This is a genomic window from Actinomadura mexicana, from assembly GCF_900188105.1.
Lineage (GTDB): Bacteria > Actinomycetota > Actinomycetes > Streptosporangiales > Streptosporangiaceae > Spirillospora > Spirillospora mexicana.
In genome coordinates, this window is record NZ_FZNP01000011.1 from 1 (window position 1) to 55,979 (window position 55,979).

Annotated in this window: 53 protein-coding genes and 1 pseudogene; 28 read left to right on the forward strand and 26 right to left on the reverse strand. The window is 72.9% G+C overall.

Annotation, left to right across the window (positions count from 1 at the left end; all coding sequences use genetic code 11):
- The coding region (locus CHC11_RS26425; RefSeq protein WP_131764087.1) for an acyl-CoA dehydrogenase family protein at window positions 1-97 on the forward strand (97 nt) is incomplete at its 5' end.
- 707 nt (window positions 98-804) lie between these two features.
- Window positions 805-1,602, forward strand: a complete 798-nt coding sequence (locus CHC11_RS26430; RefSeq protein WP_089314545.1) for an SAM-dependent methyltransferase — start codon at window positions 805-807, stop codon at window positions 1,600-1,602.
- A 55-nt stretch (window positions 1,603-1,657) separates the two neighbouring features.
- Here CHC11_RS26430 and CHC11_RS26435 read toward each other — a convergent pair whose 3' ends face one another.
- Window positions 1,658-2,137 (reverse strand): MarR family winged helix-turn-helix transcriptional regulator, encoded by a 480-nt coding sequence (locus CHC11_RS26435; protein ID WP_089314745.1) that lies wholly within the window; start codon window positions 2,135-2,137, stop codon window positions 1,658-1,660.
- A gap of 108 nt (window positions 2,138-2,245) precedes the next feature.
- Between CHC11_RS26435 and CHC11_RS26440 the strand changes: the two genes are divergently transcribed.
- Window positions 2,246-2,617 (forward strand): VOC family protein, encoded by a 372-nt coding sequence (locus CHC11_RS26440; protein ID WP_089314546.1) that lies wholly within the window; start codon window positions 2,246-2,248, stop codon window positions 2,615-2,617.
- A gap of 60 nt (window positions 2,618-2,677) precedes the next feature.
- Here the strand turns inward: CHC11_RS26440 and CHC11_RS26445 are convergent.
- Window positions 2,678-2,911, reverse strand: a pseudogene (locus CHC11_RS26445) (IS701 family transposase); the annotation flags it as partial.
- A gap of 78 nt (window positions 2,912-2,989) precedes the next feature.
- Here CHC11_RS26445 and CHC11_RS26450 point away from each other — a divergent pair.
- Window positions 2,990-3,460: an SRPBCC family protein gene (locus CHC11_RS26450; protein WP_089314547.1), complete on the forward strand. Its 471-nt coding sequence runs from the start codon at window positions 2,990-2,992 to the stop codon at window positions 3,458-3,460.
- A gap of 10 nt (window positions 3,461-3,470) precedes the next feature.
- On the opposite strand, the gene CHC11_RS26455 is transcribed toward CHC11_RS26450, so the two are convergent.
- Window positions 3,471-4,193 (reverse strand): hypothetical protein, encoded by a 723-nt coding sequence (locus CHC11_RS26455; protein ID WP_218826256.1) that lies wholly within the window; start codon window positions 4,191-4,193, stop codon window positions 3,471-3,473.
- Window positions 4,194-4,406: 213 nt separating this feature from the next.
- On the opposite strand from CHC11_RS26455, the gene CHC11_RS26460 reads away from it, so the two are divergent.
- Window positions 4,407-5,066 (forward strand): GNAT family N-acetyltransferase, encoded by a 660-nt coding sequence (locus tag CHC11_RS26460; protein WP_089314548.1) that lies wholly within the window; start codon window positions 4,407-4,409, stop codon window positions 5,064-5,066.
- Window positions 5,067-5,110: 44 nt separating this feature from the next.
- Here the strand turns inward: CHC11_RS26460 and CHC11_RS41600 are convergent, their stop codons facing one another.
- The 4 genes from CHC11_RS41600 to CHC11_RS26485 form a co-directional block, all read right to left on the reverse strand.
- The gene (locus tag CHC11_RS41600) at window positions 5,111-5,449 is read right to left on the reverse strand and encodes a hypothetical protein (protein ID WP_179279008.1); all 339 of its coding nucleotides are present in this window, start codon (window positions 5,447-5,449) and stop codon (window positions 5,111-5,113) included.
- 666 nt (window positions 5,450-6,115) lie between these two features.
- On the reverse strand, window positions 6,116-6,304 hold the full coding sequence (locus CHC11_RS26475) for a DUF5999 family protein (protein WP_089314747.1): 189 nt from the start codon (window positions 6,302-6,304) through the stop codon (window positions 6,116-6,118).
- A 160-nt stretch (window positions 6,305-6,464) separates the two neighbouring features.
- Window positions 6,465-6,962, reverse strand: coding sequence for a hypothetical protein (locus CHC11_RS41605; protein WP_179279009.1), 498 nt, complete (start codon window positions 6,960-6,962; stop codon window positions 6,465-6,467).
- A 260-nt stretch (window positions 6,963-7,222) separates the two neighbouring features.
- Window positions 7,223-8,038 carry an SAM-dependent methyltransferase gene (locus CHC11_RS26485; protein WP_245919800.1) on the reverse strand — a complete coding sequence of 272 codons (816 nt, stop codon included), beginning with the start codon at window positions 8,036-8,038 and terminating at the stop codon, window positions 7,223-7,225.
- 203 nt (window positions 8,039-8,241) lie between these two features.
- Between CHC11_RS26485 and CHC11_RS26490 the strand changes: the two genes are divergently transcribed.
- The 3 genes from CHC11_RS26490 to CHC11_RS26500 are packed head-to-tail and all read left to right on the forward strand — an operon-like array spanning window position 8,242 to window position 10,755.
- Window positions 8,242-8,955: a DedA family protein gene (locus tag CHC11_RS26490; RefSeq protein WP_089314552.1), complete on the forward strand. Its 714-nt coding sequence runs from the start codon at window positions 8,242-8,244 to the stop codon at window positions 8,953-8,955.
- Window positions 8,939-10,117, forward strand: a complete 1,179-nt coding sequence (locus tag CHC11_RS26495; RefSeq protein WP_245919802.1) for a sensor histidine kinase — start codon at window positions 8,939-8,941, stop codon at window positions 10,115-10,117. The genes CHC11_RS26490 and CHC11_RS26495 overlap by 17 nt, the downstream gene beginning before the upstream one ends.
- On the forward strand, window positions 10,108-10,755 hold the full coding sequence (locus tag CHC11_RS26500; RefSeq protein ID WP_089314553.1) for a response regulator: 648 nt from the start codon (window positions 10,108-10,110) through the stop codon (window positions 10,753-10,755). The genes CHC11_RS26495 and CHC11_RS26500 overlap by 10 nt, the downstream gene beginning before the upstream one ends.
- Before the next feature lie 9 nt (window positions 10,756-10,764).
- On the opposite strand, the gene CHC11_RS26505 is transcribed toward CHC11_RS26500, so the two are convergent.
- From CHC11_RS26505 to CHC11_RS26515, 3 genes are read right to left on the reverse strand one after another with little or no spacing between them, the layout of a single operon-like run.
- Window positions 10,765-12,561 carry a GMC family oxidoreductase gene (locus CHC11_RS26505; protein WP_089314749.1) on the reverse strand — a complete coding sequence of 599 codons (1,797 nt, stop codon included), beginning with the start codon at window positions 12,559-12,561 and terminating at the stop codon, window positions 10,765-10,767.
- 5 nt (window positions 12,562-12,566) lie between these two features.
- Window positions 12,567-13,952, reverse strand: coding sequence for a hypothetical protein (locus tag CHC11_RS26510; RefSeq protein ID WP_218826258.1), 1,386 nt, complete (start codon window positions 13,950-13,952; stop codon window positions 12,567-12,569).
- Window positions 13,949-14,641 (reverse strand): FadR/GntR family transcriptional regulator, encoded by a 693-nt coding sequence (locus CHC11_RS26515; protein WP_179279010.1) that lies wholly within the window; start codon window positions 14,639-14,641, stop codon window positions 13,949-13,951. Before CHC11_RS26515 ends, CHC11_RS26510 begins: the two co-directional genes overlap by 4 nt.
- A gap of 266 nt (window positions 14,642-14,907) precedes the next feature.
- On the opposite strand from CHC11_RS26515, the gene CHC11_RS26520 reads away from it, so the two are divergent.
- Entirely contained in the window at window positions 14,908-15,510 is a 603-nt protein-coding gene (locus CHC11_RS26520; RefSeq protein ID WP_089314554.1) for an HDIG domain-containing metalloprotein, read from the forward strand.
- Here CHC11_RS26520 and CHC11_RS26525 read toward each other — a convergent pair.
- The gene (locus tag CHC11_RS26525) at window positions 15,474-16,577 is read right to left on the reverse strand and encodes an FAD-binding protein (protein ID WP_143227329.1); all 1,104 of its coding nucleotides are present in this window, start codon (window positions 16,575-16,577) and stop codon (window positions 15,474-15,476) included. The two genes, CHC11_RS26520 and CHC11_RS26525, sit on opposite strands and share 37 nt — an antisense overlap.
- A 448-nt stretch (window positions 16,578-17,025) precedes the next feature.
- Here CHC11_RS26525 and CHC11_RS26530 point away from each other — a divergent pair, with 448 nt between their 5' ends.
- Window positions 17,026-18,414, forward strand: a complete 1,389-nt coding sequence (locus CHC11_RS26530; protein ID WP_425427342.1) for an alpha,alpha-trehalose-phosphate synthase (UDP-forming) — start codon at window positions 17,026-17,028, stop codon at window positions 18,412-18,414.
- Here the strand turns inward: CHC11_RS26530 and CHC11_RS26535 are convergent.
- Window positions 18,347-19,021 (reverse strand): ATP-binding protein, encoded by a 675-nt coding sequence (locus CHC11_RS26535; protein ID WP_245919804.1) that lies wholly within the window; start codon window positions 19,019-19,021, stop codon window positions 18,347-18,349. The two genes, CHC11_RS26530 and CHC11_RS26535, sit on opposite strands and share 68 nt — an antisense overlap.
- A 195-nt stretch (window positions 19,022-19,216) precedes the next feature.
- Here CHC11_RS26535 and CHC11_RS26540 point away from each other — a divergent pair, with 195 nt between their 5' ends.
- Together CHC11_RS26540 and CHC11_RS26545 are read left to right on the forward strand one after the other, a co-directional pair.
- Entirely contained in the window at window positions 19,217-19,447 is a 231-nt protein-coding gene (locus tag CHC11_RS26540) for a DUF397 domain-containing protein (protein ID WP_179279035.1), read from the forward strand.
- A gap of 57 nt (window positions 19,448-19,504) precedes the next feature.
- Window positions 19,505-21,040: an acyl-CoA synthetase gene (locus CHC11_RS26545; RefSeq protein ID WP_089314558.1), complete on the forward strand. Its 1,536-nt coding sequence runs from the start codon at window positions 19,505-19,507 to the stop codon at window positions 21,038-21,040.
- A 76-nt stretch (window positions 21,041-21,116) separates the two neighbouring features.
- On the opposite strand, the gene CHC11_RS26550 is transcribed toward CHC11_RS26545, so the two are convergent.
- From CHC11_RS26550 to CHC11_RS26560, 3 genes are all read right to left on the reverse strand, one after another.
- A complete protein-coding gene (locus CHC11_RS26550) occupies window positions 21,117-22,652 on the reverse strand; it encodes a DHA2 family efflux MFS transporter permease subunit (RefSeq protein ID WP_245919806.1) in 1,536 nt (511 codons plus the stop codon).
- A gap of 345 nt (window positions 22,653-22,997) precedes the next feature.
- Entirely contained in the window at window positions 22,998-23,945 is a 948-nt protein-coding gene (locus CHC11_RS26555) for an ornithine cyclodeaminase family protein (protein ID WP_089314559.1), read from the reverse strand.
- Entirely contained in the window at window positions 23,938-24,702 is a 765-nt protein-coding gene (locus tag CHC11_RS26560; protein ID WP_089314560.1) for an IclR family transcriptional regulator, read from the reverse strand. The genes CHC11_RS26555 and CHC11_RS26560 overlap by 8 nt, the downstream gene beginning before the upstream one ends.
- 152 nt (window positions 24,703-24,854) lie before the next feature.
- Here CHC11_RS26560 and CHC11_RS26565 point away from each other — a divergent pair, with 152 nt between their 5' ends.
- Genes CHC11_RS26565 through CHC11_RS26600 form a run of 8 tightly spaced genes read left to right on the forward strand, consistent with a single transcriptional unit; the run spans window position 24,855 to window position 35,544 of the window.
- Entirely contained in the window at window positions 24,855-26,222 is a 1,368-nt protein-coding gene (locus CHC11_RS26565) for an amidohydrolase family protein (RefSeq protein WP_089314561.1), read from the forward strand.
- On the forward strand, window positions 26,219-27,295 hold the full coding sequence (locus CHC11_RS26570) for a dipeptidase (RefSeq protein WP_089314562.1): 1,077 nt from the start codon (window positions 26,219-26,221) through the stop codon (window positions 27,293-27,295). Before CHC11_RS26565 ends, CHC11_RS26570 begins: the two co-directional genes overlap by 4 nt.
- 23 nt (window positions 27,296-27,318) lie before the next feature.
- Complete coding sequence (locus CHC11_RS26575) at window positions 27,319-29,175, forward strand: ABC transporter substrate-binding protein (RefSeq protein ID WP_179279011.1); 1,857 nt, start codon at window positions 27,319-27,321, stop codon at window positions 29,173-29,175.
- A 49-nt stretch (window positions 29,176-29,224) separates the two neighbouring features.
- Window positions 29,225-30,172 (forward strand): ABC transporter permease, encoded by a 948-nt coding sequence (locus tag CHC11_RS26580; RefSeq protein WP_089314564.1) that lies wholly within the window; start codon window positions 29,225-29,227, stop codon window positions 30,170-30,172.
- Complete coding sequence (locus tag CHC11_RS26585; RefSeq protein ID WP_089314565.1) at window positions 30,169-31,107, forward strand: ABC transporter permease; 939 nt, start codon at window positions 30,169-30,171, stop codon at window positions 31,105-31,107. Before CHC11_RS26580 ends, CHC11_RS26585 begins: the two co-directional genes overlap by 4 nt.
- 26 nt (window positions 31,108-31,133) lie before the next feature.
- Window positions 31,134-33,218, forward strand: coding sequence for a dipeptide ABC transporter ATP-binding protein (locus CHC11_RS26590; RefSeq protein ID WP_089314566.1), 2,085 nt, complete (start codon window positions 31,134-31,136; stop codon window positions 33,216-33,218).
- A 36-nt stretch (window positions 33,219-33,254) separates the two neighbouring features.
- On the forward strand, window positions 33,255-34,139 hold the full coding sequence (locus CHC11_RS26595) for a tryptophan 2,3-dioxygenase (RefSeq protein WP_089314567.1): 885 nt from the start codon (window positions 33,255-33,257) through the stop codon (window positions 34,137-34,139).
- 10 nt (window positions 34,140-34,149) lie between these two features.
- Window positions 34,150-35,544, forward strand: a complete 1,395-nt coding sequence (locus tag CHC11_RS26600; protein ID WP_089314568.1) for an FAD-dependent oxidoreductase — start codon at window positions 34,150-34,152, stop codon at window positions 35,542-35,544.
- A gap of 44 nt (window positions 35,545-35,588) precedes the next feature.
- Here the strand turns inward: CHC11_RS26600 and CHC11_RS40570 are convergent, their stop codons facing one another.
- A complete protein-coding gene (locus tag CHC11_RS40570; RefSeq protein WP_218826259.1) occupies window positions 35,589-35,711 on the reverse strand; it encodes a DUF4260 domain-containing protein in 123 nt (40 codons plus the stop codon).
- A gap of 111 nt (window positions 35,712-35,822) precedes the next feature.
- On the opposite strand from CHC11_RS40570, the gene CHC11_RS26605 reads away from it, so the two are divergent.
- The 3 genes from CHC11_RS26605 to CHC11_RS41610 all read left to right on the forward strand — a co-directional run bounded on the left by CHC11_RS26605 (window position 35,823) and on the right by CHC11_RS41610 (window position 38,399).
- Entirely contained in the window at window positions 35,823-36,299 is a 477-nt protein-coding gene (locus CHC11_RS26605; protein ID WP_179279012.1) for a MarR family winged helix-turn-helix transcriptional regulator, read from the forward strand.
- A gap of 87 nt (window positions 36,300-36,386) precedes the next feature.
- Window positions 36,387-37,364, forward strand: a complete 978-nt coding sequence (locus CHC11_RS26610; RefSeq protein WP_245919808.1) for an LLM class flavin-dependent oxidoreductase — start codon at window positions 36,387-36,389, stop codon at window positions 37,362-37,364.
- Between the two features lie 9 nt (window positions 37,365-37,373).
- A complete protein-coding gene (locus tag CHC11_RS41610) occupies window positions 37,374-38,399 on the forward strand; it encodes a hypothetical protein (RefSeq protein WP_089314569.1) in 1,026 nt (341 codons plus the stop codon).
- A 78-nt stretch (window positions 38,400-38,477) separates the two neighbouring features.
- Here CHC11_RS41610 and CHC11_RS26620 read toward each other — a convergent pair whose 3' ends face one another.
- The 5 genes from CHC11_RS26620 to CHC11_RS26640 all read right to left on the reverse strand — a co-directional run bounded on the left by CHC11_RS26620 (window position 38,478) and on the right by CHC11_RS26640 (window position 44,965).
- On the reverse strand, window positions 38,478-39,227 hold the full coding sequence (locus CHC11_RS26620) for an FkbM family methyltransferase (protein ID WP_089314570.1): 750 nt from the start codon (window positions 39,225-39,227) through the stop codon (window positions 38,478-38,480).
- 100 nt (window positions 39,228-39,327) lie between these two features.
- Entirely contained in the window at window positions 39,328-40,476 is a 1,149-nt protein-coding gene (locus tag CHC11_RS26625) for an acyl-CoA dehydrogenase family protein (RefSeq protein ID WP_089314571.1), read from the reverse strand.
- A gap of 3 nt (window positions 40,477-40,479) precedes the next feature.
- Complete coding sequence (locus CHC11_RS26630; protein WP_245919810.1) at window positions 40,480-41,403, reverse strand: hydroxymethylglutaryl-CoA lyase; 924 nt, start codon at window positions 41,401-41,403, stop codon at window positions 40,480-40,482.
- Between the two features lie 2 nt (window positions 41,404-41,405).
- Window positions 41,406-43,343 carry an ATP-binding protein gene (locus CHC11_RS26635; RefSeq protein WP_089314756.1) on the reverse strand — a complete coding sequence of 646 codons (1,938 nt, stop codon included), beginning with the start codon at window positions 43,341-43,343 and terminating at the stop codon, window positions 41,406-41,408.
- 8 nt (window positions 43,344-43,351) lie between these two features.
- Entirely contained in the window at window positions 43,352-44,965 is a 1,614-nt protein-coding gene (locus CHC11_RS26640; RefSeq protein ID WP_089314573.1) for a carboxyl transferase domain-containing protein, read from the reverse strand.
- Window positions 44,966-45,043: 78 nt separating this feature from the next.
- Here CHC11_RS26640 and CHC11_RS26645 point away from each other — a divergent pair, with 78 nt between their 5' ends.
- Genes CHC11_RS26645 through CHC11_RS26655 form a run of 3 tightly spaced genes read left to right on the forward strand, consistent with a single transcriptional unit; the run spans window position 45,044 to window position 47,472 of the window.
- Window positions 45,044-45,637 carry a TetR/AcrR family transcriptional regulator gene (locus tag CHC11_RS26645; RefSeq protein ID WP_089314574.1) on the forward strand — a complete coding sequence of 198 codons (594 nt, stop codon included), beginning with the start codon at window positions 45,044-45,046 and terminating at the stop codon, window positions 45,635-45,637.
- Window positions 45,638-45,693: 56 nt separating this feature from the next.
- Entirely contained in the window at window positions 45,694-46,182 is a 489-nt protein-coding gene (locus tag CHC11_RS26650) for an RrF2 family transcriptional regulator (protein WP_089314575.1), read from the forward strand.
- A 51-nt stretch (window positions 46,183-46,233) separates the two neighbouring features.
- The gene (locus CHC11_RS26655) at window positions 46,234-47,472 is read left to right on the forward strand and encodes an MFS transporter (protein WP_089314576.1); all 1,239 of its coding nucleotides are present in this window, start codon (window positions 46,234-46,236) and stop codon (window positions 47,470-47,472) included.
- A gap of 72 nt (window positions 47,473-47,544) precedes the next feature.
- Here the strand turns inward: CHC11_RS26655 and CHC11_RS26660 are convergent, their stop codons facing one another.
- Together CHC11_RS26660 and CHC11_RS26665 are read right to left on the reverse strand one after the other, a co-directional pair.
- Window positions 47,545-48,915, reverse strand: a complete 1,371-nt coding sequence (locus CHC11_RS26660; protein WP_089314577.1) for an extracellular solute-binding protein — start codon at window positions 48,913-48,915, stop codon at window positions 47,545-47,547.
- A 10-nt stretch (window positions 48,916-48,925) separates the two neighbouring features.
- Window positions 48,926-51,025, reverse strand: coding sequence for a vWA domain-containing protein (locus CHC11_RS26665; protein ID WP_089314578.1), 2,100 nt, complete (start codon window positions 51,023-51,025; stop codon window positions 48,926-48,928).
- Between the two features lie 263 nt (window positions 51,026-51,288).
- On the opposite strand from CHC11_RS26665, the gene CHC11_RS26670 reads away from it, so the two are divergent.
- Window positions 51,289-51,696: an AMP-binding enzyme gene (locus tag CHC11_RS26670; RefSeq protein ID WP_245919812.1), complete on the forward strand. Its 408-nt coding sequence runs from the start codon at window positions 51,289-51,291 to the stop codon at window positions 51,694-51,696.
- 77 nt (window positions 51,697-51,773) lie between these two features.
- Entirely contained in the window at window positions 51,774-53,105 is a 1,332-nt protein-coding gene (locus CHC11_RS26675; protein ID WP_089314579.1) for a hypothetical protein, read from the forward strand.
- Between the two features lie 109 nt (window positions 53,106-53,214).
- Here the strand turns inward: CHC11_RS26675 and CHC11_RS26680 are convergent, their stop codons facing one another.
- From CHC11_RS26680 to CHC11_RS26690, 3 genes are read right to left on the reverse strand one after another with little or no spacing between them, the layout of a single operon-like run.
- The gene (locus CHC11_RS26680; protein ID WP_089314580.1) at window positions 53,215-53,901 is read right to left on the reverse strand and encodes an adenosylcobinamide amidohydrolase; all 687 of its coding nucleotides are present in this window, start codon (window positions 53,899-53,901) and stop codon (window positions 53,215-53,217) included.
- Window positions 53,898-54,668, reverse strand: a complete 771-nt coding sequence (locus CHC11_RS26685) for an ABC transporter ATP-binding protein (RefSeq protein WP_089314581.1) — start codon at window positions 54,666-54,668, stop codon at window positions 53,898-53,900. Before CHC11_RS26685 ends, CHC11_RS26680 begins: the two co-directional genes overlap by 4 nt.
- Window positions 54,665-55,651 carry a FecCD family ABC transporter permease gene (locus tag CHC11_RS26690; protein ID WP_089314757.1) on the reverse strand — a complete coding sequence of 329 codons (987 nt, stop codon included), beginning with the start codon at window positions 55,649-55,651 and terminating at the stop codon, window positions 54,665-54,667. Before CHC11_RS26690 ends, CHC11_RS26685 begins: the two co-directional genes overlap by 4 nt.
- Window positions 55,652-55,979 lie beyond the last annotated feature (328 nt).

Genomic DNA, 55,979 nt, shown 5'->3' on the forward strand with positions numbered 1-55,979 from the left:
GGTGGAGCGGATGATGCGCGACGCCAAGATCACCCAGATCTACGAGGGCACCAACCAGATCCAGCGCATGGTCATGGCCCGCCAGCTCCTGAAGTGACCGGGCCGTAGGGGAGCCGGTTCAGACGGCCGGCAGCCGCACCTCGAACAGAGCGCCGCCGCCGGGGGCCTCGCGCACGGCGAGGTCCCCGCCGTCGCGTTCGTCGTGGCGGCGAGCCCGGCGATCTCGTTCCGCGCCCCCGGCACGGGCACCCGCCGGGCCAGGTCGCTGCCCGTGGACAGGTCCGGGTCGCCGCCCGACACCTCGCCGCGCGCCGGATCGTCGTCACCGCCGTCATCGTCGTCGCCCGACGGGGGCCGCCCGGGCCGCACGCCGGGGGAGCCGGTCCCGTGAATCCGCCGCAGGTCCTCGCTGGCCGCCCGCACCTGGCCCCACTCGTCCACGACCTGCACGGGATGGTCCTCCCCGTCCGGCAGGTCGAGCGCCGCGAACGGGGTGCCGGCGGCGAGCTGGGAGGCCACCTCGCGCGCCGCCACCTCCGCCTCCAGATCGGCCTGCCCGCCGAGGTTCGAGCGCAGCAGCAGCACCACCGCGAGCCCGGCGGCGACGAGCGCGACGGCCACCACGGCGGTCGCGCCCAGGGTCGTCCTGGCGCGGACGGACGCCGGGCGGCGGGCCATGTGCCGACGGGAGCGAGCACGAGGTCACCGTGGACGCCGCGACCGGCAAGGTGGTCGCCCAGGAGGTGGACGACGATGACTGACCTTTCCCCGTAGCGGGAAGGGACCGGCCGAGGAGGGTGGCGCATGAGCGACCAGAAACCCGTGCCAGGCATCGACACGAGCGTTCCGCACGTGGCGCGCATCTGGAACTACTGGCTTGGCGGCAAGGACAACTATCCGGTGGACCGCGAGGTCGGGGACCAGATCCTCGGGATGCTGCCGGACGTCGCGCGGCTGGCACGGGCCTCCCGGCTCTTCCTGAACCGGGTGGTGTGGCATCTGGCCGCCGAGGCCGGGATCCGCCAGTTCGTCGACATCGGCACGGGTCTGCCCACGGTGGACAACACCCACGAGGTCGCACAGCGCGCCGTCCCCGAGTCGAGGATCGTCTACGTCGACAACGACCCCGTGGTCCTGGAGCACGCGAAGGCCCTGCTCACCAGCACGCCCGAGGGGAGCACCTCCTACATCCACGCGGACCTCCGCGACCCGGGCGCGATCCTGGAAGGCGCCGCCGAGACGCTCGACCTCAGCCGTCCGACCGCGTTCACGCTGATGGGCATCCTGGAGTTCGTCCCCGACAACGACCAGGCGTGCGGGATCGTGCGGCGCCTCATGGACGCGGTGCCCTCCGGCAGCTACCTCGCCATGTACGACGGGACGAACGTCGTGCACGGAGAGGCGTCGGACCGCATCGTGGACGTCTGGAACGCCTCGGGCAACGCGCAGCTCGTCCTGCGGACGCCCGAGGAGATCGGGCACTTCTTCGACGGGCTGGTACTGGTGGAGCCCGGCATCGTCCCGGTGACGCACTGGCGGCCGGACGCGGCGGCCGAGCCGGAGGCCGTGGACGCCTACGGCGCCGTGGGCCGCAAGCCCTAGTACTGCAACGGCACTTGGTGGGTCGGAGCTGTCTCGTGGGTAGGCGCGGCTCTGTTCAGACTCCGAGCTCATCGACCAGGCGTTGGAGGTAGGAGGCGAACTGTTGGCGGTCTTGCTGATCCCACGTGATGGTGAGTTCGTCGAAGACACGGCGTTGCCAGCGGCGGGAACCGGTGAGGAGGTCGTGGCCGTTCGGGGTCAGTTGCAAGCAGACGCGGCGTCGGTCCCGTTCAGAGGCGACGCGGATGAGGTATCCGGTGGCGACGGCGTCGCGGACCATGCGGCTGGCCCCGGAGTGATCGAGTCCGAGTTGGTGAGCGACGGTACCGATCGTCGCTTCTGCAGCACCGTTGTGCGTGGTGTCGACGGCTTCGACGACCAGAATGTGCTGGACGTGGCGCATCTGGCCGGTCAGCTCTTCGGATGCTCGCATGGTCCAGCGACGTGACCAGAAGCGGACCAGCCGGAACAATGCCGGCCCGCCATCGGCCGTGCTGGCGGTGGCGTCGGGCTGGGCCGGTGATGCTCCCGTCATGTCCATAGCGTAGCGGGAATGAGTGCGAGACGCATGGACATCGGATGCGATACGCACATATATTGTCTGCGTATCGCACGCAGACGTTGCCATGGAAGGACAAGCGTCATGTCAGTTGTGTTGAACCACACGATCGTGCCGGTCACCGACAAGAGCGCCGGGGCAAGATTCTTCGCGGACCTGTTGGGGCTGCACATCCACGAGGAGGCAGGCCCCTTCGCGCCCGTGCGGGTCAACGCCGACCTCACCTTCGACTTCGACGATCGGCACGGCGTTCAGCCTGGCCACTACGCCTTCCTGATCGACGATGTCACCTTCGATGCGGTGCTGGAACGGCTCCGCCGTGACCCGGCGATCGACTATGGGTCCGGTCCAGAGCACGGTTGGGACCGTCAGATCAACCATCTCGGCGGCGGCCGTGGGGTTTATGTCCGCGACCCTGACGGGCATAGCTACGAACTGTTCACGGCCGTTCCATGAGCTGATCGGCAACGGCCCGCAGGCGAGTAGGTAAACCGCGGCGTTTGTCATGGCTGAGGCATCATCCCCGACTCCGTCGATGTCCCAGTCCGCTCGCCGCAACAACCGCTGCATCCCATCGGGTGAGAGGGCACCGGCATGCTCGGTTAGCGTCCAACCGTTCTTGCGCTCCAGCCCCGCGACCAGCCCGAACAAATACTCCCGGACTCGTTCACGCGGCTCAGACCGGGTGAACCGGTCCGCGATCCGCGCATGAATCCGATCCAGCTGCGCGACAATCACATCGACAACCACACGCCATGATCTCCTACGGATCACGACACAAGTGCCGTTGCAGTACTAGGAGCCCCCAGACCGCTGGAACAGGACGCGATGACCGGGAACGAGTTCGTCTACACGACCTATGTCAAGACCACGCCGGACCGGCTCTGGGAAGCGCTCACCGACCCGGCCTTCACCCGCCGTTACTGGGGCGTCGCCTTCGAGACCGACTGGAAGCCCGGATCCGCCGTCACCTGGCACGAGGAGGGCGCGACGACGTCCGATCCCGAGCAGGTCGTCCTCGAAGCCGAGCCGGGCCGGCGGCTCGCCTACACCTGGCACACCTTCACGCGCGAGTGGGCGCGGTCCACCGGCGTGGACGAGGAGACCCGCGCCCGCCTCCTGCGGGAACCCCGCTCCACAGTGGCCTTCGAGCTCGAACCCGTCGGGGGGACGGTGAGGCTGACCGTCGTCCACGTGGGCGGCGAGATGCTGCTCGGCATGTCCCGGCACGGCTGGCCGCACGTCCTGTCCGGCCTCAAGACCCTCCTGGAGACCGGCGCTCCCCTCCCCACCACGTAGGGCCCGGCGCTCAGGCGGCCAGCTTCTCGAGGCCGGTCCGCACCCAGCTGAGGCCCAGTTCGTCGGCCAGGTTCCGAGCGGTCTCGACGAGTGTGGCACGTTCAGGATCATCCTCGGGCAGCTCACCGGCGAGCAGCAGTTGGGCCGCGGCGATCTGCGGGCGCAGGCCGGCCGCAGCCCGCAGGTGAAGCGAGCGCCGCAGCATGTGCAGCCCCTCTTCGCGATCGCCGTCGCCGATCACGTGCCAGGCCATGTGGCGGAGCACGATGGACTCGAGGATCAGGTCGCCTTCCTGGTGGGAGGCATGAAGAGCCTTGGTGTAGTGCGCCTTCGCGGCGGCGCTGTCCTCGCGGATGTTGTCGAGGAGCGCACCCCAGTGGAACTCGGCCCATCCGTGCGTCTTCGGGTCGGCGGATGCGAAACGGTACCCGGCCTCCGCGGTCTCGTAGTCCCCTGGCAGCGGGTCCAGCCGGAAGAGCAGGCGGGTGTAGGCGAGCCGGGCGGTGAGGAGACGGGCGCGCAGCGATTCCGGATCGAGCGCCGCTATCGCGTCGGCCGCGGCTTCGACGCCGTCGACTCGGAACAGCAACCGCTCGTAAAGGATCTCGGCCCTCAGTTCGAGCGCTTCGGTGCTCTCCTCCTCGGCCAGCAGAGCGGCTGCGTGGTCCCAGTCACCGAGTACATGGAGACGGCGGGCCGCCTCGAGACCAGAGTAGGTGTCATAAGCAATCATGACGCCTACCGTAGGAGGCGAGCGTGTAGGCGGTCAAGTGCGCTACGGGAACTACATGGAGGGTGTGCCGTCTGGCGGAGACCGTTGACCTAACGCCTCGGCCTGCTGGGCTCGTCACCGTTGACCAGTTCGACGGCCAGCCGGGTCAGATCGCCGATGTAGGCAACATAACGCACTTGACCACCTACCTGCTCCGCTCGCATAGTAGGCGGCATGGACATGAACACCGACTACAGTATGACGTCTGCCGCAAATGCCGGGCGGGCCTCGGGGAACATCCCGCTAACTCGGGCCGAGACGGCCGATCCCGGTCCTGGGCACATGATCGCCGACATCGACCTGGGCCAGGGCCTGCGGCTGCGCACCTTGACCCCCCGTGACGCCGCCCTCGTGGTCGAGGCCACCGGCACCGAGACCGCCCGGGCCCTCTGGGGGCCGCACCCGGCCGGGCCCTACACGCCGCGGGACGCGCGCGCCGCCCTGAACGACTGGGATCCAGCCGCAGGACGCCAGGCGTCCTACGGGATGCTCGAGCGTGGCCGCCTGCTCGGCGCCCTGGGGCTGATGATCGACGGCCCGCACAGCGCCGAACTCGCCTACTGGGTGCGACCGGAAAACCGTCGTCAGGGCCTGGCCCTGCGCGGCGTCAACGCGCTGACCCGCTGGGCGCACGACGAACTGGGCCTGGACCGGATCTGGCTTGAGGCCGAACCGGACAACACCCCCTCGCTACGTCTGGCCGACCGCGCCGGCTTCCAGTTCGAAGAACGCCTCCCGCACCACTGCCGTACCTGGTCCGCACCGGACCCCGAACACGACACATGGCACGACTGCATGATCTGGGCCCACAGCACGGCGTCACCGGTGACCTGAACCCAGACCACTCCACCAGGTGCAGGTGAGAGGAGGTCGCCTCCTCACCTGAGCATGCTGCTGCCGCCGGACTCCTCCTCGCCGTCGGTGGTGTGCTCCAGCTCCAGGTACTCGTCGTCGGGCCAGAGCTCGTCGGCCACGAAGGCGAGGTACTCCTCGTCGCCCGGGTCCAGCTCGGCGGTCATGGACTCCGGGTGGCCCGGGGGATCGATGGCGGGGGGAGGGGGCGGGACGGTGCGCAGCGCCTCGGGGACGGGATGCCGCGGCTCCGGGGCGGGCCGCGGCGGTTCCGGGGCGGGGCGCGGCGGCATGGGGTGGAGGAGGTTCGGCAGGAAGAGGCCGAACAGGGCGACCAGGGACGCGAGGACCAGGACTGTGACCACACCACACCGTCCTTCCGCGGTCGAGTTCCGCATGATTGTTGCGTAAGTAGCAAAACAGTTGAACGCTACCGGGATCGCCCGCCGGATGGGAGTCCGACATGCGGATCTTTGGAGACGAACAGCGCGCGGCGTCTCATGCGGACGCGCGCGAGCGGGCGAGGTTCACCTGGGATCGCCTCGGCCCCTGTCCGGTCGCCTCTCCAAGGCTGGGCGCGATCCTCGTGCGGGGGCGCCACGACACGCGGGCTTTCGTCGCGCGCTGCCAGGGTTTGGCACGCGGGTTGGAGTCCGGTGGTGGTCGCCTCATGAAGGCGCGGAAACGTGGTCTCGGCATGGGCGGGGGGCGGGAGAGCGTCGCCGGGTCCCGGCGACCGGCGGAGCGGCGGGACGCAGCGGGATCTTCACGGCGAGCCGTGGAGGACGCGCCAGGCGGGACGGCGGGTGGCCGAGGCGAGTGGAGGTCTCTGCGCTCGGGCCGGGGGCGGCGCGTTCGAGGACGGGCGCCGGTTCATACGCCTGACGTGGGGGTCCTGCGGCGGATGCCGCCTCTGGGGGAGGTCTGCCAGAGGTGCCGACGCGGCGTCCCGGGCGGCGAGAACTCGTCCGGCGTCGGCGGCGACGACCGGCACGTGGCCGGACGATGGAGCCGGGACGGGGGAGCGGGCTCTAGGCGGCGGTGGTGGGCCGGTGCGGGGCGATGACGCGGCCGTCGGGAAGGAGTTCGCCGGTGTCGTCGAAGACGACGACACCGTTGCACAGCAGGTTCCACCCCTGCTCGGGGTGGGCGGCGATGATGCGTGCGGCCTCGCGGTCGAGGTCGTTCGGCTGCGGACAGCACGGCTCGTGCTGGCAGATGGTGTGGTGCTCGGCGGTCACAGGGTTCCTCCACGGGTGTCCCACATGATTAAGGACATAATCAGCCTGCCGCGCCGCGTCCGAAATATGCAAGTGGATGGCGAATTTTTTACCCTCGGTCAGGTGTGAACACGCCGGAGCTCGGGCAATCAGGGGCGATTTACCGCAAGATGCCCCCGTCCGGTTCGCCTCCGTGGTCCACGTCCAGGCCGACGACGGCCGTGCAGCCCGTGCAGATCCACTCGGCGACGACCGCCTCGGAGTTGGTGCCGTGCGTCCGGTAGGGGCGTTCGACGGTGCGGCGCCGCATGCCGTGGCCACAGGAGGAGTGCAGGAGCCTGCCGCAGGCGGGGCACGGCCAGACGTCCTCGCGGCGCAGATCGCAGCGGGGGCACAGCGGCGACTCGTAGTGGCCCGCCGGCTCGCCGAACTCCAGCTCGATCTGCCACTCGTGCTCCAGATCGAGGTACTCGTCCGCCGGCCAGTGGTGGTCGGCCAGCCAGGCGAGGTACTCCTCGTCCCCCGGGCCGAGGACGGCCGTCAGCGACTCAGGGTGCCGATCGTCGGAGCGGTCGGGGAACCTGCCGCGCCGCGCGGTGGCCAGGAGCGTCAGCAGGCCCACGAGCGCGGCCGCGGCCAGGCCTGTCGCCAGGGGCATCGCGGCGTCCTTACATGATCTTGTGGCGGGAAAGTCCGATCATGAATGCACTTCACAAAACGCTGCGAACGCTACAAGAAAGGCCTGACAACGGAAAAGTCGATCAAAAAGATCTTTTACCTGGATCATGACCGGACACTGGTCCGAAACCGGGGGGCGAGGCCGTCCGTAACCGCGCGGCCTGCGGGAACCGGGCCTCCGAGCCTCCTCCGCCGGCGGCTGCCGGCGGGACCGGTTTCACTCTCCGCTGAATCCGCTGATCAGTCTTTCCTGCCGAGCACGGCGACCATCTGGGTGTGCAGCGGATGCTCCAGCGGCCCGGCGGGCCCGGCGGGCCGCCATTGCGTCACGTGGGCCACCCCCGGTTCCAGGATCGTGAGACCCTCCATGAACCGCTCGACCTCGGAGGAGTGCCGGAAGTAGGACCCGCCGAGCCCTGACTGCAGGATGCGCTTGGCCTCCTCGACGCGCGGGTCGTCCCCCGAGTCGTGCAGGTGGGTGAGCACGACGTGGCTGCCGGACGCCAGGAACGGGAGCAGCGCCCGGACGACCCCGGCCGGGTCGCGCTCGTCCGGCACGTGGTGGATGATCGCGGCCAGCACGACGCCCACCGGGCGCGACAGGTCGAGCAGCCCGGTCAGCGCGGGGTCGGTGAAGATCTTCTCAGGCTCGTACAGGTCGCCCTGGATGAACGTCGCGACGCCGGTCTCGGTCAGCAGCGCCCGCCCGTGCGCCAGCACGATCGGGTCGTTGTCGACGTACACCACCCGCGCGTCCGGGTTGGCCGTCCGGGCGAACTGGTGCACGTTGGACGACGTGGGCAGCCCCGACCCGATGTCGACGAACTGGTCGATCCCGAGATCGCGGGCCATGTAGGTCACCGCCCGGTCGATGGCGACCCGGTTGCCCTGGGCCACGACGGGGGCCTCCGGCACGAGCTGCATCACCATGTCGGCCACCTCGCGGTCGGCGGCGAAGTTGTCCTTGCCGCCGAGGAAGTAGTCGTACACGCGCGCGAAGGTGGGCGTGGAGGGGTCGATGCCCGGAGGTGCGTTCTCGGGGAGGTCGTCGGCCACGCGCGCGGCTCCTTCTGTTGTGCGCCCTGATCCCCTGAGCGGGCGACGGCGGTGATCCAACAGTAGGACGAATCCCCCTCCCCGTCCGGGTTTCGCCGCGGCCGGGGTGCGGTTTTCCGCAGGGACGGGGTGCGGCGTGCGGCCGGACGGCTCGGCGGTGCGCTCCATGGTGGCGCGGCGCCCGGTTTCCTAGCGTCATCACCATGATCGAGACGATGTACGCGGCGTCCGGAGGCGGCCCCGAGGGAGGCGTCGCGGGGTGGGCGACGGACCTGATGGACAAGCTGGGCGCGCCCGGGGCGGGGCTGGCGATCGCGCTGGAGAACCTGTTCCCGCCGCTGCCGAGCGAAGTGATCCTCCCCCTGGCGGGGTTCGCCTCCGCGCAGGGCCGGATGAGCCTGGTCGCGGCGCTCGCGTGGACGACGGCCGGCAGCGTGGCCGGGGCACTGGCGCTGTACGGGATCGGCGCGCTGATCGGGCGGGACCGGATCCGCGCGCTGGTGGCCCGGCTGCCGCTGGTCAAGCTCGACGACCTGGACCGGACGGAGGCGTGGTTCGCCCGGCACGGCGCCAAGGCCGTGTTCTTCGGCCGGATGATCCCGATCTTCCGCAGCCTGATCTCCGTCCCGGCCGGGGTGGAGCGGATGAGGATGGCGACGTTCCTGCTCTACACCGCCCTCGGCAGCCTGCTGTGGAACACGGTGTTCGTGCTGGCCGGGTACGGGCTCGGGGACAACTGGCGGACGGTGGAGGAGTACGTCGGCGTCTACTCCAAGGCCGTGGTCGCGCTGGTCGGGCTGGCGGCGCTGGCGTTCGTCGCCGTACGTATCGTGAAGTCGCGCCGGTCCGGGCGGCGCGCGGGACCGGGGGCGCACCGAGCGGAGGCGAGAGAACTCGAACGTGATCGCGACTTTTGAGGTGCCGCGCGGCGGCCCGCGCGCGGCGGCGCGGGCCGCGGCGGGCCTGCTGCTCGGCGCGGTCACGGCCGGAGCGGAACTGGTGCTGCTGGCGGGGGCGGCGGTCCTGATGGCGTACTCGATGGCCTTCTCGCGCGGGCGCCGGAAGGTGCCCGCGGCCGTCGCCGAGGGCGCCGAACTCCTGGCCGAGCTGGAGCTCTGGAGGCTCCGGGCGTTCCTCGGCGAGGACCGGGCCGTCCGGTACGGCCCGTTGAAGGCACTCGCGTACCTCGTGCTGCGGGTGCCGGTGGGGCTGCTCGGCGGCGTGATCCTGCTGCTGCTCGGCTACGGGGCGGCGGCCGCGGTCCGGCTGGCGGTGGGCTGGTGGATCACGGGCGACTACATGGACGGCATCCCGCCGACCTGGTGGATCGTCCTCTACACGGCCGTCGCGGGCGTGGTGCTGCTCTTCCTCGCCGTCCAGGGCCTGGTCGGGGTCGCGGCGATGGAGCGGAGCGTGGCCAGGCGCTGCCTCGGGCCGAGCCCGCTGGAGGAGTACGAGCGCCGCATCGCGCAGCTGTCGGTGACGCGGGCGCAGGTGGTGGACGCGGTGGACGACGAACGCCGCCGCATCGAGCGCGACCTGCACGACGGCGTCCAGCAGCGGCTCGTGGCGCTCGGCATGCTGATCGGGCGGGCCCGCCGCGCCGGCGGCGGGGAGCGGGCGGCCGAGCTGCTGAGGCAGGCGCACGAGGAGTCGCAGCGGGCGCTGGCGGACCTGCGGGAGGTCACCTGGCGGGTCTACCCCGCCGCGCTGGACGGCGAGGGGCTGCGGGCGGCGCTGGAGACCGTGGCCGAGCGGTCCGCGCTGCCGGTGGCGATCCACTACGACGTCCCCGGCCGGCCGCCGCACGCGGTCGAGACCGCGGCGTACTTCGTCGTCTGCGAGGCCGTCACGAACGCCGCGAAGCACTCCGGCGCCGCGTCGGTGCGGGTGGCCGTGGCGGGATCGGCGACAATGATCGGCGTGCGCATCGAGGACGACGGAGGCGGGGGAGCCGACCCGGGCGGCGGCGGGCTCGCCGGGCTGGCGCGCCGGGTGGCCGCGCTGGACGGGACGTTCGCCGTGGACAGCCCGCGCGGCGGCCCGACCGTGATCACCGCGGAGCTGCCGTGCGGGTGATGCTGGCCGAGGACTCCACGCTGCTGCGCGAGGGCCTGGTGCGGCTGCTCGCCGAGGAGGGCCACCGGGTGGAGGCGGCGGTCGGCGACGGCGACGCGCTGATCGCGGCGGTGGCCGGCGGTCCGCCCGACGTCGTGGTCGTCGACGTCCGGATGCCGCCCAGCCACACCGACGAGGGCCTGCGCGCCGCCCTGGAGATACGGCGGCGCTGGCCGGACGTGGGGGTGCTCGTCCTGTCGCAGTACGTGGAGAAGCGCTACGCGTCCGAACTGATCACCGCGGACACCGCGGGCGTCGGCTACCTGCTGAAGGACCGGGTCGCGCAGGTCGACGAGTTCCTCGACGCCCTGGAGCGCGTCGGCGCGGGCGGCGCCGCGTTCGACCCGGAGGTGGTGCGCCGGCTGCTGGCCGCGCACGGCGCGCAGGGCGACCCGCTGGCGCGCCTGACCCCGCGCGAGCGGGAGGTCCTCGACACGATGGCGCAGGGGCACACCAACGCCTCGATCGCCGCCCACCTCCACATCTCGCAGAGCGCCGTCGAGAAGCACATCAACGCGATCTTCGACAAGCTCGACCTGTCGCACGCGACCGGGTACAGCCGCCGCGTCCTGGCCGTCCTGCGGTACCTGGGGTCCTGACGGCGGCGCCTACCCGATCCCCTCGGCGATCCGCAGCGCCATCGCCATGATGGTGAGCTGCGGGTTCACCTCGGGGCAGGTCGGCAGGACCGACGCGTCGGCCACGTGCACGCCGCGCACGCCGCGCACGCGGCCGGAGGGGGCGACGGGCGCGCGGGCCGCGTCGGCGCCGAGCCGCGCCGTCCCGGTCGGGTGGAACCCGGCCAGGTGCAGGTCGCCGGCGGACGCCATCGCCACGGCGTGCGTGAGTTCGGCCTCGTCGCGGGCGACCGGGCGGCGGGGCAGGCCGGTGAGGACCTCCTCGGCGCCGGCCGCGAACAGGATCCGGCCCATCGCGACGAGCGCCCGCCGCAGCCGGGCCGCGTCCTCCCGGGCCAGGTCGTAGCGCACGAGCGCGCGGTGCCGCGCGCCGTGAACGCGGCCGGAGGGGGCATCGGCGATCATCGCGCCGAGCACGGCCAGGCGGTCGGCGCCCTCCAGCGCGCGGCGCAGCGCCCGTCCCGCGCCCGGCAGCGGGAACGAGCTCATGCCGGGCGGGCTCGCGGTCGCCTCGATGAGGATCCCGTCTCCGTGCAGTTCCTCGACGCCGACGCTCTGCATCACCCCTGACCAGGACACGACCGGCTCGGCGAACCGCCCGGCGATGTTCGTCGCGGGGTGGACGGCCATACCGCGTCCCACCCCGGGGTGCGCGCCGATGCCCGACCGCCTCAGCAGCAGCGGCGTCTCCAGGGCGCCGGCCGCGACGACGACGCGGGGCGAGAGGACCTCGAAGGCCGTGCCGTCCGGGCGGCGCGCGCGCACGCCGGCGGCCGCGCCGCGCTCGACGAGGATCCGTTCGACCCGGGCCCGGGAGACGATCCGCGCTCCCGCCTCGCACGCCTGGGGGAGCGCGTTCAGATGGACGCCGTACTTGGCGTTGTGCGGGCAGCCGGCGGCGCACTGCCCGCTGCCCACGCAGTCGGGGGCGTTGCGGCGCAGCGGCCCCGCGCGCCAGCCGAGCCGCTCGGCGCCCTCCAGCGCGAGCAGCCCGTTGCGGCCGAGGGGTCCGATCGGCTGCCGGGCGACCCTCAGCGTGGCCTCGACCTCGTCGAGGCGGTCGCCGAAGTCCCCGACCGGGACGCCCAGCCCCGCCCACCGCCGCAGGACGCGGTCCGGCGTCCGGTAGCAGGTGCCGCTGTTGACGACGGTCGTCCCGCCGACCGCGCGGCCCTGGGGCAGCAGCACCGGCGGGCGGCCGAACGCGACGGTGGAGCCGCCGTCCCGGTACAGGTCGAGGAACCGGTCGAGCGGCGGGCGGTCGCGGAACTCGCCCACGGTGAACCGCCGCCCCTCCTCCAGGACCACCACCGACATGCCGCGCCGGGCGAGGGTCCGCGCGGCCATCGCGCCGCCGGCGCCCGACCCGATCACGACGGCGTCGGCGGTCGAGCACGCGGGCCAGCCCTCCGACGGCGTGCAGTCCAGCGGCGCGTCGGGGCGCGGGTCGCCGGCCGTCCGGGGGAGCGGCAGCAGCTCGGTGCCGGCGGCGAGCAGCAGGGGGACCTTCAGCACCTCCACGAGCCGCGCCGCCGGCTCACGGGAGGTCAGCAGGGCGCAGAACGCGTCGCGGCGGTCGGCGTCCAGGCCGTCCAGCGGGTGGCCGGTGACGAGCCGGGACAGCGCGTCCAGCGTGCCCGCGCCGGCGCGCAGGCCGAGCCGCGCGGGCGCCGGCAGCGCCCGGCCGATGGCCTCCGCGCGGGCGGACACCCGCGCCAGGTCGCCGGCGTCCTCGATGCCGAGCAGCGCCGCGACCGTTCCGGTCATCGCGCTCACCGCAGCCCCACCTCCGCGTGCCCGGTGCCGTCCAGCCGCCATTCGCGCTCGGTCTCCCAGCCGCGCCCCGCCCGCCGGGCCAGCACGATCCGGACGTCGGCGCGCTCGGAGTTGTGGCAGACGGCCGGGGCGCCGTCCGGGTCGGCGTAGTCGACGGAGACGGTCTCCCCGGGCGGCAGCGTCACCCGCACGTGGACGCGCCGGTCGCCGATGCGCCCGTGCACCGTCCAGACCGGCAGGCCGATGGCGGCGCGCAGCCGCAGCGCCGCGAGCAGCGGGTCGCCGGTGGCCAGGTCGGCGCCGTCCACCCGGAGCCGGACGAACGGCAGCGGGGGGAGCCGGTCCATCCCCGGACGCGTCGAGACCGCCGCCACGATCTCGCACACGTCGCCGCCGCCGAGGTCGGCGTGCAGCCACGCCCAGCGCCGCGCGTTCCCGTGCCCGTAGACGCGGGCGGACGCGCCGGGGGCGGCGTCCAGTTCCAGGACGCGGTCGCCGAACCGCACCACGCCGCCGTACGTCGCCGCCGGCCTCGGGACGATCTGCGCGGCGGGCAGGAGCTCGGACTCCCACGCCCAGCGCGGGAAGGTGTAGAGGGCGCGGCCGCCTCCCGACTCGCGCAGGTCCCAGGTGACGGCCCCGGCCGTGCCGGTGAGCCGCCCATCGGCCTGCTCGACGGGCCCGGCGGCGAACGCGGCGTCCTCCGGCGGGCTCCACTCCTCCGGGCCGAACCGCGCGAGCACCGGCGCCTCGCCGGGCGGGAACACGGCGGCCCAGCCGTGCGCCCGCGCGACGCCCGCGTCCGCCGCGCCCTTGACCGGCGCGACGAGCTCGTGGTGGAGCCACACGCCCGTCCCGGTCGCCGGGTCGGTCAGCGTCGTGTACCAGACCTCCAGCCGCCCCGCCTGCCCGCGCCACCGCGACCGCATGGGGTCCGGCCCGGGGAGGCGGATGCCGCCGAGGAAGCGGGCGAGGTCGCGGCGCAGGTCGAAGCGCAGCCGCGCCTCACCGGCCACGGCCCCGTCCTCGTCGGTCACCGTGAGCGGCAGGAACGTCATCGACCGGACGGGGTGCCGCGGGCTGACGGTCTTCCAGCCGTCCAGGCGCAGCCGCCGCCCGTCGCCGGCGGTGAAGCCCAGCGTGTAGCGGATCCGGCGCGCCGCGAGGGGCGCCACCCGCAGCCGCCCGGACGCCGCCGGGTCGTCCGCCCAGTCCGGTACGCGGACGCGTCCGGTCAGCGCCCCCTCCGCATCGCCCCAGGGAACCAGCACGCCCGGCAGGTCGGCGGCCAGCTCCAGCCGCATCGGGCGGTCGCGGTCCTCCCCGGCGAGCCGCAGCGACCCCTCCATCACCTCGTCGAAGACCGTGCGCCGCGCGCTCATCGCGAGCCCCGCATGATCGACTCGGTTTCGGCGAAGTACGCGCCCGCCGCCTCGCGCGCCCGCGCGGCGTCGCCGTCGCACAGGGCCTCGACCAGGGGCGCGAGCCGGTCCGCGGCCGCCGCCGGGTCGGCGAAGGCGTGCGTGAAGCCCTCCCGGACGGCGAGGTAGGCGTTCAGCAGGGCGTTGACCATGAACCCGTAGACCCGGTTGCCGGTGGCCGCCGCGATGACCCGGTGGACCTCGCACTCGGCCAGCTGGGCCTCGTCGCCTCCGGCGGCGTCCCTGACCAGCGCGGCCAGCTCCCGCAGCCGGGCCCGCTGCTCGCCGGTCGCGTGGACCGCCGCCTTGGCCGCGACCTGCGCGCCGACCTCGCGCCGCACCTCGAAGATCTCCGCCATCCAGGCCGCCCCGACGGTGCTGACCAGCATCGGCAGCAGCTCGGGCCCGCCCAGCCGCTCGTAGTCGCGGACCCGCGTCCCCACGCCGTGCCGCGTCTCCAGCAGGCCGGCCTGGGCGAGCCGGACGATCGCGTGCTTCAGCGACGTCCGGGTGACCGCGTAGCCGGCGGCGAGGTCCCGCTCCGGCGGCAGGTAGGAGCCGGGCGGGTAGCGGCCGCCGAGCACGTCGTCGCGCAGCCGGTCGACGAGCGCGTCGACGACCGTGTCGCGGGGGATCGGGGAGGACGGCACCGGCAACCTCCAGAGGATGAGTGGATGAGCCACTGGACCACAAGCCCGGCCCTGCCGTCAAGCCGGCATCACCCCGGTCGGCCTTCCCGCGGGCTGGCCGATCCTCGTCGACGAGGCCGTCGCCGCCGCCCCGCACGTCGCCATCGGCAGCGGCCCGCGCAGATCGAGAGCCTCCTTCCGGGCGAGGCGCTCGGCGGGCTGCCGGAAGCGGAAGGTCATTGCCCTGGCGCGGTAAGGGCGGCGGCCGGAGCCGCTACCGTGCGGGGATGCCGTCCCCGATCCTGCGCCGCGCGCTGACCGAACCCGGGCTCCGTCCGCTGCCGGAGCGGGCCGCCCGCCTCCTGGAGGACCTCGACGCCCCGCCCCGCCTGGCCGCCCACCTGCGGGCCGTCCACGACGTGGCCGCCGAACTGGTCGGCTGGGCACGCGAGCGCCACCCCGGACTCGCCGTGGACGCGGAGGCCGTGCTGTTCGGCGCGGCCACCCACGACATCGGCAAGGCGCTCCACACGGCCGAGCTGTCCGGCCCGGGCGCCGAGCACGAGCGCGCCGGGCACGCCCTGCTCCGGGAGCGGGGCGTCGAGGAGCGGCTGGCGCGCTTCGCTCGCACCCACGCGTCCTGGGCCGACCCCGGCGTCGGCGTCGACGACCTGCTCGTCAGCCTCGCCGACGCGATCTGGAAGGCCGAGCGCGTCATCGGTCTCGAACGGCGCCTCGTGGAGGTGCTCGCCGCCGCGTCCGGCCAGGAGGGCTGGCAGGTCTTCATGGATCTCGACGACGTCTGCGACCGGCTCGCCGCGGGGGCCGACCGGCGGCTGGCCTTCCAGTCCGCCTACCCCGTGGCCGGCGGGACCGCGTCGACGGCATAGCGGACGCCGCCGACCGCCTCTGCGCGGTCGAGCAGGGCCCGGTTGGCGGCGAGCATCTCCGCGACGGACGCGCACCCGGGCGAGGCGGTGCGCAGGACGCCGAACACGACGAGGTCGTCCGGCGCCGCGAGCATCGGGACATGGCCGATGCGCAGCGCCTTGACCACGATGACGCCGCCGAGGCCGAGATCCGCCGCGGTCATGCCGGCGACCGTCGACCCGATCACCGCCGCGGCCGCGGGGCCGGGGAGGAGGACGATGCCCCACGGGTGCGGGCGCGCCCACTCGCCGAGCGCGATCAGCTCCTCCACGTCGGGTCGCATCCGGTCGGCGAAGTCGGCGTAGGAGAGCTCCTCGGTCTCCGCCGTGCCGGGAGGGGGCTCGCCCTGGCCGTACAGAACGGCCTTGGCCTCGTACGTCCAGCCGGCCTCCGAGGGCTTGACCTGGCCCGAGATGTGCTCGGCCGTGGTCTCGCGCTGGACGCGCAGGAGGTCGGCGGCGTCGCGGCACGGGACCGTGCAGCTCAGCACCCGCCTCGGCGCCGGGACGAGCCGCAGCGTCGCCGCGGTGATGACGCCGTGCCGGCCGAGCCCGCCGCGGACCGCGTCGAAGACGTCGGAGCGGACGTCGGGAGAGCAGGTGACGAGCTCCCCGTCCACGACGACCTCCAGCGCGAGGACGTTCTCGGCCTGCGTCCCGTACCGGTGGGACGCCCCTCCGAAGCCGCCCACGGAGATCGTCCCGCCGACCGTGACGTCGAGGTGGTCGGTCAGCACGGGCGGGGTCAGCCCGAGCGGCAGCGTCGCGGCGAGGACCGCGCGCCAGCTCGTCCCCGCGCCGGCGACCGCGCGGTCCGGGCCCACCTCGCGCACGCCCGCCAGCCCGCCGAGGTCGAGCGAGACGCCCGCGGTCAGGGACTGCCCGTAGGTGGAGTGCCCGAGACCGCGCGGCACCAGCTCCATGCCCTGCGCGGCGGCTTCGCGGACCGCCGCCGCGGCTTCCCGCGCCGACGCCGGCCGGACGACCCGGGCGGGCGAGCGCTCGACGATTCCCCCGAAGTCACGCAATGCGATGCTCCCCTTACTGGCGGTCCCCGCCTCTGGTCACATTAGCCCGCCGCGACGGCCTGCGGGGCCGCTGCCGGCGGCGGTCGGACTCGCCGGCCGCGTGCCCTTCACGGACCCGGCACCCTTCCACCGGGCCCCCGCCGCGTTGCGGGGGGTGCTCGCAAGTGTGATCTGGGTAACTTTTTCTCCCCGCCGTCCGCCCCGCGTGACTCGTGGTTCGACAGGGGTCACCTGCCGGGAAAGGAATATGGCCCGATCCAATCCCTCCTCCAGGCCGCCCCGCGTGCCTGACATCCCCCTTTTCGGACTTCGGGTCCTTTGCGTCGAAATGACAAGATGTTCCTGTTGACCGTATGTGGGCATGAGTGAGCGCTGAGAGTTTCCTGGAGAGGCGGGTCGCAGAGTGTCGCGCGGTAGTGAGTTCGTGGTGGTGGCCAACAGGTTGCCGGTGGACCGGAATGTCGGAGCCGACGGCGTCCCGCGCTGGCGGCGCAGTCCGGGCGGACTGGTCAGCGCGATCGCCCCGGTGATGAGGCGCAGGAAGGGCACGTGGATCGGCTGGACGGGCGCGCCGGACGAGCAGCTGGAGCCGTTCGAGGAGGACGGCATGTCGCTGCACCCCATCGCGCAGTCCGCGCAGGAGGTGGAGCTCTACTACGAGGGCTTCTCGAACGCCACGCTGTGGCCGCTCTACCACGACGTCGTCGCCACGCCCGTCTACGACCGGGCGATGTGGGACGCCTACGTCCGCGTCAACCGGCGCTTCGCCGAGGCGGCGGCGAAGGTCGCCTCGAAGAACGCCATCGTCTGGGTGCAGGACTACCAGCTCCAGCTCGTCCCGCAGATGCTCCGCGAGCTGCGCCCCGACCTGCGGATCGGCTTCTTCCTGCACATCCCCTTCCCGCCGGTGGAGCTGTTCTGGCAGCTGCCGTGGCGGCGGCGGATCCTGGAGGGGCTGCTCGGCGCCGACCTGGTCGGCTTCCAGCTCCCCGGCGCGGCGGCGAACTTCGTGCGGCTCTGCCGGCGCCTTCTGGACGCCCGTTTCACCAAGCAGGACGTCTTCTGGGACGACCGCGTCGTGCGGGCCCGCGCGTTCCCCATCTCGGTGGACGTGGGCGAACTGAACGACCTGATCGGGCGCGAGGACGTCCTGGAGCGGGCGCAGGAGATCCGCACCGACCTCGGCGACGCCACCGTGCTCCTGGGCGTCGACCGGCTCGACTACACCAAGGGCATCACGCAGCGGCTCCAGGCCTTCGGGGAGCTGGTCGAAGAGGGCCACATCAAGCCGGGGCAGGCGGTGTTCGTGCAGATCGCGACGCCGAGCCGGGAGCGCGTCGAGCAGTACCAGCTGCTCCGGGAGGAGATCGAGCAGCTCGTCGGGCGGATCAACGGAGAGCACAGCGAGATCGGGTTTCCGGTCATCCACTACATGCACAGCTCCTATGACCGCGCCGAGCTGGCCGCGCTGTACCTCGCGGCGGACGTGATGGTGGTGACCCCGCTGCGCGACGGCATGAACCTGGTGGCCAAGGAGTACGTGGCCTGCCGCAAGGATCTGCGGGGCGCGCTCGTGCTCAGCGAGTTCACCGGGGCCGCCGCCGAGCTGAAGCGCGGCGCCTTCCAGGTCAACCCCTACGACATCGACGGCCTGAAGGGCACGCTGATGGCCGCGCTGAACGCCGAGCCCGCCGAGCAGGCGAGGCGGATGCGCGTCATGCGCCGCCGCGTCATCGAGCACGACGTGGACCGGTGGGCCCAGGAGTTCCTCAGCGAGCTGGAGAATCCGGCGCGCTCGGCCCCCGCCGAGCAGGCTCCTCCTGCCCTGGAGGGCTGAACCGCAGGTCGAAGGCGGCCCAGACCGCCTTCCCGCCGGTCGCCAGGCGCGCCCAGCCCCAGGAGTCGCTGATCGCGCCGACGACGACGAGGCCCCGGCCGCCCTCCGCGCAGCGGTCGGGCTCGGTCGGCACCGGCTCGGGCGCGCGTGCGCCCGGGTCGGTCACCGACACGACCAGCCGCCTCGGATGGCCGATCAGGACGAGCTGGATGGGGCACAGCGGCAGCGGCTGGGGGATGCCCTCGAGGCCGTGCCGCAGCGCGTTGGTCACCAGCTCCGACACGGCGACGACCACGTCGCCGGCGTCGCCGGCCAGGCCCCACGCGTCCAGCGTGACCTGGGTGAACTCGCGTGCCGACCGGGGTGCGGTGATCTCCGCGGGAAGCACCCGGCGGGCCGTGCGGGGCGCGCCCGCGTGCGGGGCGGGCCAGAGCCCGGCGAGGCCGGGCGCCGCGGCCGGGCCGCGCGCGGCCTCCGCGGGGACGTTCGGGCCGAGCGTCATCGGCGGGGCGTCCGGCCAGGGCGTGTGGACGGCCGAGAAGTGCCGTGGCCGCCCGCCCCCCATGGTGGCGTGGGCTGCGACGTCGTCTGCCTGGTCAACGGTCATGGTCAAACCTCAGAGGCGTGCGGGTTGGTCACCGGCGAGCGTTCGCTATCTTGCTCCCCAAGTCGTGCAGATGCAAGACCGTCTGCATGAACCAATGCAAGAACGAATGCACGTGCATCTCGTACCATGGTGTGGGGTGGGGCGAGATCGCGGTCTCCCGGGACAGGGGGACCGAGACGCCTAAAGGGGGCGATGATGGACGGCCACCAGATGTCGGACGTCCGGTTCGGCGGGCTCGTCTGGCAGAAGAGCCGGCGGAGTAACCCGTCCGGCAACTGCGTCGAGATGGCGGAACTCCCCACCGGGGAGATCGCCGTGCGCAACTCCAGGGACCCCGAGGGAGCGATCCTCGTCTACACGCGCGAGGAGGTGGAGGCGTTCGTCGGGGGAGCCAAGGACGGTGACTTCGACCACATGCTCGTCTGATCCGCCGGCAAACCGAACGGGATTCCATTCACCGGTCCGGCCAGGTAGGTTGCGGCCATGCACCTGGGGCAGATCGCCGCTCGGACGCCCGACAAGCCCGCCGTGGTCATGGCGGGCTCCGGGCGGATCGTCACCTTCCGGGAACTGAACGAGGAGTCCAACCGGCTCGCGCAGCTGCTCCGCGCGGAGGGGCTGCGCCCGGGGGACCACATCGCGTTCATGCTCGAGAACCATCCGCTCTACCTGGCCGTCGCCTGGGCCGCGCAGCGGTCCGGGCTGTACTACACCGCCATCAGCTCGCGCCTCCAGCCCGACGAGCTCGCCTACATCGCGGGCAACTGCGAGGCGAAGGTCTTCATCACCAGCGCCGCGACGCAGGCCGCCGCGCAGTCGCCGCCGGACGTGCCGCTGCGCCTGATGCTCGGCGGCACGGCCCCCGGCTACGCCTCCTACGAGGAGCGCGTCGCCCAGCACCCGCCCACGCCGATCGTGGACGAGTGCGAGGGCGCGGACATGCTCTACTCGTCCGGCACGACCGGCCGCCCCAAGGGCGTGAAACCGGCCCTGTCCAAGGCCCCGATGGGCGAGGGCGGGACGCTGTACCAGCTCCTGGCGTTCCTGTTCCAGCCCGACGAGGACTCGGTCTACCTCTCCCCGGCGCCGCTCTACCACGCCGCGCCGCTGCGGTACTCGCTCAACTTCCACCGGTTCGGCGCCACCGTCGTCGTGATGGAGAAGTTCGACCCCGAGCAGGCCCTCGCCGCCATCGAGAAGTACCGCGTCACGCACAGCCAGTGGGTGCCGACCATGTTCATCCGTATGCTCAAGCTCCCGGAGGAGACCCGCGCCCGCTACGACGTGTCGTCGCTGCGCTGCGCCGTGCACGCCGCCGCGCCGTGCCCCGTCCCGGTCAAGGAGCAGATGATCGCCTGGTGGGGGCCGATCCTGCACGAGTACTACGCCGGCACCGAGGGCAACTGCTTCGTCTACACGAACTCGGAGGACTGGCTGGCCCACAGGGGCACCGTCGGCCGCCCCATCCTCGGAGAGGTCCACGTCTGCGACGAGGACGGCCGGGAAGTGCTGCCGGGAGAGCCCGGGACGCTCTACTTCGGCAACGGCCCCGCGTTCGAGTACCACGCCGACGAGGCCAGGACCGCCGCGTCCCGCGACCCCTGGGGGCATGGCTGGACCACCCTCGGAGACGTCGGCCACGTGGACGAGGACGGCTTCCTCTACCTCACCGACCGGCGCGCCTACATGATCATCAGTGGCGGGGTGAACATCTACCCGCAGGAGGCCGAGAACGTCCTCGCGGTGCATCCGAAGGTCGCCGACGTCGCGGTGTTCGGCGTCCCGGACGCCGAGATGGGGGAGGCGGTCAAGGCCGTCGTCCAGCCGCTGTCCATGGACGACGCGGGCCCCGCGCTGGAGGCCGAGCTGGTCGCGTACTGCCGCGACCGGCTCGCCCACTACAAGTGCCCGCGCTCGGTCGACTTCCGCGCCGAGCTGCCCCGGCACCCGACCGGCAAGCTCTACAAGCGCCTGCTGAAGGACGAGTACTGGGCCGGCAAGCGCCCTGCCACGGCCTGAGACGGCCCTGAACGGCCAAACCCCGGCCGAGGTCCCATCGGGGGTCGGCCGGGGTTTGGAACGCGCCAGGGGCGTTCTAGTGCATCGGCATCGGTGCGTCGACCGCGGGGGTCGCCGGCCTCCTGCGCGGCAGCAGCAGCGCCGGCAGGAACGCCAGCAGCAGCAGCCCGGCCGAGTACCAGTAGGTGTGCTGGAACGCGTCCGCCATCGGCCCGGCGATCTTCTGCATGATCGCCGGCGGCACCTTCTCGGTGCTGCCGATCTCGCCGCCGCCTCCGCCGCCGAGCTCGGAGGTCAGCCGGTTGGCCAGCAGCACCGAGATCAACGCGGTGCCGATGGACGCGGACACCTGCTGGATGATGTTCAGCATCGTGCTCGCCCGCGGGACCTCGTCGTGGACGAGCGTCTGGATGGCCGCCGCCATGGTCGGCATCATCGTCATGCCCATGCCGAGGCCCATCACGAACAGGGTCCCGCCGAGGGCCCAGTAGGAGGTGTCGGCCTCAAGGATCGAGGCGAAGCCCGACACCGACAGGACCACGACGACCATGCCGACCAGCACGACCCGGCCGGGGCCGATCCGGTCCGTCAGCTTGCCGCCGATCGGCATCGTGATCATCGCGCCGAGGCCCTGCGGGGCCAGCAGCAGGCCGGACTGCAGGGCGCCCTCGCCGCGCACGGTCTGGTAGTACAGCGGCAGCAGCAGCATCGCGCCCATGAACGCCATCATGAACAGCAGCATCGTGCCGGACGCGGCCGCCACCGAGCGCCGCTTGAGCAGCCGCAGGTCGATCAGCGGGTTCTCGGCCTTCAGCGCGCGGACCACGAAGCCGAGCACCAGCACGGCGCCGACCGCCCAGAAGCCCAGAGAACCGGGCTTCAGGAAGTCCTTCATCTCCGCGCCCTTGGCCACGCCGTAGATCAGCGAGGCCAGGCCGGGGGACAGCAGGAGCAGCCCGATGAAGTCGAGGCGCTCGGCCGGCTTCGGCTCGTCCCGCTTGAGGATCCGCGCCGCCAGCGCCAGCGCGACGATGCCGATCGGCAGGTTGATGAAGAAGATCCAACGCCACGAGACGTCGTCGACGAGGTAGCCGCCGATGATGGGGCCGAGGATCGGGCCGAGCAGCATCGGCACGCCGACGATGCTCATCACCTGGCCGACCCGCTGCGGCCCCGCCGCCTGGGTCAGGATCGTCATGCCGGCCGGCATGATCATGCCGCCGCCCAGGCCCTGCAGCACCCGGAAGGCGATCAGGGACTCGGCGGACCAGGCCAGGCCCGCCAGCATCGAACCGGCGACGAACAGCCCGATCGAGACCATGTAGAGGCGCTTGGTGCCGAACCGGGCCGAGGCCCACCCCGTGATGGGGATCACGGTGGCCAGCGCCAGGGTGTAGCCGGTGGCGACCCACTGGATCGTCGCCAGCGAGGTCTCGAACTCCTTCGCCAGGTCGTTGATCGCGACGTTGACGACGGTGACGTCCAGGATGGACATGATCGCCCCGAGGACGACCACCATGGCCGTGGCGAGCACACCGCGGTCCAGGCCTCCTCCGGCGCCGGGTTCCTTCAGCGGGCCGTCCGCCACCTTGGGAGATGCGGGAGCGGTCAACTCTGTTCCAATCGTCAGGCCCGCATGTGGGCACGCGGGGGCCGTGGTCTCGTTGCTCAGGGGGTGTCAGGGCTCGCTCATGGCTCGCCTGGGTACTGCCGCAAAATACTGCAGCGACTGACACTTTTGCGAACGATTAAACTTCGAGCGCTCCGGGAGTATTCCAGCGGGGTCCGACAAATCCGCCCTGCTCCGCGCCGTCCGCGCTTCTGCCCCCATGATGCCCGGGGCCGACCAAGTGTGACAGACGCGACACCGCACTCCTCCCTTCGCGAGCCGCAGAGGCAGACCGTCGCCGGTCCCGACCTCATCGGCCCTGAAGGAGGTGCTTCGCCGCTCGCCGGGTCAGAGGTCGACGGTGATGCCCAGGCCGCGGTCGCGTGCTTCCCGGTAGGCGATCGAGGCGGCCGCGACGTCGAGCGCGGCGTGCCCGGTCGACTTGAAGAGCGTCAGTTCCGTGGCGGAGCGGCGGCCCGGGTGGCGGCGGTCGAGGACGGCGCCGACCAGGGTGGCCGCGGACGGGTCGGTGCCCTGCAGTTCCCAGGCGCCGGCCGGCGGCGGCTCGGTCACGGCGCCCGGCCATTCCACGAACAGCGACGACGCTTGCAGGGTCTCGGCGTCGAACTCCGGGCCGTCGGAGCCGCCGACCGAGCTGAGATGCGCTCCGTCGGCGAGCCAGGACCGGCGCACCACGGGCTCCCGGCTGGACGTGCAGCAGAAGACGGCGTCGGCCGTCTTGACCGCCGCCTCGATGCCGGCGGCGGAGCCGGCGGGCAGAGCCGCGACGAGCCGCTCCGCCCTCTCCTGGTCGCGCGCGCCGACCACGACTTCCGCGGAGCCCATCGCGGTGAGGACGGCGAGCTGGGCCCGCGCCTGCGCGCCGGTGCCGATCACGGCGAACCGGGTGGCGCCGGGCCGGGCGAGGGCCAGCATGGCGGCGGTCGCGGTGGCCGCGGTGCGCACCGCGGTGATCGCCTCGGCGTCCATGATCGCCAGAGGGCGGCCGGTCTGCGCGTCGAAGTGGGCGACGATGCCGCGGTGGGAGCCGCGGCCGTCCGCGGAGAAGACCGACACGAGCTTGGCGGCCAGACCGAGTTGCGGGACGTATCCGGGCATCGCGCCCAGCAGCCCGTGGGCCGAGCGGGCCGCGACGCGCGCCGGGGCGGAGACGTCGCCCCGGCTGACGGCGACGAGCGCGGTGCGCACCGCCGCCAGCACCGCGTCCGGCGGCGACGCCGCCCTGGTCTGCTCCCGGTCGAGGACGAGGACTCCGCCGCCCGCGGGGTCAGTCATCGCCGGCTCCGTCGCCCGTGCCGCTCAGCGCGTCCTCCAGCTCGGCCGTGGCGGACGTGAGGTCGTCCTGCAGTTTCGCGAGGGTGGCGTCGTCGAACTCGCTGTCCAGGCCGACGATCGTGACGGCGCAGATGGGCCGCCCGCTGCCGGCGAGCACCGCGCGGCTCACCGAGGCGATGACCTCCTCGTTGCGCCCGCGCTCCAGCGCGAAGCCGGTGCGCCGGGTCCGGTCGATCTCCTTCAGCAGGTCGGCCCTGGCGGCCGGCGGGTGCCCCTGCTCCTCCGCGGCGCGCAGGTAGGGAATCCGGGCGGCCTCGTCGAGCGCGGAGACCAGGGCGAGGGGGCCGGCGAACTTGTGGATCGGCAGCAGCTCGCCCAGCAGATCGGTGATCATCGCGAGCCGCGGCGGCCGGACGACGTCGATCACCCGGCCGCCGTCCGGTTCGAGCACCTGAAGGTTCACCATCATCGCGGTCCGGTCGGACAGCGCCTGGAGCACCGGCCGGCCCAGCACCACCAGTGAGTTCGCGGCCGCGGCCTGGGAGAACTGGAGCACGACGGGGCCCGGCAGGTAGCGGTCCTCGCTGCGCATGATCCAGCCGCGCCGGACCAGCTCGATGAGGATGCGGTAGGCGGTGGCGCGGTGCATCCCCGCCTCGTTCGCCAGCTCGCTGAGTCGAAGCGGGCGGTCGGCCCGGACGACGGTCTCGATGAGGTCCAGGGCCTTGTCCACGGCAGAGCTGGCCGGTCTGGGCAACTTCCCTCCACTGGCGTTGGGTGCGCTTCCGATGCTTGACGCACATTATCAGACGTTGCTAATGTTGTAACACTTGTTACGGTGTATGTAACACCTTGAGGATGCACCCCCCTCACCTCGCGAGGCTCGAGAACGGAGACAGGGCGATCGCCATGGTGGACAGAGACGAACGACCGATCGCCGGCAACGACCCGGCCCCCACCCCCTTCGCCGCCGCCGAACCAGGGCAGGTCGTGCTCTACCGCGACGTGTCGCTGATCGACGGGACCGGCGCCCCCGTGCGGCACGGCATGGCGGTGGTGACGGACGGCCCGACGATCGCGGCGGTCGCGCCCGAGGACGAACTGACCTCCTTGGACCTGTCCGGCGCGGAGACCGTCGACCTGCGGGGCGCGTTCCTGCTGCCGGGCCTGATCGACACCCACCAGCACCTGTCGACGCCGCCGAACCGCGAGCAGGCCGAGGAGCTGATGCGGCGGCAGCTGTACGGCGGCGTCACCGCGATCCGCGAGATGGCCGGCGACCTGCGGCAGATGGCCGACCTGTCGCGCGCCGCGCTGGTCGGCGAGATCCCCGGCCCCGACGTCCACAACGCGGCGCTGATGGCCGGCCCCGGCTTCTTCGACGACCCGCGAACCTGGCAGGTGTCGCAGGGGGCGACCCCCGGCGCCACGGCCTGGATGCAGGCGATCGACGACGGGACCGACCTTCGGCTGGCCGTCGCGATGGCGCGCGGCACCGGGGCGGCCGCCGTCAAGGTCTACGCCGACCTGGAGCCGTCCCTGGTGGCCCGTATCACCGAGGAGGCGCATCGGCAGGGCATGCGGGTGTGGGCGCACGCGGCGGTCTTCCCCGCGATGCCCCGCGACGTCGTCGCGGCCGGGGTCGACGTCGTGTCGCACGCCCACTACCTCGCCTACGATCTCGCCGGCGACCGGCCGGTGGCCTACCGGCAGCAGCGCGAGCACCTCGCGGACGCCTACGAGCGCTTCATGGCCGCGCCGCAGGACGCCGTCGACGGGCTGCTGGACGACATGCGGCGCCGCGGCACGATCCTCGACGCCACCGCGAGCCTCACGGCCAGGATCCCGTCCAGCGCGCCGGGTGCGGCAGCACTCGCGCCGGACGTCATGCGGCGGCTGATCGGCCGCGCGCGGGAGGCGGGCGTCACGATCTGCACCGGCACCGACTACGAGTCCCCGCCGGGCGACCCGTACCCGTCGCTCCACGACGAGCTCCGCTTCCTGGTGGAGGCGATGGGCATGCCGACGCGGGAGGTGATCCGCGCGGCCACGCTCGCCGGAGCGGCCGCCGTGGGGCTGGAGAACGCGATGGGCGCCGTCCGTCCCGGCATGCTCGCCAACCTCCTGATCGTCGCGGACGACCCGCACCACGACATCGACCGTCTCCGCGGCGTCATCACGACGGTCAAGCGCGGACGGCGCCACGACCGGGCCGACTACGACCGCGCGTCCGCCACCGGGGCCGGCGCGACCATCCAGGAGGGGGCGCCGGCGTGAGCGTCGACATCGCGGACTTCATCGTCGTCAACGCGCTGGGCGGGCTGGACAACCCGAACGCCCCGGCGTCGCTCGCCGCCTCCGGTGCGCTCGTCCAGACCAGCGAGCAGCTGACCGTCGACGCGCGCACGCTGGCGGACGCGCACGCCTCCGGCGTGACCGCGATCAACGTGACGCTGGGCTACACGATGGGCGACCTTCCGCCCTACGAGCACACGCTGCACGAGATAGGCACCTGGGACGCGATCATCGGCGCCCACCCGCGGGACCTGGTGCGGATCGACACGGCCGCGGACCTCGCCGAGGCGAAGCGGCAAGGCAGGATCGGCATCATCTACGGCTTCCAGAACGCCGCCGCCGTCGAGGACCGCGCCGAGCGGATCGGCACGTTCGCCGGGCTCGGCGTCCGGGTCGTCCAGCTGACCTACAACCAGGCGAACCAGATCGGCGACGGCTCGATGGCGCCGGAGAACCGCGGGCTGACACCGCTCGGGCGCGACGTCGTCGCCGCCCTCAACGAGCACCGCCTCATGGTCGACCTCTCGCACAGCGGCGAACGGACCTGCCTGGAGGCCGCGCGGATCTCCGCGCGGCCCGTCTCGATCAACCACACGGGCTGCCGCGCGCTCGTCGACCTGCCGCGCAACAAGACCGACGAGGAACTGCGGCTGGTCGCCTCGCGGGGCGGCTTCGTCGGCATCTACTTCATGCCGTTCCTCAACGCGTCCGGGCACGCCACGGCGGCGGACGTCGTGGAGCACATCGCGCACGCGGTCAACGTCTGCGGCGAGGACCACGTCGGCATCGGCACCGACGGGACGATCACCGCCATCGACGACCTGGACGCCTACCGCGACCGGCTCGCCGAGCAGGTGGCGCGGCGCCGGGCGGCCGGGGCGTCCGCGGCCGGCGAGCGGAGCGACACCTATCCGTTCGTCGTCGACCTGCGCGGCGTCGACCAGTTCCGGGAGCTGGCGCGGCTGCTCACCGAGCGCGGCTACTCCGCGAGCCGGATCGAAAAGATCCTCGGCCTGAACTTTCACAACTACGCGAAGGCGGTCTGGGGCCGATGACACTCTTCACGAGAGGCGGAGCCATGCGGCGCCTCCCGCTGCTCGCCGGGGCGCTGGTCGCGCTCCTGCCGCTCGCGGCGTGCAGCGGCGGCGCGACGTCCACCGCCCAGAAGCCGGGGGCCAAGACGTTCGGGTCGCTGCCCGCGCAGACGGGCACGCCCAAGGACGGCGGTGCCATCGACATCGGGCAGCAGCCGGGGGCCGGACCGTTCTACATGCTGCCGGTCGTGCCCGGCGCGTTCAACTCGACCTTCGTGACCTACCAGTTCCAGCGGCTCATGTACCGGCCGCTCTACTGGTTCCCGCAGGGCGCGAGCCACAAGGTCGACGAGTCGCTCAGCCTGGCCGCCCTGCCGGAGTTCTCCGACGGCAACAAGACCGTGACCATCAAGCTGCGGGCGGGCTACAAGTGGTCCGACGGCAACCCGGTCGAGGCCGATGACGTCGTCTTCTTCATCGACCTGGTGAAGGCGGCGCTCAAGAAGAGCCCGGCCAACTGGGCCGACTACACCCCGGGCCAGTTCCCCGACAGCGTCGCCGGGGCGGAGGCGACCTCGAAGAGCACGGTGACGCTGAAGCTCAAAGAGGCGTACAACCCGGAATGGTTCACCGCCAACCAGCTGACCTCCATCATCCCGCTCCCGGCCGACCAGTGGTCCCGCGCGTCGGCCGACGGGCCCATCCTCGACCACTCCTCGCCCGAGAACGCCAAGGCGATCTACGCCTACCTCGACAGGGCGTCGCGGGACCCGGCCACGTTCGCGACGAACCCGCTGTGGCGGACGGTGAACGGCCCGTACCGGCTGAGCGGCTTCGACGTGACCACGAACGCGTACTCGATGACCGCCAACGAGGCGTACGCCGGGCCGCAGAGACCGCACATCAAGACGCTGAACTTCCGGCCGTTCACCTCCGAGACGGCGAAGTTCAACCAGCTCCTCAGCGGCAGGCTGACCGTGGCCACGGTCGACCAGAACAACGTCGGGCAGGTGGCGGCGCTCAAGGCCGCGGGCTACCACGTGTACGGTGCGCCCCGGCTGGGCTTCAGCTTCATCATGCTCAACTTCAAGGACGCGACCGACAACGTCGACAAGCTCTACGCCCAGCACTACGTCCGGCAGGCGCTGCAGCAGCTGATCGACCAGCCCGGCTACATCTCCAGCAAGGGGATGTACAACGGCGCGGCCGTCGAGAGCTACGGTCCCGCCCCGGCGAGCTCGCCCTACGTGTCCGGGAACGTCGCCACCGCGCCGTACCCCTACGATCCGGCCGCCGCCCGCAAGCTGCTCGAGGACCACGGCTGGAAGGTGGTGCCGGACGGCGCCACGACGTGCGAGCGCCCCGGCACCGGGCCGTCGCAGTGCGGAGCCGGGATCCCGCAGGGGCAGACGCTGAAGTTCAACCTCTTCTACCGCAGCGAGCCGCAGCTGCACAGCGCGGTGAGCACCGCGTTCGCCTCGGCGGCCCGCAAGCTCGGCATGACGGTCACGGTCGCGCCGAAGACGTTCAGCTTCCTGATCCAGAACTTCAACGTGCCCGCGGCGCCCTCGAAGGCCGGTGAGTGGGCCATGTCGACCTGGGGCGGCTTCAGCACGAAGCCGTACCCGACCATGTCGGGCGTCTTCGACACCAAGGGCTCGGGCAACGTCGGCGCCTACAGCGACCCCAAGACCGACGAACTGATCCGGGACTCGGTGCACGGCGCGGACCGCGAGGCCGTCCAGGCCGAGATCGAGCATCTGCGGACCGACCTGCCGGTGCTCTGGCTGCCGAACGCGCACACCATCTGGGCCTGGAAGGACACGCTGTCCGGCCCGGCCGACTCCTTCGCCAGCCTGCCGGCCGGCGTGCTCACCCCCGAGTACTGGTACCTGAAGTAGCCGGGCCCGCCGAAGCCGGAGCCGGCCATCGATAGAAAGGAGGTAGGGCGTGGTCCAGTATGTGCTGCGGCGGCTGGGAACGTCGGCGATCGTGATCCTGGGCGTCTCACTGATCACCTTCCTGCTGCTGCACGGGATGTCGGGGTCCCCGGGCCGGGCGATCCTCGGCGTCCAGGCGAGCGCGGAGGCGGTGGCCGCCTTCGACCGGGAGCACGGCTACGACCGGTCGCTCGTCCTCCAGTACTTCGACTACCTGGGCGGGTTGCTCCACGGCGACCTCGGCCACTCCTACAAGCTGAACCAGAGCGTGAACGCGCTGCTGGCGGAGAACGCCGGCCGGACGGCGATGCTGTCGGCGGTCGCGCTCGCCCTCGCGATCTGCGCGGCCGTCCCGCTCGGCGTCTTCCAGGCGGTGAAGCGCAACAGCGTCGGCGACAACGTGCTGACCACGCTCACCTTCGTCACCTACTCGATGCCCGTGTTCCTGCTCGCGATGCTGCTGATCCAGCTCTTCGCGATGGGGCTGGGCGTGCTGCCGGCCCAGGCGGCGCAGTCGAGTTCCAACTTCGTCGTCTTCACCGAGCCGCGCGCCATGCTGCTCCCGGTGCTGACGCTGACCGGGGTCACGGTCGCGATGTACTCCAGATACCAGCGGTCCGCGGCGCTCGACCAGCTCGCGCAGGACTACATCAGGGTGGCGCGGGCGAAGGGCCTGTCGATGCGCCTGGTGCTCACCCGGCACCTGCTGCGCAACGCCTGCGTGCCGCTGGTGACCCTGATCGGCATGTCGATCCCGCTGCTGCTGGCGGGGAACCTGGTGGTCGAGTCCGTCTTCAACTACCCGGGACTGGGGCTGCTCTTCTTCAACGGCCTGAACAACCAGGACTATCCCGTCCTGCTGGGCTACACGCTGGTCGCCGCGATCCTGACCGTCCTCGGGAACCTCGTGGCGGACGTGCTGGTGGCGGCCACCGACCCGAGGACGCGGCGCGCATGACCGAATCCGTCACCGACAAGACCGGTAAGACCGGCGGCGCGGCGCCGCGCACCGTGCGGGACGACCGCGGAGCGCGCCTCCCGGAGCCCACGAGCGGATGGCGGCTCACCGCGCGGGCGTTCCTGCAGAACCGGCTCGCCGTCGTCGGCCTCGGCATCATCGTCTTCTTCGTCCTGTTCTGCGGCGCCGGGCCGTACCTGTACGTGACCGACCAGGTCACCGTCGACCCGGTGAGCAGCCTGCTGGCGCCCGGCGGCGGGCACCCGCTCGGCACCGACGCGCAGGGCTTCGACGTGCTCGGCCGGATCATGCTGGGCGGCCGGGCGTCGCTCCAGATCGGGCTGTTCGCGGCGCTGATCGCCACCGGGATCGGCACGCTGTACGGCACGGTCGCCGGGCTCGCCGGCGGCGTCGTGGACGGGTTCATGATGCGCGTGGTCGACACGCTGCTGTCGATCCCGTTCCTGTTCATCGTGCTGATCGTCGCCACCCGGTTCAGCTCCACGGTGCTGTCGCTCAGCCTGATCCTGGGCGCGTTCTCCTGGCTCGCGCCGGCCCGCCTCGTCCGGGCCGAGGTGCTGACGCTGCGCTCGCGCGGGTTCGTCGCGGCGGCGACGGTGATGGGGGCGACCAAGGCGCGGATCGTCGCCCGGCACCTGATCCCGAACGCCCTGGGCGTGGTGATCGTCAACATCACCTTCCAGGTCGCCGACGCGATCATCGCGGTCTCGCTGCTGGGCTTCCTCGGCTTCGGGCTCAACTACCCGGACGTCGAGTGGGGGACGCAGCTGTCCGCGGGGGTGTCCTTCCTGCTGGCGGGCTCCTGGTGGCTGATCTACCCGGTCGGCGCCTGCCTGGTCCTGGTGGTCATGGCGTTCAACTTCGTCGGGGACGCGATGCGCGACTCGATCGACGTACGGCTGAGGCGGCGCTGATGCCCGCCCACGCAGGAAGGTCGCACATGAACCCCGACGCTCATCCGGCACCCGGCGACGACTGCGTCCTGGCGATCGAGGGCCTGTCCACCAGCATCCGGCTGCGCAGGTCGGACGTCGGCGTGGTCGGCGGCGTCGACCTGCGCCTGCGCCGGGGCGAGACCCTCGGGCTGGTGGGGGAGTCCGGATGCGGAAAGTCGATGACCGGGCTCTCGGTCATGGGCCTCCTCCCGCCCGGCGGACGCGTGGCCGGGGGGTCGATCAAGCTGGCCGGGCAGGAGCTGGTCGGCCTCCCGGAGAAGCGCTACCAGCGGATCCGCGGCAACGAGGTCGCCATGATCTTCCAGGATCCGATGACGTCGCTCAACCCCACCAAGACGATCGGCGACCAGGTCGCCGAGCCTGTCCGGCTGCACCGCGGCGCGAGCCCGAAGCAGGCCCGCGACCGGGCGCTGGAGATGCTCGCGCTGGTCGGCATCGCCCGGCCCGCCGAACGGCTGGGCCAGTACCCGCACGAGCTGTCCGGCGGGCTCCGGCAGCGGGTCATGATCGCCATGGCGCTGTCCTGCGAGCCGAAGGTGCTCATCGCGGACGAGCCGACGACGGCGCTCGACGTGACCGTCCAGGCGCAGGTCCTGCGGCTGCTGCACGACCTCAAGGACCGGCTCGGCATGGCCATGCTGCTGATCACCCACGACATGGGCGTGATCGCGCAGTGGGCCGACCGGGTCAGCGTCATGTACGCCGGCGGCATCGTCGAGAGCGCCCGCACCGGCGAGTTGTTCACGGGCATGCGGCACCCGTACGCGCGGGCCCTGCTGGCCTGCACGCCGCGGCTGACCCAGCCGCGCGGGCAGGCCCTCTACTCCATTCCGGGCTCCCCGCCGGACCTGGCCCACCCGCCCGCGGGCTGCCGCTACGCCGCCCGGTGCGCGCACGCCACCGACCGCTGCCGGAGCGAGGAGCCGGTGCTCGCCGAGGAGCGGCCGGGGCACGCGCTCGCGTGCTGGAACCCGGTCGACGGCCCGCTCGGCGCGGCCCCGCCGGCCGCGTCCGACGCGGAGACCGCGCCGCAGACCGCGCCGCAGACCGCGCAGGCGCCGGTGCCGGCCGGACCGGTGCTCGCCGTCGACGACCTGGTCAGGGAGTACGCGGCGGGCAGGTCGCTGCGGGGCGGTGCGCGGCGCGGCGTCAAGGCCGTGTCCGGGGTGTCGTTCGAGGTCGAGCCGGGCCGGACCTTCGGGCTGGTCGGGGAGTCCGGCTGCGGCAAGAGCACCCTCGCCCGGATGATCGTCGGTCTGGAGAAGCCGTCGTCCGGCGGTGTCACCGCTCTCGGCGCCGAGCTCGGCGGGCTGCGCGGGCGGGGGCTGCGCCGGCACCGCCGCAACCTCCAGATGATGTTCCAGGACCCGTTCGACGCGCTCGACCCGCGCATGCGGATCGGCGCGATCCTGCGCGAGCCGTTCGCCGCCCAGGGTATCGGGTCGGCGAGGGAGCAGTCGGCCGCGATCCGCGACCTGCTCGACGAGGTCGGCCTGCCGCACGGCGTGCTGGAGCGCTACCCCCACGAGTTCTCCGGCGGCCAGCGGCAGCGCATCGCGCTGGCCCGCGCGCTGGCGCTCAACCCCCGCGTGATCGTGGCCGACGAGCCGGTGAGCGCGCTCGACGTCTCGATCCGCTCCCAGGTGCTCAACCTGATGAGGCGGCTCCAGGCGAAGCACGGGCTCACCTACGTGGTGATCTCCCACGACCTGACCGTCGTCCGCTACCTGGCGGACACGGTCGGGGTGATGTACCTGGGCAAGCTGGTCGAGATCGGCCCCCCGGACGACATCTACCTGCGCGCCGCGCACCCGTACACCGCCGGGCTGATCGCCGCCGTCCCCGAGCCCGACCCGGCCGCCGAACCCCCCGGCGACCAGGACGGCATGGACGCCGAGATGCCCAGCCCGTTCGACCCGCCGTCCGGCTGCCGCTTCCGCACCCGCTGCCCGCGCGCGCAGGCCCGGTGCGCCGAGGAGGAACCGGTGCTGCGCGGCTTCGATCCGGGCCATTCGGCCGCGTGCCACTTCCCGCTGCGCGAGCCGCGGCCCGCCGCCCAGGCCGGCTGACGCCGGCGCAGACCGAAGACCGCAGAAAGGACACCGGTGAACACCGACCTCGAACACTCGATCTGCCCGGTGACGGAGCAGGAGCGCGCCGACCGCGCCGCCGCCGGTGGGGGAGAGCCCACCCTGGCGTTCACCGGCAGGGTGCCGTACGACGCCTACGTCCACGCCGACACCCTGCACACCCTTCAGCAGACACTGAGCGACGATCCCGGAGAGATGTCGTTCCTGGTGATCAGCCAGGTGATGGAGCTGTACTTCGGGCTCGTCCGCCATGAACTGCGCGAAGGGCAGCGCCTGATCCGGGAGGACGACGTGTGGGGCGCCCTCCCGCCGCTGCGAAGGGCCGCCCTGCACCTGGAGGGGCTCAACGCGGGCTGGCGCGGCCTGCGCTGGATGACGCCGACCGACTTCAACCGCTTCCGCGACAAGCTGGGCGAAGGCTCAGGCTTCCAGTCCGCGATGTACCGGCATCTGGAGTTCCTGCTGGGGCTCAAGACGGCGTCGCTCGTCCGGCCGTTCAGGCGGCAGCCCGACGTCCACGCGGAACTGACGGGGGCGCTGCGCGCGCCCAGCCTCTGGGACGACGCCATCGCCCTGCTCGCCCGGAAGGGCCACGACATCCCCGCCGACCTGCTCGGCCGGGACCACTCCCAGGAGCACCAGCCGCACTCGGCGGTCGAAGGCGCCTGGGTGGAGGTCTACACCGACACCGGACCCGACAACCACCTCCGCATGCTCGGCGAGGCCCTGACCGACGTCGCCGAGCGTTTCGGCGACTGGCGCTACCAGCATCTGATGTCGGTCCGCCGCGCGATGGGCGCGAAGGCGGGCAGCGGCGGCTCGAACGGGATCCATTGGCTCCAGCGCAGCATGGCCAGGGAGGTCTTCCCGGAGCTGTGGTCGGCCCGCACGTACATGTAGGGGAGCAAGGATGACGAAGGTCGACATCGCCGTGGTCGGAGCCGGCCTCACCGGTTCCCTCCTCGCCTGCTATCTCGCCAGGCGCGGCCATCAGGTCTCCCTGTACGAGCGCGGACCCGACCCGCGCGTCGGCGACGGTGAGCGCGGACGCTCCATCAACCTGGCCCTGTCCGAACGCGGCCTGGACGCCCTCCGCCGGATCGGCCTGGAGCAGCAGGTCATGGCGGACGCCCTGCCGATGCGCGGACGGATGATCCACCCCGTGGCAGGGCCCCAGGACTTCCAGCCGTACAGCCGGGACGGCGGCAAGGCGATCAACTCGATCGGCAGGGGCGCGCTCAACAACGCGCTGATCGACGCCGCCGAGGCCGCGGACGGTGTGACGCTGCACTTCGGCCACCGGCTCACCGGCCTCGACCCGGTGACCGGCGCGCTCCGGTTCGAGACCCCCGAGGGCACGGTAGGCGTCAGCGCATCGGTCGTGCTGGGCGCCGACGGCGCCGGGTCGGCCACCCGCGCGCAACTGGTGGCGGCCGGCGTGATCCGGGAGGACGTCGAGTTCCTCGACCACGGATACAAGGAACTGACCATTCCCGCAGTGGACGGCGAGTTCGCCCTGGACCCCGGAGCACTGCACATCTGGCCGCGCGGGAACGCGATGATGATCGCCCTCCCCAACCCCGACCGGTCGTTCACCTGCACGCTGTTCTGGCCGTACGAGGGCGCGTCGGGATTCGCCTCGCTCGACACCCCGGCCGCCGTGAAGGAGCATTTCGAAGCCCGCTACCCGGACCTGCCGCCGATCTCTCCCAGCCTGGTGGAGGACTGCCTCAGCAATCCCGTGGGCAGGCTCGGCACCGTCCGGTGCGACACATGGCACGTGCCGGGCGGCCGGACGGCGCTGATCGGCGACGCCGCCCACGCGATCGTCCCGTTCTACGGGCAGGGCGCCAACTGCGCCTTCGAGGACGTCGTCGAACTCGACCGCTGCCTCACCGAAACCGCCGGCATCTGGGAACTCGCCCTGCCGCGGTACGAGAAGCGGCGCAAGGACAATGCCGACGCCATCGCGCGGATGGCGCTTGAGAACTTCGTCGAGATGCGCGACAAGGTCGCCTCCCCGGTTTTCCGGTTCACCCGGAGGACCGAGCTCGCGCTGCAGAGGGCCCTGCCCGGGGTGTGGACGTCCCGCTACGAACTCGTCTCGTTCTCCACCGAGCCCTACGCAAGGGTGGAACGCCGCGCGAAGCGCCAATGGCGCTTCCTGGCAGGGGCGGCGACGGTGGCCGGGATCGCGGCCGCGGTCGGTCTGCGGCGCATCGCCTTCCAGGACGCCGCCCCGGTCGGCGCCGCTGGTCGGTCAGCGCGGTCGCGTCGGTCGCGAGGGCGATGCCGGGGTCGATGATCCGGAGCCCGTCCGCCGCCATGATGACGTTGCCGGGCCTGCGGTCAGGTGCGCTGGAAGCCGTCCTTCGTGCGGAGACCGTAGCCGAAGGCGCGGTCGAGGTAGATGCGGGCCGACCAGCCGCACAGGCCCGCGAACAGCGGAGCCCAGGTCATCGAGGTGACCAAGCTAAGTAGATTAGCTGTTAAGCTATCTTCCACATCTCAGGTCCGGCCCGACCGGCGCGGGGGCGGCGGCGCGGTAGTTCGTCGCGCGAACTGCCGGGATATCCTGGCCGCGTGGGCAAAGAAGACGAGGGTCGGATAGGCGTCGTGGCGGCGCTGGTGCGAGGTGCGTTCCTCGTGAACGCCGTCTATGGCGAGTCGGCGCGGGAGTACGGCATCACGTCGCAGCAGGGGCAGTTGCTGTGCGTGCTGATGGCGCGGCCGCGGGGGATGGGGGAACTGGGCGCGATGCTGGGGCTGGCCAAGTCGAGCCTCACCGGCCTGGTGGACCGCACCGAGCGCAACGGCCTGGTCCGGCGCGAGCCCGACCCGCGGGACCTGCGTGCGGTGAGGGTCGCGCTGACCGCCGAGGGGAGCCGGCTCGTCGAGGACTTCTATGCCGAGACCTGCCGGCGGATCGACCGGCTGCCTAAGGGGCTCGGCGACGCCGAGCGCGGCGCGCTCGCCGATCTGCTCGGCCGCGTCGTGCTGGACAACGAGGTTCCGGTGGTGTTCGCCGAACCCGACGAGGGGGCGGCCGGTTACCGCTGAGACCGTCGGTCGGCGGGGGTTGCAGTTCGTATCACGAACTAATATGGTTCGTGATACGAACTGAAACCCCGTCGTGCGGAGCCTGGAATGATGAGTACTGCGATCGCGGCCGCCGGTGAAGGCCTGCCCCTCTTCGGGTTCGGCGCGCACACCGGCGTCGAGGACGTGGCCGACCTGCTGCAGATGGCCCAGCAGGCCGACCGCGACGGCCTGGACCACTTCTCCCTGTCGGACCACCCCTATCTCGGCGACCGCGTGGACGCCTACGCCGCCCTCGGTTTCGTCCTCGGACGCACCGAGCGCATCGCGGGCCTCGCCAACGTCACGAACCTGCCGACCCGCCCGGCTCCCCTGCTCGCGCGGACGGTGACGTCGCTGTCGGCGCTCTCCGGCGGACGCGTCGTGCTCGGCATGGGTGCGGGCGGACTCTGGGATCGGATCTCCGACATGGGCGTGCCGCGACTGTCGCCGGGTGCGGCGGTGGACGCCTTCGAGGAGGCGATCGTCCTGGTCAGGGAGCTTTCCGGCGGCGGCCCGCCCGTCACCCACCATGGCCGCCACTACCGGGTGGAGGAGATCGAGCCGGCCCCCGTGGCCGCGCCGCCCGTATGGACCGGGTCGGTCGGCCCGAGGTCCCTCGCCGCGACCGGCCGGGTGGCCGACGGCTGGATCCCCGGCCACGCGGCGGACTGGCTCAGCGAGCGCCACCGGACGTCGCGGCCGGTGATCGACGAGGCCGCCGCGGCCGCGGGACGCGACCCGCGCGAGATCCGCACGATCTTCAACCTTCCCGGCCGCGTCACCGGCCGGCCGCTGCCCGCCACGCGCGACCGCGACGGGCGCTGGATCGGAGGCTCCCCCGAGCAGTGGGCCGAGGAGCTGACCGGGGCGGTCCTGGAGCACGGCGCGTCCGGTTTCACCCTCTTCTCGCCCGGCGGAGGGACGCAGGACCTCGCCTCCCTCGGCCGCTGGGGGCAGGAGATCGCCCCCGCCGTCCGCGAGGCGGTCGCCAAGGAGAACGGCCCCTCGCCGAAGCCGCGGCACCAGGGGCCCGGCCACCGCTAGCATGATCGAATGTCGCAGACGGTGGGGATCGCGCAGTTCGTCCGGCAGCCGAGTGACCTGGGCGAGTGCCGGGCCGGAACCGACCTGATCGGCCGGGACGAGGTGCAGGCGTTCCTGGGATCCATCACCGACGTCGACGCCGCCATGGCGGAGCTGGCCGCCTCTTTCGGGGCCGGCGACGTCTTCCGCGCGGGGATGATGGCCTTCGTGTGCGGTGTGCTCGTCGAGCGGGGCGGCTCGGTGACGGTCCCGGTCGACGCGGTCATGGAGATGACCGAGCGCTACCTGCACCTGGCGAAGGAGTTCGCGGCCCAGGGCGGGCCGAGTGCGCAGGACGAGCTGTTCGGGGCGTCTCCCGACCTCGTCCGCGCCCACCACACCCTGCCCTTCGTCCTCCTGGCGGCCATGACGATGCTCAGCCGCGACGAGGGCGCGCGGCGGCGGCTGCGAGCCCGGCCCCAGGTCGCGCCGCTGGTGGACGAACTGGAAGACCAGTACGAGACCCTCTCCTACGTCCGCGAGGTGCTCGCCCTTCTGGACGGGCGGGAGATCCTGCTGCTCGACCCCCGCGGCCGGCGCGGTTTCGTCCTCGGGCTGACCGGCGTCCAGGACCGGATGTACCACTTCTTCGCGCTCGCCCAGGACGCTCTCGAACGCCATGCGGGCCCCGGCTACCTCGGAGCCGAGCCGACCGACCCCGCGCTCGTGCGGTACGCGCAGAACCGGGGCCTGACCCCGCGGGAACACCAGGAGGCGCGCGAGCTGATCGAGCACCAGCGGATCGGGTTCCACTACCCGGGCGCCGACGCGAAGCCGGCACTGTTCTTCCCCGGCTCCGCCCCCTTCGAGGGGGTCCCCGTGGTCGACGGCCTTCCCACCCTGTTCCTGGACGAGAGGTCCATCCAGGCCCAGTGGTCCCCGACGAACATGTATCCGGTCCTGCACGAGGCGCTGGAGTCGAGGGTCGTCCTTCGCGAGCTGCCTCGTGACGACGTGGAAGCCCGGCTCGCCGCCTTCGCGGCGTCCTCCGGCTGAGCCGGACCGCCGCTCAGGGCCTGCGGGCCAGGCGACCGGGCCCTGAAGCGAGGCGACCGCCCGGTGCGAGAAGCCCCATCAGCCGCCGGATTCGCGCAGACGGGCGTAGACGTCGCCCGACCGCCCGCGCGGACGGATCCTCTCCAGCCGCCGCCGCAGCTCGGCCGCGTCGAGCCAGCGGGGGCTGGCCAGCCGCATCGTCTCGATGGGGGAGTAGTTGTAGACGTAGTCGCCCAGCCGCTCCACGAGGTCCAGCGCCTCCAGGGAGGCGCCGTGCGCGGACGGCACGTACTCGAAGGAGAGGGCGGGCAGCGGCCGGGACAGCCCCGCCAGCACGCCCGCCTCGAAGCCCTCGACGTCGATCTTGCAGAAGGCCGGCACGCCGTGCAGGGCGATGAGCTCGTCCAGCGTGGTCACGTCGACACCGATCGAGCGGTCCCAGCGGACGCGGGCGAAGCCGCGGTCCGTCGTCACCGCCTTGATCCAGCCGGGCGACATCGAGGACACCGTCGGCGTCGCGGTGGACAGGGCCAGGTGCGCCCTTCCCGGCTCCGCGCCGGCGGCGCCCGGCACGAGGACGACGCCGCGGTCGCGGCCGAAGAACAGGCGCAGGACGCGCAGGCAGTCGGGCTGCGGCTCCACCGCGACGACGCGCGCTCCCAGCCCCCGCCACACGCGTACGCGGCCGCCGACGTGCGCGCCGATGTCGAAAGCGATGTCGCCGGGCCCGAGGAACTCCCCGTAGAGGCGCGACGCGCGCCGGTGCCTGCCCGGAATTCCGTGGTACATGACCAGGGAGCGGGCGATCCCGTAGGCGCGCAGCAGCATTCGCCGACCCTACCGCGCCGGGCTTCGCGGCAGGCGGAACTCGCACGTTACGCGGGGAGGCCCGCGCTCGGCGGCACCGGGCGCCGCCGGGCGGCGCGCGTCAGGACGGCGGGAGGCCGAGGGCGCGGGCGATCAGCATGCGCTGCACCTCCGAGGTGCCCTCGCCCACTTCCAGGATCTTCGCGTCGCGGTAGAAGCGGCCGACGGCGTACTCGTTCATGAAGCCGTAGCCGCCGAAGACCTGCGTGGCGTCGCGGGCGTTGTCCATGGCGGCGTTGGAGGCCACCAGCTTGGCGATCGCGGCCTCCTTCTTGAACGGCTCGCCCGCCAGCATCCTCGCGGCCGCCGCGTAGTAGGCGAGCCGGGCGGTGTGCGCCCGGGTCTCCATGTCGGCGACCTTGAACTGGATCGCCTGGTACCGGCCGATCTCCTTGCCGAACGCCTCCCGCTCGCGGACGTAGCGCAGGCACTCGTCCACGCAGCCCTGGGCGAGGCCGACCGACAGCGCGGCGATCGCGATGCGCCCCTCGTCCAGGATCCGCAGGAACTGGGCGTACCCCCGGCCGCGCTCGCCGACGAGGTTCTCGGCCGGGACGCGGACGTCGTCGAAGGACAGCTCCCGCGTGTCGGACGCCGACCAGCCGACCTTGGAGTACTTGCGCCCGACCGTGAAGCCCGGGGTCCCGTTCGGGACGAGGATCGTGGAGATCTCGCCGTCGCCGGTGAACGCGGTCACGGTCACGAACGCGGTGATGTCGGTGCCGGAGTTGGTGATGAACGACTTGGACCCGTTGATCACCCAGGAGTCGCCGTCCAGCCGGGCCGTGGTGCGCATGCCGCCGGGGACGTCCGACCCGCCGCCCGGCTCGGTCAGCCCGAAGCCGGCCAGCCGCTCGCCGGAGGTGAGCCGCGGCAGCCACCGCTCCTTCTGCTCCGCGGACCCGAACCGGTAGATCGGCATCGCCCCCAGCGACACCCCGGCCTCCAGGGTGATCGCCACGGACGAGTCGACGCGCGCCAGCTCCTCCAGGGCGAGGCAGAGCGTGAAGTAGTCGCCGCCCATGCCGCCGTGCTCCTCCGGGAACGGCAGCCCGAACAGCCCCATCTTCCCCATCGCGGCGACGAGTTCGTAGGGGAACTCGCCGCGCTCGTACAGGTCCCCGATCACCGGGGCGACGCTCTCGCGGGCGAACCGCTCGACCGTGCGCCGCAGCTCCTCCTGCTCCTCGCCGAGCGTGAAGTCGATCATTGGCTACTCCGATTCAGGTGACAGGGCTTGCACTACGCGGGAGGGGCTGGGACGGCCCAGGCGGCCCGCCATCCAGCGGCTCGTGGACACGAGCCCGGCGAGGTCGACGCCCGTCTCGACGCCGAGGCCGTCCAGCATCCAGACGAGGTCCTCGGTGGGCAGGTTGCCGGTGGCGCTCTCGGCGTACGGGCAGCCGCCGAGGCCGCCCGCCGAGGCGTCCACGACGGTGACGCCCGCGCGGAGCGCGGCGAGGGTGTTGGCCAGCGCCTGCCCGTAGGTGTCGTGGAAGTGGATGGCGAGCCGGTCGGTACCGATGCCCGCCCCGGTCAGCGCCTCGATGAGCGCGGTGACCTGGCCGGGCGTGCCGACGCCGATGGTGTCGCCGAGGCTGAGCTGGGAGCAGCCCAGGTCCATCATGCGGGACGCGACGGACACGACCTGCTCGACGGGGACGTCGCCCTCCCACGGGTCGCCGCACACCATCGACACGTAGGCGCGCACCCAGAGTCCTTCGGCGCGCGCGCGTTCCACGACCGGGGCGAACATCGCGAGGGATTCGTCCACGGTGCGGTTCAGGTTGCGGCGGGCGAAGGTCTCGGTGGCGCTGCCGAAGATCGCGATCTCGGTGACGCCGTTGGCCAGCGCCCGGTCCAGGCCCCGCTCGTTCGGCACGAGGACGGGATACCGCAGCTCGGGGGAGCGCGGCAGGATGTCGAGCAGCTGCTCGGCGTCGGCGAGCTGCGGCACCCACGAGGGATGGACGAAGCTGGTCGTCTCGATCGTGCGCAGCCCCGCGTCCGCCAGCCGGGTCACGAACTCCGCCTTGACCTCGGCGGGGACGACCGCCTTCTCGTTCTGCAGCCCGTCCCGCGGCCCGACCTCGTAGATCGTGACCCGCTCGGGAAGGCCGGAAAGGGGTACCGGCACCGTCATGCCTCCTCGATCACGGCCAGCACCGCGTCGAGGGCGACCTGCGCGCCCGCGCGGACCGGCAGCTTCGCCACGACGCCGGCGAGCGGCGCGGTGACGGTGTGCTCCATCTTCATCGCCTCGACGACCACGAGCGGCTGCCCGGCCTCGACCTGGTCGCCCTCGGCCGCCTTGACCGCCAGGACCGTGCCCGGCATCGGGCTGCGCAGCACGCCGTCGCCCGCGGCGGCGGCGTCGGCCCCGCCCTCGGCGCGGACGTGCTCGCTCAGCGCCCACGCGTGCCCGTCGCGCCCGAGCCACAGGGTGCGCCCGTCCCGGGCGCCGGCGAAGGAGGTCGTCCTTCCACCGTAGGTCAGCGTGAACGGCCTGGTCAGCGACGCGGTGACCGGCGGCTCTCCGCCGACGGCGACGCGCGCGGACGCCGCCCTGCCCTGGACGCGGACCTCCACCGGGTCGCCGCCGGACGGGGTGATGATCCACGGCGCCCAGGCGTGGGCGCCGGGTCGCCAGCCGTCCGGGACGTCCCACGGGTCGTCGCCGGCCTCCAGGTCGAGCATTCGCTCCAGCGCGGCGGCGGCGAGCACCTCGGGCGGGACGGACGCGCCGGCCACCAGGTCGTCCAGGGCGCGCTCGACCAGGCCGGTGTCGAGGTCGCCCGACACGACCGAGGGGTGCCGCAGCAGCGCGCGCAGGAACGCGACGTTCGTCGGGACGCCGAGCAGCGTGTAGGACGCGAGCGCCCGGTCGAGCTTGTGCAGCGCCTCGGCGCGGTCGGCGCCGTGGACGATGACCTTGGCGAGCATGGGGTCGTAGTTGCCGCCGACCTCCGTCCCGACGTCCAGCCCGGAGTCGACGCGCGCGGCCTCGGGCTCGCTGAGGGCGAGGACCCGCCCGCCCGTGGGCAGAAAGCCGCGGGCCGGGTCCTCGGCGTAGACGCGGGCCTCGATGGAGTGCCCGTCGAGGCGCACGCCGTCCTGCGTGAACGGCAGCGGCTCCCCCGCGGCCACGCGGAGCTGGAGCTCGACCAGGTCGAGTCCCGTGACGAGCTCGGTGACGGGGTGCTCGACCTGGAGCCGGGTGTTCATCTCCATGAAGAAGAACTCGTCGGGGCGGTCGGCCGAGACGATGTACTCGACCGTCCCGGCGCCCACGTAACCGACGGCCCGCGCGGCGGCGACGGCGGCGGCGCCCATCCGCTCGCGCGCGGCGGCGTCCAGCAGCGGGGACGGCGCCTCCTCGACGATCTTCTGGTGCCGGCGCTGGAGGCTGCACTCGCGCTCGCCGAGGTGGACGGCGCCGCCGCGGGCGTCGGCGAAGACCTGGATCTCGATGTGCCGCGGGTTCTCGACGAACCGCTCGGCGAGCAGCGTGTCGTCGCCGAACGAGCCGCGCGCCTCCCGCCGGGCGGAGGCGATCGCCTCCGGCAGGTCCGCGGCGTCCCGGACGAGCCGCATGCCCTTCCCGCCGCCGCCCGCGGACGGCTTGAGCAGCACCGGCAGCCCGACCTCCAGCGCCGCCGCCTCCAGTTCGGCGTCGGACAGGCCGGGCTCGTCCCGCCCGGGGACCACGGGGACGCCGGCGGCCGCGACGGTCCGCTTCGCGCGGATCTTGTCGCCCATCGCGTCGATCGCCCCGGCCGGCGGTCCGATGAAGACCAGCCCCGCCTCGCCGCACGCCCGCGCGAACGCCGTGTTCTCGGCGAGGAACCCGTATCCGGGGTGCACGGCCGACGCGCCGGCGTCGCGCGCGGCCGCGACGACCGCCTCGATGTCCAGGTACGACGGGATCAGCAGGGCCTCGTCGGCCTCCCGCACGTGGCGCGCCAGGGCGTCGGCCCCGGTGTGCACGGCCACCGACCGGATGCCGAGCCGCCGCAGCGTGCGGAACACGCGGACGGCGATCTCTCCGCGGTTGGCGACCAGGACGCTGTCGAACATCAACACCCTCACATCCGGAAGACGCCGTAGCCGACCGGCTCCAGCGGTGCGTTGGCCGCGACCGACAGCCCGAGCGCGAGCACGCGCCGGGTGTCGAGCGGGTCGATCACCCCGTCGTCCCACAGCCGCGCCGTCGAGTAGTACGGGTTGCCCTGCGCCTCGTACTGCTCGCGGATCGGCGCCTTGAACCCTTCCTCGTCCGCGGCGGGCCACTCCTCGCCGCGCGCCTCCATCTGGTCGCGGCGGACGGTGGCGAGGACGCTCGCCGCCTGCTCGCCGCCCATGACCGAGATGCGGGCGTTCGGCCACATCCACAGGAAGCGCGGCGAGTACGCCCGGCCGCACATCGCGTAGTTGCCGGCGCCGAACGAGCCGCCGATCACGACGGTGAACTTCGGGACGCGGGCGCACGCGACGGCGGTCACCATCTTCGCGCCGTGCTTGGCGATGCCGCCCGCCTCGTACTCGCGCCCGACCATGAACCCGGTGATGTTCTGCAGGAACACCAGCGGGACGCTGCGCCGGTCGCACAGCTCGATGAAGTGCGCGCCCTTCTGTGCCGACTCGCCGAACAGGATGCCGTTGTTGGCGACGATCCCGACCGGGTGCCCGTGGACGCGCGCGAACCCGGTGACGAGCGTGGCGCCGTACTCCTTCTTGAACTCCTGGAAGCGGCTGCCGTCCACGATCCGGGCGATGACCTCGCGCACGTCGTAGGGGGTGCGCGAGTCCGGCGGGACGATCCCGTACAGCTCGGACGGGTCGGCGGCCGGCTCCTCGGGCGGCGCGACCTCCCACGGGCGCGGCTCGCGCGGGCCCAGCGTGGCGACGATGTCCCGGACGATCCGCAGCGCGTGCGCGTCGTCATCGGCGAGGTGGTCGGTCACGCCGGACGTGCGCGCGTGCAGTTCGCCGCCGCCCAGCTCCTCCGCCGTCACGACCTCGCCGGTGGCGGCCTTCACCAGCGGCGGCCCGCCGAGGAAGATCGTCCCCTGGCCGCGGACGATGACGGCCTCGTCGCTCATCGCCGGGACGTAGGCGCCGCCCGCCGTGCAGGAGCCCAGCACCGCCGCGATCTGCGGGATGCCGAGGCCGGACATCGTGGCCTGGTTGTAGAAGATGCGGCCGAAGTGCTCGCGGTCGGGGAACACCTCGTCCTGGCGCGGCAGGAACGCGCCGCCGGAGTCGACCAGGTAGAGGCAGGGGAGGCGGTTGTGCAGCGCCACCTCCTGCGCCCGCAGGTGCTTCTTCACCGTGACCGGGTAGTACGTGCCGCCCTTGACGGTGGCGTCGTTGGCGACGACGACGCATTCGCGGCCGGAGACCCGCCCGACGCCGGTGATGATCCCCGCGCCGGGCGCCTCGTCCCCGTACATGCCGTTCGCCGCCAGCGGCGACAGCTCCAGGAAGGGCGAGCCGGGGTCCAGGAGCGTGTCGACCCGGTCGCGGGGCAGCAGCTTGCCGCGCGCCACGTGCCGCTCGCGGGCGCGCTCGGGTCCGCCGCGGCCCGCCCGGTCGACGCGGTCGCGCAGTTCCGCGACGAGCGCCTCGTTGTGCGCGGCGCTCGCCTTGAACGCCTCGCCCGCGACGTCGGCGCGCGAGCCGATCTCGGGTCCGCTCATGACCCCCCTTCCCGGTTAACGCTCATTAACAATGCTGATGTTAACGGTCGTTAACAACTCTAGTCTAGACTGGGCCGCATGACGTCCCACCCCGCCGAGGCGCCGCCGGGCCCGCCCAACCCGCGCCGGGCCGAGATCCTCGGCGCCGCCGCCGAGCTGTTCGCGCGCCGCGGCTACCACGGGGCGTCCATCGGCGACCTCGGCCGGGCCGTCGGGCTCACCGGCCCCGCCCTCTACCGCCACTTCAGCGGCAAGGAGGCCGTGCTCGCCGAGATGCTCCTCGACATCAGCGAACGGCTGCTCGCCGAGGGCCTGCGCCGCGCCGCCGACCCCGACCCCGGGCGCGCCCTCGACGCCCTGCTGGGCTGGCACATCGCGTTCGCCCTCGACAACCCCGCGCTGATCACCGTGCACGAGCGTGAACTGGACAACGTCCCCGAGCCGCAGCGCCACCGCATCCGCCGGCTCCAGCGCGCCTACGTCGAGGAGTGGGTCGCCGTCCTGCGCCGCCTCGGCCCCCGGCCGCCGGACGAGCGCACCCGCGCCGCCGTCCACGCCTGCTTCGGCCTGCTCAACTCCACCCCGCGCAGCGCCGCGCAGGGCCTCGACCGCGCCGCGATGGCCGGCCTCCTGCACGGCATGGCCCGAGCGGCCCTCGAAGGCGCCCGCTAGCGTCCGATCTGGATGCCCTGCGAAGCCACTGAACCGGGACATGTACCATCCTGGTTATGCGGATGGGTGAGGGTGTCGAGTGGGGCCTGCACTGTTGCGTGACCCTCGGCTGGCTGCAGGACAGGGCGCCGGTGCCGATCCGCCGGTTGGCCGCCTGGTTCGATCTGCCGCAGGAGTATCTGAAGAAGCGGCTGCAACCGCTGGCGCGGGCCGGGATATTGGGCTCCGGTCCCGGTGTGCGCGGCGGCTGGTCACTGGCCCGCGCCCCCGAGGACATCTCGGTGATAGAGGTCGTCACCGCTTTGGAGGGTCCGCTGGAGGCGTTCCGCTGCACCGAGATCCGCCGCCGCGGCGAAGGGGCGCGCGACGCCGGGCCGGAGTTCGACCACCTCTGCGGGATCTCCACGGTGATGCGCCGCGCGGAGTTGGCCTGGCGGCGAGAGTTGGCCGGCCAGACCATCGCCGACCTGATGGCGAAGGCCCCGGATGGGGCGGCGCGCACCCGACGCAACTACGAACGCATCATCGCCTCCGCGACCGACTGAGGCTCTCAGGCCGTTCCGAACCCGGAACGTCCCATCCGAGGAATGAGGAGAATGAACATCCCGATATATCGTTTGGTTCCGGGGGGCGCCTCGGTTCGCCAGGGTCTGACAACGCAGGGGGACGCGCCGAAGGTGGAGGCCCCGCACGGCCTGCGGCGCACCCTGGTGCTTGCCTTGGGGACCTTCGCCGTCGGCACCGATGCCTATGTGGTGGCCGGGCTTCTCCCGGCCATGGCGGGTTCGCTGCATGTTTCGCAGAGCACGGCGGGCCAGTCGGCGACGGTTTTCGCGGTCACCTACGCCGTGCTGGCACCGATCCTCGCCACCGTCCTGGCTCGAATCCCTCGGCGTGCGCTGCTGGTCGGTGCCCTGGCGGTGCTGGCGTTGGCCAATCTGGGGACGTCGCTGGCCCCGAACTTCGCGTTCCTTATGGGCACCCGCGTGCTGGCCGCGTCCGGCGCGGCCGCCTTCACCCCGAACGCAGGTGCGGTCGCCTCATCCCTGGTCGCCCCGGCCCAGCGGGCCCGTGCCCTGGCGGTGGTGATCGGCGGACTGACCCTCGCCACCGCGTTGGGCGTCCCCTTGGGCAACCTGGCGGACAAGGCCCTCAACTGGCGTGCCGCCCTTGGGCTGGTCGCGGTGCTGTGCGCGGTGTGCGCGGTGGGCGTGCTCGCCGCGATGCCCGCGCTTCCCGGGAGTCCTGCGATCCCGCTCCGCAGACGCCTGGCGGCACTCGGCCACCCCGGGGTGCTGGCGGTGCTGCCCCTGACGGTGCTGGGAATGACCGCCGGCTACGGCCTGTACGCCTTCACCATTCCGATCCTGCACTCCCTGGGAGCTTCCGGGCCGGCCGAGGTGTGGCTGCTGTTCTTGTACGGCGCCGGTGCTGTCGCCGGCAACCTGGCCGCCGGCTCACGCGTCGACCGGCACGGCCCCCTGCCGGTGCAGACGGTCGGGTTCACCGTGCTCGCGGTGACGCTGGCGGCGTTCACCTGCGCAACGGCGACCGGCACGCACTGGCTGCCGCTGACCGCCCTGCTGATGGTCGCCTGGGGTGCGGCGACCTGGTTCCAGACCCCTGCCCAGCAGGTGCGGCTGATCCGCGCGGCGCCCGAGGAGACGGCCGTGGTGGTCGGGCTGAACTCCTCCGCCCTGTACGCCGGCATCGGCATCGGCACCATGCTCGGCGGAGCGCTGCTGCCTGTCAGCGTGCCCGCGGCGCTCGGGGCCTCTGCCGCAGTGGCCGCGCTGTGCCTGCCCTACCTGGCCATCACCCGCCGCCACGGCTGAGGGCTTCCGCGCTTCGGCCGTTACAGAGTGATCTTGGCGACGGCTCGGAGCCAGGACACTGGCCGAGCACGGTCAGCAGGACGCCGTGCGCCCGTCGAGCGAGCGCTCCACGGCCCTGGCGAACGTCTCGGCGTCCGTCCCCGTCCGGTCGAAGAGCTTCTGCACGCACCCGCGGAACGTGCCGGTGAACGTACTGTAGTGCGGCGTGGCGGGACGGGGCTGCGCCCGGTCCAGCGCTTGCACCACGGCCGTCCCCAGCTCGGTCAGCTGCGCCTGGTCGAGTTCGACGTCGCCGGGATCGAGACGCTCCCGAGTGAAGGCCGAGCAGTTCCGCACCTGCACGTCGGCGGCGCCGTGCCGGCCGGGGCGCAGCCCGAGCGCGCTGTAGCGTCCCGGCGCGAAGCCGCCGCACGAGAACAGCAGCTGCTGGCTCTCGGTTCCGCTCAGATACTCCACCAGCCGGAGCGCGGTGTCCGGGTGGGGGGAGTACTTGGAGACGGCGAGGTTCTGGCCTCCGAGGACGGTGCGGCCGGGAAGAGCGGCCACCCCGTACCTCAGGCGCTTCCCGTCCCGCATCCCCGGTTCCGTCGCGAGCGTGGAGAACGCGTACGGCCAGTTCCGCATCAGCGGCGTCCCGGACATGAACGCCTCCATGCTCTTCTGCTCGTCGAACGAGCGCGACGCCGCCAAGGGGCCGCGCGTGCGCGACGCGGGCAGCGGGTCGGAGGCGCGCGCCGCCATCGTCTTCAACGCCGGGAACACTTTCGCCCGCAACGCCTTCTCGTCCGGGTGCTCCTCTCCGGTGAGCAGGCCGGCGCCGCCGTCGTTCCACACCGCTTCGAGCGCGTTGACCGTCAGCCCCTCGTAGTCGTCGAGCTGCGTCGCGATGCCGGAGTCGAGCAGATGCGGCCAGTCGCGCGGGGCCTGCGCGCCGTCACGCCGGTAGAGGAGCCCGACGTCGACGTTGAACGGGACGGCGTACTGCTTCCCGTGCCATTTCCCGGTCTCCAGAGCGGCGGGGAAGAAGTCGCTCCGGTTCCCGATGCCGTCGAGCGGCCGAAGGTAGCCGCCCGCGGCGAACTCCGCCGTCCAGGTGTTGTCCATGACCAGCACGTCGTAGCCGCAGCCGCGGGACTCCTGCATCGCCTTGATCTGGCTGTGCTGGGAGTCGGTGGACTCCGCGATCTCCACCAGCGTGGCGTGCGGGTTGCCGCCGGTGTTCCACTTCTGGATCAGCTGGCGGCGCTGGCTGTTCAGGCTGACGTCGGTGCCGCCCGCGACGACCAGCTCCGAGCGGTCGCAGTGCGAGGTCAGGGCCTGGTAGGAGGAGCCCGGCCAGAAGGCCAGCGCCTCGGCGCACACCAGCGCCGCCGCGGCCCCGCCCACGGCGCTCAGCCACGCCTTCCGCCCGTGGGGGGTGAACCGTCGCCGCCGTCGCGTCATGGCCCTCCGTTCATCGCAGGTCGGAGAGGAGCTGGGCGGCCTGCTGCGGTTCCGGCGCGCCCGTCAGCGACACGCAGCCCTTGCCTCCGGAGGGGCCGAACGCGTCCACGATCTCCTTGACGGGGGAGGCGCCGCAGCCCGTCGGGCCCGTCAGCACCACGGTCACCCGCACGTCCCGGTGCCGGTCACGGAATCTCGCGGCCGCCTCGCCGGAGGACGGTCCGGGGCCGTTGGTCCCGGGGGACTGCCCGTCGGTGACGACGATGAGGTTCGACCCCGGGTCCACGTCGGCTTTGCCGATCATGTCGGCGAGCGCGACGTCGCCGCCGGCGGTCGCGACCGCCTGGAGATGGCTCGTGATGCGGTTCTTCTGGTCGGGGCTCGTCCCGGCGTGCCGCACGTTCTCCAGGGTGTACGGGCTGTCGGGCGGCTTCTTCTCCGACGCCACCTGCAGTCCCGCGCTGTCGCGGCTCTGCAGCTGGGCCACCAGGCTCTGCAGGAAGGAGACGCTGCGCGTCAGACGGGTGTCGCGGCCCTGGGCCGGGCGGTCCATCGATCCCGACACGTCCAGCATGAGAGAGACCGAGGCCGGGGGACGGGCCGCGGCGACGCGCTGGAGTCTTTCGGCCACGTACTTCCCGCCGCGGTCATCGCCCGTCGGCTCCAGCGGCTTCGGATCCATCCGGTTCGGGATGATGTTCGGGCCGAGCAGGGTCCACAGGGCCGTCAGGTCCTGGCGGGCCGAGTCGCCCTCGTGCGCGGACGGCATGGCGCCCCTGTCGTCCCGCAGGCCCTGCCGGGTGAGCGGATGGCGGGTCAGCCACCGGCGGAACGCGGTGACCGCCTCGTCGCGCTCCCGCGTGTCCTGGCCGCGCCACGTCACCTGGATGAACGGGTAGTCGAGCGTCGGCAGGTCCTCCGCGTAGTAGGGGTACAGCGTCCACTCGCCCCCGGCGCCCGGCGCGTCCGCGGCGCCGCACTGCTTCTTGAGCCGCCCCGCGTCGTAGTCGCTGACGACCTGCTCGGGAACGGCGAAGGCGACGCGGTCCGGCGGGTGGGCGCCCTGGCGGGCCTTGCACAGCAGCGTGACCGCGTCCGGCGCCACCAGGTCGGTGGGCTCGGCGAACCCCTCGTCCTGCTGGTCGCTGCCCGGAAGCGCGTCGTAGAGGACGGGCGTCACCGCCAGCGCGGCGGCCGACGTCTCCGGGACGGGACGGGCGATCTCGCGCAGTTCCACCCCCGCCCGGGCGAAGCGCTGAAGCAGGTCGGTCGTGCGGCGCTGCGGCGGTTTGATCGCCGTGTCCTCCACCTGGGCGTGGTCGCCGCCGAACAGGGCGAGCACCATCGGCGACGACCCCAGCGAGCCGCGCGTGGTGAACACCGGATCGGCCCTGGCGGACGGGCCCGGGCTCGGGGGACCGGCGCCCCGCGCCCTGCGGACCTGGTCCGGGCCCTTCTCCACGTAGTCGAACTCGGCCGTCGACGACGGGATCCAGACGTCGGGCTGCGGACCGTAGAGCCGTTCGTCCTGCGTCGCCGGCGCCGCCTCGCCGCCGGGAGGCTCACTGCGCCGCCACAACCGCCCGAACGCCTCGGAGAGCTGCACGAACTCCGGCTCCGGCGCGACGGTGACGCTGTACTCCCGGCAGCCCCGCTCCTCGCTGCCCTCCTCGAAGCCCTTGGCTGCGTCGCGCAGCGAGGTGAGCGTCTCCGGAGAGGTGACGACGCGCAGCTCCAGCGGCTGCCCGCACGGCCGCGCGCGCTCCGCCAGCGAGACGGCGCCCGTCCACGCGAGCAGGACCGCCGCCATGACCGCCGCGCCGGCGCACGCCCACGCGACCGCCTCGGCGTTCCAGGGCAGGCTCCTGGAGAGCCGCTTCAGCGCGGTGCCCGCCCGCTCGGAGCGGAACAGCGCCACCGACACCGCCACGATCACCAGGGCGATGACGGTCAGCGGAAGGACGGTCTGCAGCCAGGCGACCGCGTCGACGAGCTTCAGCACCTGGTTGGCGATCAGCCCGGAGACCACACCGACGATCAGGCCGGGAACCGCCGCGCGCACGAGCCGGTCGAGCGGCGCGTCAGAGTTCCCGTTGCCCGACTCACTCATTCCGGCTCCGTCGCCGCGGAAAGCACGATGTATCGTCCTTCGATCTGACGCCCAATGGTAAATGCCTGGACGAGCAAGGTCATGGAAAAAGTCTGTCCTGCATCGGACGATCTTCCCCGCCGCGGGCGGCGGTCGACGGCGTGCGGATCAGGATCCTCGACCCGGAGGGCGCCGAGCTGCCGCCGGGGGAGACCGGTCTCATCTAAGCGACGGGCCAGCCCGGGTTCGAGTACCACGGCGACCCGGCCAAGACCGCCGCCGCCATGCGGGACGACTACTACACCCCCGGCGACCTCGGCCACCTCGACGAGGACGGCTGGCTCTACATGAGCGACCGCCGCACCGACCTCATCATCTCCGGCGGCGTCAACGTCTACCCCGCCGAGATCGAGTCCGTCCTGCTCCAGCACCCGGCGGTCGCCGACGTCGCCGTCATCGGCGTCCCGGACGACGACTGGGGGCAGTGCGCCGTCGCGCTCGTCGAGCCCGCCGAGGGCGCCGACCCGGGGGAGGGCCTCGCCGCCGAACTGCTCGCGCACTGCGGCCCCCGGCTGGCGAAACTGAAGAACCCCCGGCGCCTGGAATTCCGCGAATCGCTACCGCGTACGCCGTCCGGCAAACTCAGCCGCCGCCGCGTGCGGGAGGCCTACCTGCGCGGACACGCGGACTGACGCCGCCGTGAGGGCCGGCGCGCAACTCGTCGCCGCGAACGTCGAACGCCTCCGGACACCGATGCGTACAACGGCACATGGAAGACCAGAAGGTCGCCCCGTTCGACAACGTCGCCCCGACCCCCGCCGCCCCGACGCAGACCGACCTTCCTGTCATCCCCGACCCCGCCGCCTATGCCGAGGGGGACGACCCGGCGCGTCCGCGCGGGTCCTCCGGTGCGCTGCCGGACCTCCCGCCGGGCGGCGCGGGGGAGACGCCGGCCCCCGAAGACGACCGCGCCGGGATCGCACGCCTCGGTGACCCGGTCGCGGTCTGGCCGTGCGCCGGCTGCGGACGGCCCGTGCCGCAGCCGGTGCGCGGCGCCCGCACCGTCCGCTACTGCCAGGACGGCGACGGCGCATGCGAGCGGGCCGCGCGCGAGAGCAGGGAACGCGGGCTGGAGTCGCCCGGCCTCACCGGCCAGGTCGCCTGGACGTGGGAGATGGTCGACCGGCTGGAGGGCCTCGCCGACCGGCTCGCCGGGTCGCTGATCTCCGAGCTGAGCGTGGCGGGCGTCGAGCGGCGGATCGCCGAGGCCCGCGCCGAGGCCGCCGGGCTGGTCGCGATCGCCCAGCGGGAGCGCGACGCGTCCCAGCGGCAGGCCGAGGTGGCGTGGCGCGAGACGGCCACCGCGCGCGCCCGCGCCGAGGCGGCCGAGCAGGAGGCGGCGTCCGCCCGCGCCGAGGCCGAGCGGCTCGCGGCCGAACGGGACGCCGCGCGGCGGGAGCGCCAGGAGGCCAGGGACGACGCCGACGGCGCGGGCGCCGCCCGCCTCGCCGCCGAGCGCGAGCGCGACCGCATGGCCTCCCGGGAGGGCGAGCTGCTCGCCTCCCTGGAGAGCGCCCGCGCCGAACTCGTCACCCTGCACGGGCGGCTGTCGGAGGCCGACACCCTCGTCGAGGGGCAGCGCGTCGAGGCCGCCGCCGCCACCCGCGCCGCCGAGGACCTGCGCTCGGCCGTCCGCGACGCCGAGGCCAAGCGGGGGCAGGCCGTGGCCGACCGCGACCAGATCCAGGCGCGGGCACGCGAGCTGGAGCGGCACAGCTGGCAGCTCGCCCGCGCCGTCGAGGAGCTGCGCGCCGCGGTGCGGGCGCTGACCGCCGAGCGGGACGCCGCCCGCGCCGAGGCCGAGCGCGCGCGCCGCCGCGTCGACGCGCTCACCGCGCTGTCGGAGGGGCGCGCGGACCCCGGCCCGCCCGGGCCGCGCCCCGCCGTCGACCGGGAGCCGCCGACCGGGCTGCACTCCCTGCCGCCGATGAACGGATCCCTGCTGGACGGCGGCGACCCGCTCGCCACCGACCCCCTGCGCCGCAACGGTCACCACGGACACGGTGGACACAACGGGCATCGCCTTCCCCACGCCGGCTGACCGTCATGCCGGTCGCGCGACGCACAGGTAGGAGGTGAGGCCCGACCCCACACTGCACTGGCCCTGAGACCGGCCGCCGTACCGCACCGGGGTGGTACGGCGGCCGGTGCTAGCCGCGCGCCTCCAGCCGGGCGGCGTAGTCCAGGGCCCCGGCGCGGACGGCGGCGTGCACGGTCCGTGCGATCCGCGCGCCCCACGCGGAGCGGGGCCCGGCGAACACCTCCGGCGTTCCGCCGGTCGCGGCCGCGACGCAGACCGCGTCGGACGCCGTGCCCGTGCACGGGAAGCCCGCTTCGAGCAGCGCCTGCGTCTTGGCCTCGGTCGCGGTGACGACCGCGTTCACCAGCGCCGCGTCGCTCAACTCGACGGGGACGGCGACCACGATGTTGATCGTCCCTGGCTTCCAGGCCGGCGTTGCGTCCTCGTCCAGCGGGGCCAGTTCGGGATCGGGCGCACCGGCGGGGGAGGCCGCCCAGGTCGGGACGCGCAGCCCGACCGTCGCCGACACGCTCACGCCCTCGCCGTCCCGCCGCACCGTGCGCGCCACCGAGGCCGCCGTGAGCATCCCGACGCCGGGGCCCTCCAGCCCGCCCGCCGCCGCGAGTTCGGCGAGGTGCGCGACCGGGTCGGTGCGCGCGTAGGCGCCGGGCACCTGGGCGTTCAGCACCCAGCCGGCCGGGCCGATGCCGCCGCCCAGCATCGCCGAGGAGATCATCCGATGGCCGGGGCCGGCCCGCCAGAGCGTCGAGGCGAGCCGCCTTCCGTCCTCGACCCGCCACACCGTTTCGAGCTTCACGGGCGCTCCAGTGACAGGATCGGCCGGCCGTCCGAACCGGGGGTGACGCTCACACGGGCGTCGAAGTGCTCCTCGACCGCGTCGCGGGTGAGGACCAGGCCGGGCGGGCCCGACGCGGCCACCCGTCCCCCCGAGATGAGGACGAGCCCGTCGGCGTACTGCCCGGCGAGCGTCAGGTCGTGGATAGTGGTCACCACGGTCAGCCCGTCCGACAGCCGCAGCCGGTCGACCAGCTCCATCACCTGCTGCTGGTGGCCGATGTCGAGCGCGGTCGTCGGCTCGTCCAGCAGCAGCACCGGGGTCTGCTGCGCGAGGGCGCGGGCCAGCACCACGCGCTGCCGCTCACCGCCGGACAGGTGGTCCAGGGGGCGGGACGCGAAGGGGGTGAGGCCCAGCCGGTCGAGGACCTCTCCGGCGATGGCCCGGTCGCGGGCGCTCTCCCGGCCCAGATGCGGGACATAAGGGGAGCGCCCCAGCAGGGTGTAGTCGTAGACCGTCATGCCCACCGGAAGGCTCGGGCTCTGCGGGGCGTAGGCGACGAGCCGGGCGCGCTGCCTCGGCTTGATCGACTGCAGATCCGCGCCCGCGAGGGTGATCTCGCCACGGGACGGCACCAGGCCGAGGACCGCGCGCAGCAGCGTCGACTTCCCCGCGCCGTTCGGCCCGATGACCGCCGTCCACGACCCGGCCGGGACCTCCAGCGACACTCCCTTCAGCACCGGGCGCCCGCCGAGCGCGACGTCCAGGCCCCGCACCGAGACGGTCACATCTCCACCTGCCGGCGGGACGCGCGCAGCACCGCGACGAAGAACGGCCCGCCGACGAACGCCGTCACCACGCCCAGCGGGAGCTCCCCGGGCCTGATCAGCGTCCGCGCCACGAGGTCGGCCACCTCCAGGAACGCCGCGCCGCCCAGCAGCGACAGCGGCAGCACGATCCGGTACGACCCGCCCGCCAGCCGCCGCACCACGTGCGGGACGACGATGCCGACGAACGCGATCAGCCCGCTCACCGCGACCGCCGACGCCGTCGCCAGCGACGCCGCCACCAGCACCGTCAGCCGGACCCGCGTCGCCGACAGGCCGAGCGAGGCCGCCTCCTCGTCGCCGACGCTCAGCACGTCGAGGAGCCGGCCGTGGGCGAGCAGCACCACGGTGGAGACCAGCGCGTAGGGGAAGACGAGCGCCAGCTGGCGCCAGTCGGCCGACCCGACCCCGCCGAGGATCCACGAGTAGATCCGCTGCAGCTCCTCCGACTTCATCTGCTGGATCAGCGTCTGCACCGCGGCGAGGAAGGACGACACCGCGACGCCGGCCAGCACCAGCGTCGCCGTCCCGTTCCCGCTTCCCGCCGCGACGCTGCCCAGCAGGTAGGCCAGGGCCACCCCGCCGATCGCGCCGACGAAGGCCGCGAGCGGCACGGTGTACCCGGGGTCGCCCGGCACCAGTGCGATGACCAGCGTCGCCCCGACCCCCGCCCCCGCCGCCGCGCCCAGCAGGTACGGGTCGGCGAGCGGGTTGCGGAACACTCCCTGATACCCGGCGCCCGCGACGGCGAGCATTCCGCCGACCAGGGCCGCCATCAGGGCCCTCGGCAGCCGCAGCTGGAACAGCACGTTCTCGTCGATGACGCCGAACCCGCTGTCGGCGTGCACGAACGGGATCCTGTCGGCCAGCGCCTTCATGACCCCGCCGACGGGCAGCCCGGCCGACCCCACCAGCACCCCCGCCAACAGCGTCGCGAGCAGCATCCCGACCGCCACCGCCAGCGGCAGTGGCCGCAGCCTGGCCTGGCCCTGCCGGCCGGGCGGTGAGCCGTCAAGGCCCAAGGAACCGGCGCCGTCGGAGCGCGTCCTCGCCTCTCCGCGGCCGCCGGAGACCTCGGCTGCGTGCTCCTGCCCGGAGACGTCCTCGGAAGCAGCGCGGGCAGCCTGAGGAATCACGCCCCCATCGGGACGCACGGAGGCGCCCGGCTCCCGTCCCGAGACGTCCTCGGGACGTGTGCGGACGTCCGGGGACGTCCCGGCCGCATCCCCAGCGTCGGCCGGGACGTCCCCGGTGTGCGGTCGGCGCCTGCTC

Excerpts from the sequence above, each read along its gene's own strand:
- CHC11_RS26590 (WP_089314566.1), top strand. The coding sequence starts at position 31,134 with ATGAACCCCGACGCTCATCCGGCACCCGGCGACGACTGCGTCCTGGCG.
- CHC11_RS26490 (WP_089314552.1), top strand. The coding sequence starts at position 8,242 with ATGATCGAGACGATGTACGCGGCGTCCGGAGGCGGCCCCGAGGGAGGC.
- CHC11_RS26450 (WP_089314547.1), top strand. The coding sequence starts at position 2,990 with ATGACCGGGAACGAGTTCGTCTACACGACCTATGTCAAGACCACGCCG.
- CHC11_RS26610 (WP_245919808.1), top strand. The coding sequence starts at position 36,387 with ATGATGAGTACTGCGATCGCGGCCGCCGGTGAAGGCCTGCCCCTCTTC.
- CHC11_RS26435 (WP_089314745.1), bottom strand. The coding sequence starts at position 2,137 with ATGACGGGAGCATCACCGGCCCAGCCCGACGCCACCGCCAGCACGGCC.
- CHC11_RS26655 (WP_089314576.1), top strand. The coding sequence starts at position 46,234 with ATGAACATCCCGATATATCGTTTGGTTCCGGGGGGCGCCTCGGTTCGC.
- CHC11_RS26600 (WP_089314568.1), top strand. The coding sequence starts at position 34,150 with ATGACGAAGGTCGACATCGCCGTGGTCGGAGCCGGCCTCACCGGTTCC.
- CHC11_RS26625 (WP_089314571.1), bottom strand. The coding sequence starts at position 40,476 with ATGATCGACTTCACGCTCGGCGAGGAGCAGGAGGAGCTGCGGCGCACG.
- CHC11_RS26555 (WP_089314559.1), bottom strand. The coding sequence starts at position 23,945 with ATGACTGACCCCGCGGGCGGCGGAGTCCTCGTCCTCGACCGGGAGCAG.
- CHC11_RS26510 (WP_218826258.1), bottom strand. The coding sequence starts at position 13,952 with ATGAGCGCGCGGCGCACGGTCTTCGACGAGGTGATGGAGGGGTCGCTG.
- CHC11_RS26635 (WP_089314756.1), bottom strand. The coding sequence starts at position 43,343 with ATGTTCGACAGCGTCCTGGTCGCCAACCGCGGAGAGATCGCCGTCCGC.
- CHC11_RS26520 (WP_089314554.1), top strand. The coding sequence starts at position 14,908 with ATGCCGTCCCCGATCCTGCGCCGCGCGCTGACCGAACCCGGGCTCCGT.
- CHC11_RS26430 (WP_089314545.1), top strand. The coding sequence starts at position 805 with ATGAGCGACCAGAAACCCGTGCCAGGCATCGACACGAGCGTTCCGCAC.
- CHC11_RS26670 (WP_245919812.1), top strand. The coding sequence starts at position 51,289 with ATGCGGGACGACTACTACACCCCCGGCGACCTCGGCCACCTCGACGAG.
- CHC11_RS41610 (WP_089314569.1), top strand. The coding sequence starts at position 37,374 with ATGTCGCAGACGGTGGGGATCGCGCAGTTCGTCCGGCAGCCGAGTGAC.
- CHC11_RS26650 (WP_089314575.1), top strand. The coding sequence starts at position 45,694 with ATGCGGATGGGTGAGGGTGTCGAGTGGGGCCTGCACTGTTGCGTGACC.
- CHC11_RS26640 (WP_089314573.1), bottom strand. The coding sequence starts at position 44,965 with ATGAGCGGACCCGAGATCGGCTCGCGCGCCGACGTCGCGGGCGAGGCG.
- CHC11_RS26565 (WP_089314561.1), top strand. The coding sequence starts at position 24,855 with ATGGTGGACAGAGACGAACGACCGATCGCCGGCAACGACCCGGCCCCC.
- CHC11_RS26585 (WP_089314565.1), top strand. The coding sequence starts at position 30,169 with ATGACCGAATCCGTCACCGACAAGACCGGTAAGACCGGCGGCGCGGCG.
- CHC11_RS26620 (WP_089314570.1), bottom strand. The coding sequence starts at position 39,227 with ATGCTGCTGCGCGCCTACGGGATCGCCCGCTCCCTGGTCATGTACCAC.
- CHC11_RS26665 (WP_089314578.1), bottom strand. The coding sequence starts at position 51,025 with ATGAGTGAGTCGGGCAACGGGAACTCTGACGCGCCGCTCGACCGGCTC.
- CHC11_RS26535 (WP_245919804.1), bottom strand. The coding sequence starts at position 19,021 with ATGACCGTTGACCAGGCAGACGACGTCGCAGCCCACGCCACCATGGGG.
- CHC11_RS26575 (WP_179279011.1), top strand. The coding sequence starts at position 27,319 with ATGCGGCGCCTCCCGCTGCTCGCCGGGGCGCTGGTCGCGCTCCTGCCG.
- CHC11_RS26440 (WP_089314546.1), top strand. The coding sequence starts at position 2,246 with ATGTCAGTTGTGTTGAACCACACGATCGTGCCGGTCACCGACAAGAGC.
- CHC11_RS41605 (WP_179279009.1), bottom strand. The coding sequence starts at position 6,962 with ATGCCCCTGGCGACAGGCCTGGCCGCGGCCGCGCTCGTGGGCCTGCTG.
- CHC11_RS26690 (WP_089314757.1), bottom strand. The coding sequence starts at position 55,651 with ATGCTGCTCGCGACGCTGTTGGCGGGGGTGCTGGTGGGGTCGGCCGGG.
- CHC11_RS26645 (WP_089314574.1), top strand. The coding sequence starts at position 45,044 with ATGACGTCCCACCCCGCCGAGGCGCCGCCGGGCCCGCCCAACCCGCGC.
- CHC11_RS26545 (WP_089314558.1), top strand. The coding sequence starts at position 19,505 with ATGCACCTGGGGCAGATCGCCGCTCGGACGCCCGACAAGCCCGCCGTG.
- CHC11_RS26660 (WP_089314577.1), bottom strand. The coding sequence starts at position 48,915 with ATGACGCGACGGCGGCGACGGTTCACCCCCCACGGGCGGAAGGCGTGG.
- CHC11_RS26460 (WP_089314548.1), top strand. The coding sequence starts at position 4,407 with ATGGACATGAACACCGACTACAGTATGACGTCTGCCGCAAATGCCGGG.
- CHC11_RS26455 (WP_218826256.1), bottom strand. The coding sequence starts at position 4,193 with ATGATTGCTTATGACACCTACTCTGGTCTCGAGGCGGCCCGCCGTCTC.
- CHC11_RS26505 (WP_089314749.1), bottom strand. The coding sequence starts at position 12,561 with ATGACCGGAACGGTCGCGGCGCTGCTCGGCATCGAGGACGCCGGCGAC.
- CHC11_RS26540 (WP_179279035.1), top strand. The coding sequence starts at position 19,217 with ATGGACGGCCACCAGATGTCGGACGTCCGGTTCGGCGGGCTCGTCTGG.
- CHC11_RS26675 (WP_089314579.1), top strand. The coding sequence starts at position 51,774 with ATGGAAGACCAGAAGGTCGCCCCGTTCGACAACGTCGCCCCGACCCCC.